56 protein-coding genes and 1 pseudogene (2 of these 57 cut by a window edge) are annotated in these 54,396 nt (G+C 69.2%); 34 read left to right on the top strand and 23 right to left on the bottom strand.

What is annotated here, in order from left to right; genetic code table 11:
* On the bottom strand, positions 1–645 hold the 5' portion of the coding sequence (locus ACFY3V_RS07105; protein ID WP_362896860.1) for a hypothetical protein. Its footprint begins 75 nt before the window's first position; only the first 645 of its 720 coding nucleotides appear in the window; its start codon is at positions 643–645; the stop codon falls past the left edge of the window.
* 66 nt (positions 646–711) lie between these two features.
* Between ACFY3V_RS07105 and ACFY3V_RS07100 the strand changes: the two genes are divergently transcribed.
* The 4 genes from ACFY3V_RS07100 to ACFY3V_RS07085 all read left to right on the top strand — a co-directional run bounded on the left by ACFY3V_RS07100 (position 712) and on the right by ACFY3V_RS07085 (position 3,784).
* A complete protein-coding gene (locus ACFY3V_RS07100; protein WP_350942557.1) occupies positions 712–1,506 on the top strand; it encodes an ABC transporter ATP-binding protein in 795 nt (264 codons plus the stop codon).
* A 113-nt stretch (positions 1,507–1,619) separates the two neighbouring features.
* Entirely contained in the window at positions 1,620–2,693 is a 1,074-nt protein-coding gene (locus ACFY3V_RS07095; RefSeq protein WP_389770828.1) for an SPFH domain-containing protein, read from the top strand.
* A 77-nt stretch (positions 2,694–2,770) separates the two neighbouring features.
* Positions 2,771–3,526: a sulfite exporter TauE/SafE family protein gene (locus ACFY3V_RS07090; protein WP_350942559.1), complete on the top strand. Its 756-nt coding sequence runs from the start codon at positions 2,771–2,773 to the stop codon at positions 3,524–3,526.
* 30 nt (positions 3,527–3,556) lie between these two features.
* Entirely contained in the window at positions 3,557–3,784 is a 228-nt protein-coding gene (locus tag ACFY3V_RS07085) for a hypothetical protein (RefSeq protein ID WP_329088968.1), read from the top strand.
* Positions 3,785–4,081: 297 nt separating this feature from the next.
* On the opposite strand, the gene ACFY3V_RS07080 is transcribed toward ACFY3V_RS07085, so the two are convergent.
* The 5 genes from ACFY3V_RS07080 to ACFY3V_RS07060 all read right to left on the bottom strand — a co-directional run bounded on the left by ACFY3V_RS07080 (position 4,082) and on the right by ACFY3V_RS07060 (position 9,122).
* Positions 4,082–4,993 carry a Rieske 2Fe-2S domain-containing protein gene (locus tag ACFY3V_RS07080; RefSeq protein WP_362896858.1) on the bottom strand — a complete coding sequence of 304 codons (912 nt, stop codon included), beginning with the start codon at positions 4,991–4,993 and terminating at the stop codon, positions 4,082–4,084.
* A 40-nt stretch (positions 4,994–5,033) separates the two neighbouring features.
* On the bottom strand, positions 5,034–5,588 hold the full coding sequence (locus ACFY3V_RS07075; protein WP_350943540.1) for an HD domain-containing protein: 555 nt from the start codon (positions 5,586–5,588) through the stop codon (positions 5,034–5,036).
* Positions 5,589–5,689: 101 nt separating this feature from the next.
* Positions 5,690–7,870 (bottom strand): molybdopterin-dependent oxidoreductase, encoded by a 2,181-nt coding sequence (locus ACFY3V_RS07070; protein ID WP_389770822.1) that lies wholly within the window; start codon positions 7,868–7,870, stop codon positions 5,690–5,692.
* A gap of 174 nt (positions 7,871–8,044) precedes the next feature.
* Positions 8,045–8,875 (bottom strand): hypothetical protein, encoded by an 831-nt coding sequence (locus ACFY3V_RS07065; protein ID WP_362896856.1) that lies wholly within the window; start codon positions 8,873–8,875, stop codon positions 8,045–8,047.
* Positions 8,862–9,122, bottom strand: a complete 261-nt coding sequence (locus ACFY3V_RS07060; RefSeq protein WP_350942563.1) for a hypothetical protein — start codon at positions 9,120–9,122, stop codon at positions 8,862–8,864. The genes ACFY3V_RS07065 and ACFY3V_RS07060 overlap by 14 nt, the downstream gene beginning before the upstream one ends.
* A gap of 466 nt (positions 9,123–9,588) precedes the next feature.
* Between ACFY3V_RS07060 and ACFY3V_RS07055 the strand changes: the two genes are divergently transcribed.
* From ACFY3V_RS07055 to ACFY3V_RS07035, 5 genes are all read left to right on the top strand, one after another.
* The gene (locus tag ACFY3V_RS07055) at positions 9,589–10,449 is read left to right on the top strand and encodes a helix-turn-helix transcriptional regulator (RefSeq protein ID WP_362896855.1); all 861 of its coding nucleotides are present in this window, start codon (positions 9,589–9,591) and stop codon (positions 10,447–10,449) included.
* 36 nt (positions 10,450–10,485) lie between these two features.
* The gene (locus ACFY3V_RS07050; protein WP_350942566.1) at positions 10,486–10,704 is read left to right on the top strand and encodes a DUF397 domain-containing protein; all 219 of its coding nucleotides are present in this window, start codon (positions 10,486–10,488) and stop codon (positions 10,702–10,704) included.
* 267 nt (positions 10,705–10,971) lie between these two features.
* Entirely contained in the window at positions 10,972–11,154 is a 183-nt protein-coding gene (locus tag ACFY3V_RS07045) for a DUF397 domain-containing protein (RefSeq protein WP_389770815.1), read from the top strand.
* Between the two features lie 273 nt (positions 11,155–11,427).
* Positions 11,428–12,534, top strand: a complete 1,107-nt coding sequence (locus tag ACFY3V_RS07040) for a CapA family protein (protein ID WP_362896854.1) — start codon at positions 11,428–11,430, stop codon at positions 12,532–12,534.
* A 259-nt stretch (positions 12,535–12,793) separates the two neighbouring features.
* Positions 12,794–13,432: a TetR family transcriptional regulator gene (locus ACFY3V_RS07035; protein WP_362896893.1), complete on the top strand. Its 639-nt coding sequence runs from the start codon at positions 12,794–12,796 to the stop codon at positions 13,430–13,432.
* Between the two features lie 49 nt (positions 13,433–13,481).
* Here ACFY3V_RS07035 and ACFY3V_RS07030 read toward each other — a convergent pair whose 3' ends face one another.
* On the bottom strand, positions 13,482–14,186 hold the full coding sequence (locus tag ACFY3V_RS07030; protein WP_362896853.1) for a hypothetical protein: 705 nt from the start codon (positions 14,184–14,186) through the stop codon (positions 13,482–13,484).
* Between the two features lie 169 nt (positions 14,187–14,355).
* On the opposite strand from ACFY3V_RS07030, the gene ACFY3V_RS07025 reads away from it, so the two are divergent.
* A complete protein-coding gene (locus ACFY3V_RS07025; RefSeq protein WP_350942572.1) occupies positions 14,356–14,895 on the top strand; it encodes a hypothetical protein in 540 nt (179 codons plus the stop codon).
* A gap of 151 nt (positions 14,896–15,046) precedes the next feature.
* Here the strand turns inward: ACFY3V_RS07025 and ACFY3V_RS07020 are convergent, their stop codons facing one another.
* The 7 genes and pseudogenes from ACFY3V_RS07020 to ACFY3V_RS06990 all read right to left on the bottom strand — a co-directional run bounded on the left by ACFY3V_RS07020 (position 15,047) and on the right by ACFY3V_RS06990 (position 24,224).
* The gene (locus ACFY3V_RS07020; RefSeq protein ID WP_389770810.1) at positions 15,047–16,570 is read right to left on the bottom strand and encodes a hypothetical protein; all 1,524 of its coding nucleotides are present in this window, start codon (positions 16,568–16,570) and stop codon (positions 15,047–15,049) included.
* Between the two features lie 203 nt (positions 16,571–16,773).
* Positions 16,774–19,356: an ATP-dependent chaperone ClpB gene (gene clpB / locus ACFY3V_RS07015; protein WP_362896852.1), complete on the bottom strand. Its 2,583-nt coding sequence runs from the start codon at positions 19,354–19,356 to the stop codon at positions 16,774–16,776.
* A 226-nt stretch (positions 19,357–19,582) separates the two neighbouring features.
* A pseudogene (locus ACFY3V_RS07010) lies at positions 19,583–19,835 on the bottom strand (heat shock protein transcriptional repressor HspR); the annotation flags it as partial.
* A gap of 2 nt (positions 19,836–19,837) precedes the next feature.
* On the bottom strand, positions 19,838–21,040 hold the full coding sequence (dnaJ, locus tag ACFY3V_RS07005) for a molecular chaperone DnaJ (protein ID WP_362896851.1): 1,203 nt from the start codon (positions 21,038–21,040) through the stop codon (positions 19,838–19,840).
* Positions 21,041–21,074: 34 nt separating this feature from the next.
* Complete coding sequence (grpE, locus tag ACFY3V_RS07000) at positions 21,075–21,692, bottom strand: nucleotide exchange factor GrpE (protein WP_350942577.1); 618 nt, start codon at positions 21,690–21,692, stop codon at positions 21,075–21,077.
* Positions 21,693–21,720: 28 nt separating this feature from the next.
* Positions 21,721–23,592 carry a molecular chaperone DnaK gene (dnaK, locus tag ACFY3V_RS06995; protein WP_350942579.1) on the bottom strand — a complete coding sequence of 624 codons (1,872 nt, stop codon included), beginning with the start codon at positions 23,590–23,592 and terminating at the stop codon, positions 21,721–21,723.
* A gap of 143 nt (positions 23,593–23,735) precedes the next feature.
* Positions 23,736–24,224 carry a hypothetical protein gene (locus ACFY3V_RS06990; protein WP_350942580.1) on the bottom strand — a complete coding sequence of 163 codons (489 nt, stop codon included), beginning with the start codon at positions 24,222–24,224 and terminating at the stop codon, positions 23,736–23,738.
* 180 nt (positions 24,225–24,404) lie between these two features.
* Between ACFY3V_RS06990 and proC the strand changes: the two genes are divergently transcribed.
* The 7 genes from proC to ACFY3V_RS06955 all read left to right on the top strand — a co-directional run bounded on the left by proC (position 24,405) and on the right by ACFY3V_RS06955 (position 30,409).
* On the top strand, positions 24,405–25,199 hold the full coding sequence (gene proC / locus ACFY3V_RS06985; protein WP_350942581.1) for a pyrroline-5-carboxylate reductase: 795 nt from the start codon (positions 24,405–24,407) through the stop codon (positions 25,197–25,199).
* A 350-nt stretch (positions 25,200–25,549) separates the two neighbouring features.
* A complete protein-coding gene (locus ACFY3V_RS06980; RefSeq protein WP_362896850.1) occupies positions 25,550–26,713 on the top strand; it encodes an acetoin utilization protein AcuC in 1,164 nt (387 codons plus the stop codon).
* 13 nt (positions 26,714–26,726) lie between these two features.
* Positions 26,727–27,569: a phosphatase gene (locus ACFY3V_RS06975; protein ID WP_350942583.1), complete on the top strand. Its 843-nt coding sequence runs from the start codon at positions 26,727–26,729 to the stop codon at positions 27,567–27,569.
* Between the two features lie 322 nt (positions 27,570–27,891).
* Entirely contained in the window at positions 27,892–28,095 is a 204-nt protein-coding gene (locus ACFY3V_RS06970) for a helix-turn-helix domain-containing protein (protein WP_012887307.1), read from the top strand.
* Between the two features lie 300 nt (positions 28,096–28,395).
* Positions 28,396–28,494, top strand: coding sequence for a 30S ribosomal protein bS22 (locus tag ACFY3V_RS06965; protein ID WP_018654693.1), 99 nt, complete (start codon positions 28,396–28,398; stop codon positions 28,492–28,494).
* A gap of 20 nt (positions 28,495–28,514) precedes the next feature.
* Complete coding sequence (locus ACFY3V_RS06960; protein ID WP_350942584.1) at positions 28,515–29,540, top strand: NAD-dependent epimerase/dehydratase family protein; 1,026 nt, start codon at positions 28,515–28,517, stop codon at positions 29,538–29,540.
* Positions 29,537–30,409 (top strand): lysophospholipid acyltransferase family protein, encoded by an 873-nt coding sequence (locus tag ACFY3V_RS06955; protein ID WP_362896849.1) that lies wholly within the window; start codon positions 29,537–29,539, stop codon positions 30,407–30,409. Before ACFY3V_RS06960 ends, ACFY3V_RS06955 begins: the two co-directional genes overlap by 4 nt.
* A 65-nt stretch (positions 30,410–30,474) precedes the next feature.
* Here ACFY3V_RS06955 and ACFY3V_RS06950 read toward each other — a convergent pair whose 3' ends face one another.
* The 3 genes from ACFY3V_RS06950 to ACFY3V_RS06940 form a co-directional block, all read right to left on the bottom strand.
* Entirely contained in the window at positions 30,475–31,272 is a 798-nt protein-coding gene (locus tag ACFY3V_RS06950) for an HAD-IB family hydrolase (protein ID WP_350943544.1), read from the bottom strand.
* A gap of 593 nt (positions 31,273–31,865) precedes the next feature.
* Positions 31,866–32,453, bottom strand: coding sequence for a DUF5667 domain-containing protein (locus ACFY3V_RS06945; RefSeq protein WP_389770800.1), 588 nt, complete (start codon positions 32,451–32,453; stop codon positions 31,866–31,868).
* Positions 32,454–32,700: 247 nt separating this feature from the next.
* Positions 32,701–33,345, bottom strand: coding sequence for a sigma-70 family RNA polymerase sigma factor (locus ACFY3V_RS06940; protein ID WP_362896847.1), 645 nt, complete (start codon positions 33,343–33,345; stop codon positions 32,701–32,703).
* Between the two features lie 202 nt (positions 33,346–33,547).
* On the opposite strand from ACFY3V_RS06940, the gene ACFY3V_RS06935 reads away from it, so the two are divergent.
* Positions 33,548–35,425, top strand: a complete 1,878-nt coding sequence (locus tag ACFY3V_RS06935) for a hypothetical protein (RefSeq protein WP_389770796.1) — start codon at positions 33,548–33,550, stop codon at positions 35,423–35,425.
* A gap of 241 nt (positions 35,426–35,666) precedes the next feature.
* Here ACFY3V_RS06935 and ACFY3V_RS06930 read toward each other — a convergent pair whose 3' ends face one another.
* Positions 35,667–35,915: a glutaredoxin family protein gene (locus ACFY3V_RS06930; protein ID WP_350942589.1), complete on the bottom strand. Its 249-nt coding sequence runs from the start codon at positions 35,913–35,915 to the stop codon at positions 35,667–35,669.
* A 360-nt stretch (positions 35,916–36,275) separates the two neighbouring features.
* Between ACFY3V_RS06930 and ACFY3V_RS06925 the strand changes: the two genes are divergently transcribed.
* The 7 genes from ACFY3V_RS06925 (at position 36,276) to hemL (ending at position 44,355) form a co-directional block, all read left to right on the top strand.
* Complete coding sequence (locus ACFY3V_RS06925; protein WP_350942591.1) at positions 36,276–36,983, top strand: redox-sensing transcriptional repressor Rex; 708 nt, start codon at positions 36,276–36,278, stop codon at positions 36,981–36,983.
* A 148-nt stretch (positions 36,984–37,131) separates the two neighbouring features.
* On the top strand, positions 37,132–38,472 hold the full coding sequence (locus ACFY3V_RS06920) for a glutamyl-tRNA reductase (protein ID WP_362896845.1): 1,341 nt from the start codon (positions 37,132–37,134) through the stop codon (positions 38,470–38,472).
* Between the two features lie 44 nt (positions 38,473–38,516).
* Positions 38,517–39,389 carry a hydroxymethylbilane synthase gene (gene hemC / locus ACFY3V_RS06915; RefSeq protein ID WP_389770790.1) on the top strand — a complete coding sequence of 291 codons (873 nt, stop codon included), beginning with the start codon at positions 38,517–38,519 and terminating at the stop codon, positions 39,387–39,389.
* Positions 39,386–40,966 carry a uroporphyrinogen-III synthase gene (locus tag ACFY3V_RS06910; RefSeq protein WP_362896843.1) on the top strand — a complete coding sequence of 527 codons (1,581 nt, stop codon included), beginning with the start codon at positions 39,386–39,388 and terminating at the stop codon, positions 40,964–40,966. The genes hemC and ACFY3V_RS06910 overlap by 4 nt, the downstream gene beginning before the upstream one ends.
* A 229-nt stretch (positions 40,967–41,195) precedes the next feature.
* Positions 41,196–42,182: a porphobilinogen synthase gene (gene hemB / locus ACFY3V_RS06905; protein WP_362896842.1), complete on the top strand. Its 987-nt coding sequence runs from the start codon at positions 41,196–41,198 to the stop codon at positions 42,180–42,182.
* 192 nt (positions 42,183–42,374) lie between these two features.
* Complete coding sequence (locus ACFY3V_RS06900) at positions 42,375–43,016, top strand: bifunctional DNA primase/polymerase (protein ID WP_350942598.1); 642 nt, start codon at positions 42,375–42,377, stop codon at positions 43,014–43,016.
* Between the two features lie 43 nt (positions 43,017–43,059).
* Positions 43,060–44,355, top strand: a complete 1,296-nt coding sequence (hemL, locus tag ACFY3V_RS06895) for a glutamate-1-semialdehyde 2,1-aminomutase (protein ID WP_362896841.1) — start codon at positions 43,060–43,062, stop codon at positions 44,353–44,355.
* Between the two features lie 10 nt (positions 44,356–44,365).
* Here hemL and ACFY3V_RS06890 read toward each other — a convergent pair whose 3' ends face one another.
* Positions 44,366–45,322, bottom strand: coding sequence for a WYL domain-containing protein (locus ACFY3V_RS06890; RefSeq protein WP_362896840.1), 957 nt, complete (start codon positions 45,320–45,322; stop codon positions 44,366–44,368).
* A gap of 62 nt (positions 45,323–45,384) precedes the next feature.
* On the opposite strand from ACFY3V_RS06890, the gene ACFY3V_RS06885 reads away from it, so the two are divergent.
* Complete coding sequence (locus ACFY3V_RS06885) at positions 45,385–46,569, top strand: epoxide hydrolase family protein (protein WP_389770783.1); 1,185 nt, start codon at positions 45,385–45,387, stop codon at positions 46,567–46,569.
* A gap of 624 nt (positions 46,570–47,193) precedes the next feature.
* On the opposite strand, the gene ACFY3V_RS06880 is transcribed toward ACFY3V_RS06885, so the two are convergent.
* Together ACFY3V_RS06880 and ACFY3V_RS06875 are read right to left on the bottom strand one after the other, a co-directional pair.
* Positions 47,194–47,721: an ATP-binding protein gene (locus ACFY3V_RS06880; protein WP_389770780.1), complete on the bottom strand. Its 528-nt coding sequence runs from the start codon at positions 47,719–47,721 to the stop codon at positions 47,194–47,196.
* Positions 47,718–48,005 carry a hypothetical protein gene (locus tag ACFY3V_RS06875; protein WP_389770777.1) on the bottom strand — a complete coding sequence of 96 codons (288 nt, stop codon included), beginning with the start codon at positions 48,003–48,005 and terminating at the stop codon, positions 47,718–47,720. The genes ACFY3V_RS06880 and ACFY3V_RS06875 overlap by 4 nt, the downstream gene beginning before the upstream one ends.
* A 205-nt stretch (positions 48,006–48,210) precedes the next feature.
* On the opposite strand from ACFY3V_RS06875, the gene ACFY3V_RS06870 reads away from it, so the two are divergent.
* From ACFY3V_RS06870 to ACFY3V_RS06855, 4 genes are read left to right on the top strand one after another with little or no spacing between them, the layout of a single operon-like run.
* Positions 48,211–49,071, top strand: coding sequence for a helix-turn-helix transcriptional regulator (locus ACFY3V_RS06870; RefSeq protein WP_350942604.1), 861 nt, complete (start codon positions 48,211–48,213; stop codon positions 49,069–49,071).
* Positions 49,068–49,304, top strand: coding sequence for a DUF397 domain-containing protein (locus ACFY3V_RS06865; protein WP_350942605.1), 237 nt, complete (start codon positions 49,068–49,070; stop codon positions 49,302–49,304). The genes ACFY3V_RS06870 and ACFY3V_RS06865 overlap by 4 nt, the downstream gene beginning before the upstream one ends.
* 46 nt (positions 49,305–49,350) lie before the next feature.
* Positions 49,351–49,560: a DUF397 domain-containing protein gene (locus tag ACFY3V_RS06860; protein WP_350942606.1), complete on the top strand. Its 210-nt coding sequence runs from the start codon at positions 49,351–49,353 to the stop codon at positions 49,558–49,560.
* A gap of 51 nt (positions 49,561–49,611) precedes the next feature.
* Positions 49,612–49,821: a DUF397 domain-containing protein gene (locus tag ACFY3V_RS06855; protein ID WP_362896836.1), complete on the top strand. Its 210-nt coding sequence runs from the start codon at positions 49,612–49,614 to the stop codon at positions 49,819–49,821.
* 122 nt (positions 49,822–49,943) lie between these two features.
* Here ACFY3V_RS06855 and ACFY3V_RS06850 read toward each other — a convergent pair whose 3' ends face one another.
* Complete coding sequence (locus ACFY3V_RS06850) at positions 49,944–50,828, bottom strand: EamA family transporter (protein WP_389770772.1); 885 nt, start codon at positions 50,826–50,828, stop codon at positions 49,944–49,946.
* Between the two features lie 74 nt (positions 50,829–50,902).
* On the opposite strand from ACFY3V_RS06850, the gene ACFY3V_RS06845 reads away from it, so the two are divergent.
* Positions 50,903–51,880 carry a LysR family transcriptional regulator gene (locus ACFY3V_RS06845; RefSeq protein ID WP_389770769.1) on the top strand — a complete coding sequence of 326 codons (978 nt, stop codon included), beginning with the start codon at positions 50,903–50,905 and terminating at the stop codon, positions 51,878–51,880.
* A gap of 85 nt (positions 51,881–51,965) precedes the next feature.
* On the opposite strand, the gene ACFY3V_RS06840 is transcribed toward ACFY3V_RS06845, so the two are convergent.
* Positions 51,966–52,832 carry an EamA family transporter gene (locus ACFY3V_RS06840; RefSeq protein WP_389770766.1) on the bottom strand — a complete coding sequence of 289 codons (867 nt, stop codon included), beginning with the start codon at positions 52,830–52,832 and terminating at the stop codon, positions 51,966–51,968.
* Positions 52,833–52,918: 86 nt separating this feature from the next.
* On the opposite strand from ACFY3V_RS06840, the gene ACFY3V_RS06835 reads away from it, so the two are divergent.
* The 3 genes in view from ACFY3V_RS06835 to ACFY3V_RS06825 are tightly spaced (at most 56 nt apart) and all read left to right on the top strand, a layout consistent with a single transcriptional unit that may run on beyond the window.
* Positions 52,919–53,545, top strand: a complete 627-nt coding sequence (locus tag ACFY3V_RS06835) for a histidine phosphatase family protein (RefSeq protein WP_362515332.1) — start codon at positions 52,919–52,921, stop codon at positions 53,543–53,545.
* A gap of 56 nt (positions 53,546–53,601) precedes the next feature.
* The gene (locus ACFY3V_RS06830; protein WP_350942612.1) at positions 53,602–54,171 is read left to right on the top strand and encodes a TlpA disulfide reductase family protein; all 570 of its coding nucleotides are present in this window, start codon (positions 53,602–53,604) and stop codon (positions 54,169–54,171) included.
* 15 nt (positions 54,172–54,186) lie between these two features.
* Positions 54,187–54,396, top strand: the 5' end (the start) of a protein-coding gene (locus tag ACFY3V_RS06825; RefSeq protein WP_362896832.1) for a cytochrome c biogenesis protein CcdA. The gene runs 525 nt beyond the window's last position; 210 of the gene's 735 nt are visible here — the first part of the coding sequence; the start codon lies at positions 54,187–54,189; its stop codon lies beyond the right edge, outside the window.

Genomic DNA, 54,396 nt, shown 5'->3' with positions numbered 1-54,396 from the left:
CTCACCGCGTACGGCGATCTGGCCCGAGGTGAGCCCGCGGTCGTCGGCGACGCGGAGCACCGCGGCGAGGCGGGCGGCGAGGGCGGCGACCCGGTGGGCCCTGGCGGGGTAGCCGGGGGCCAGGCCGTCGTCCACGATCTCCAGCCGCCGGTGGCCCTGGGCCGGACCCTCCACGCCGAGCAGGGCGTCGGTGGCCACCCGCATCGCGCGGGTCAGCTCGTGCTCGGCCTCGGCGAGGGAGGGCAGGTCGGGGGCCGTGGTACGGGCCTCCAGCACGGTCCAGCGAACCCCGGCGTACGATGACCCGCGGCGGTCGTTTACCGGGATCAGGCCGAGACATCTGTCGGGAAGCACGGCTGTCGCCGCCTGCCCGGCCTCGATGGCCGCGGAGTTGAAAGGGGGCGGTCCGGTGAGACCGAGTGGGTCGCCCGCGACGGGAAGGGCCAGTCGCAGCGATTTCATGCCCTCGATCCGCAGGTCGGCGAGGAATCCGCGGAGGGCGAGGTCGCCGGTCTCACCGGCGACGAGTTGGGGGCCTGCCTGCCGCTCCACGCGGTCGGCGGCCTCGTCGAGGCCGACCTGTCCGGCGAGCCAGGCGTTGCCCCAGCAGACCAGGGTGGCCGAGATCGGTGAATCAGGGTGCACCGATCCACGATATGCGCTTGTCCTGCAATAGGTTTTGTTCGAGCGATTCACAAGGAGGCGTAAGGGATGGGCGGTCAGGTGCTTCGGCTACAGGACGTCACCGTCCGCAGGGACGGAGCGGTCCTGTTGCGGGAGATCGACTGGACCGTTCACGAGGACGAGCGGTGGGTCGTCATCGGCCCCAACGGCGCGGGAAAGACGACGTTGCTGCAGGTGGTCGGGGCGATGCTGTTCCCCACCGAGGGCGTCGTCGAGATCCTGGGCGAGCGGCTCGGCCAGAGTGACGTCTTCGAGCTGCGGCCCCGCATCGGGCTCGCGAGCGCCGCGCTGGCGGAGAAGGTGCCACCGGACGAGAAGGTCATCGATCTGGTTCTCACGGCCTCGTACGCCATCCTCGGCCGCTGGACGGAGGAGTACGACTCCCACGACGTGACGCGTGCCGTCGAGCTGATCGACCAGCTCGGCTGCGCCCACCTGATCCGGCGCCGCTTCAACACGCTGTCGGAAGGGGAGCGCAAGCGGGTCCAGATCGCCCGCGCGCTCATGCCCGACCCGGAGCTGCTGCTGCTGGACGAACCCGCCGCGGGCCTCGACCTGGGCGGGCGCGAAGACCTGGTCCGCCGCCTGGCGACCTTCGCGCACGACCCGAAGGCGCCGACCATGGTGCTGGTCACCCACCACGTGGAGGAGGTGCCCAGTGGGTTCACCCACGCCCTGCTGCTCCGGCACGGCTCGGTGGTGGCCCAGGGCCCGATCGACCAGGTGATGACCGCGGAGAACCTGTCGCACACCTTCAGCGTCCCGCTCACCCTCGATCGGGGGCGCGAGGGCCGCTGGTACGCGCGGGCGCACCAGCTCTGAGGGGAACCCGAGAGGTTCCGAGATCGTTTCGGTCGTTCAAAGGCCGTTGAAGGGAAAAGCAAATATCCTGCCGGGTCAAGAGTTCCACGTGACTCGACCGCCCGGGGTGGTTCATGGAAGCGCTTGTCGCCGCACTCGTCATCGTGGTCGTGGCGGCGTTCGCCGTCCATCGGATGGTTCGCGTCGTGCCGCACGCCACGGCGGGTGTCGTGGAGCGGTTGGGGCGCTACCACAGGACGCTCGGTCCCGGGCTGAACCTCGTGGTGCCGTTCATCGACCGGATCAAGGACATGGTCGATCTTCGTGAGCAGGTCGTCGCATTCCCGCCGCAGGCGGTCGTCACCTCCGACAACCTCGTCGTCTCGGTCGACACGGCCGTCTCCTTCCAGGTGACCGACGCCCGCGCGGCGACCTACGAGATCGCCAACTTCCTGGTCGCCGTCGAGCAGCTCGTCGCGACCACGCTGTGCGACGTGGTCGGCGGGATGGATGTGGACCGCGTGCTGGCCTCCCGCGAGGAGATCGGCGCCGAGCTGCGCCGGGCGCTCGACGACGCGGCGGGCGGGTGGGGGCTGAGGGTCGGCCGGGTCGAGGTGAAGACGATCGACCCGCCCGTCTCGATCCAGGAGGCGATGGAGAGGCACTCCCGCGCCGACCACGACAGGCGGGCCGCGCTGCTCACGGCCGAGGGGGAGAAGCAGACGGCCGTCCTCGCCGCCGAGGGGCGGAGAAAGGCCGCCGTACTGGCCGCTCGCGGCGAGGCGGAGGCGACCGTGCTCAGGGCGCGGGCCGACGCCGAGGCCAGGGCGACGCGGGCCAGGGCGGAGGCCGACGCGATCGACATGCTTTTCCGCGCCGCCCGTGACGGCAGGCCCGACCCGGAGCTTCTCGCCCACGAATACCTGCGGGCGCTCCCCGAGCTCGCCAAGGGGGACGCGGGCAAACTGTGGATCGTCCCGCCGGACCTGAGACGGACCCTCGAAAGCCTCGCGGACCTTCTCCCGGACGGGGGCGAGCCCTCCGGAGAGTCCGACGGAGGTGTGCCTTCGGGCGGTTCGGTCAGGGAGGACGGGCCGGGCGGACACCGACCTTCGGGCGAGGAAGAGGTGCCGGACACGTGGGAGCCCTCGGTCAAGGGAACCTCGGTCAAGGGCGGTCCCGTTAAGGACACCCCCGCCATCGGGTGATCCCGATCTCCTCCTACCATCCGGTGAGGGCCGTGCACCTGCCTATGGGCGCGAGCCTGACGAGTGAGGGGAAGCGCATGACACCGTGGGAGGCGGTCGCGATCTTCGTGGCCGGCGTCGGGGCGGGGGGCATCAACGCCGTCGTCGGTTCCGGGTCTCTGATCACGTTCCCGACGATGGTCGCGCTGGGCATGCCACCGGTCATCGCGAACGTCTCCAACACCGTGGGCCTGGTCCCGGGGTCGATGACCGGCGCGTTCGGCTACCGGGAGGAGCTGAGGGGGCAGCGCCCGCGGCTGATCAGGCTGGGGGTTCCCGCGCTGGTCGGTGCGCTGATCGGCGGGGTGCTCCTGCTGTACCTTCCCGCGGAGACGTTCGACGTCGTCGTGCCCGTCCTGATCGCTCTGGCGTGCGTGCTGGTGGTGATCCAGCCAAGGCTCAACGGCTGGCTGAGCGCCCGGCGGGAGCATCCCCATCCGCACGGCGGCCCCTGGCTCTGGGGCGGCGTTCTTGTGTGCGGCATGTACGGCGGCTACTTCGGCGCGGCCCAGGGGGTGCTGCTCATCGGGCTGATGGGCAGTTTCCTCGACGAGGGCCTGCAGCGGATCAACGCGGCCAAGAACGTACTCGCGCTGCTGGTCAACGCGTGCGCCGCGCTGCTGTTCATCGTGGTCGCGGAGGTCGACTGGCTGGCGGCCCTGATGGTGGCGCTGGGCGCCGCGATCGGCGGTTTCCTCGGCGCGAAGATCGGCAGGCGACTGCCGGCCCCGGTGCTGCGCTGGTTCGTGGTGTGCGTCGGGATCGTGGCGATAGTCAAACTGGTGTACGGGTGAACCTGCCTGCTACCGGGTACTTATTCAGGTATGAAAGGTGACAAAGTCGAGGTTGTCATCGACGCAGGAGACAGTTCCCGTACCTACGAGGTCAGCGCCACCAGAGCGGGGCGCCGCGTTGAGGTGGCCAACGCCCGAGGCGGCGTTGTCGAGGTGAGCGAGGTCACCCGGAGCGGAACGGCCGTGCGCACCGCCCGCTTCATGTCCAGCCGTATTCTCGCCCTGGTCGAACACCCCGCCGACGGCAAGCCGGCCTAGGCCGGGCCGACGGCGGTAGCCGGTTCTCGTCACGCCCGGGTGAGATGTACGGTCACGCCTGGGCGGGGCGTCCGCCCGGCCCCGGGTTCTCCGCGCCCGGACACCTCGCCGGGTTCCCGGCGAGGTCCTGGAGACGGACGCGGGTGTCCCCTCGGTTTTCCGGTCAGGTCCGCGCGACCGGGCGCGGGTGTCCCCTCGGTTTCCCGATCAGGGCTGCGCGACCGGACGCGAAGGTCACCTCGCTTTCCCGGTCGAGTCCGCGCGGCCGGGCGCGGGTTCGTCCCCGCGGGTGCCCGGTCAGGTCTGCGCGGGGCGGACCTGGAGCACCCCGTCGCGGCGGATCCGGGTCTCGAAGGACGGCTGGGGAGCGGTGGCCGGGCCGTGTACGACGGCTCCGTCGGAGAGCCTGAAGGTGCTCCCGTGCCATGGGCAGACCACGCAGGCGGTCCCCTCCTCCGAGATCAGACGCCCCTGGTGGAGCGGGCCCGCCAGGTGCGCGCACTGGTCGGCGAGCACCGTGACGTTCGCGCCGACGCGCAGCACGAACAGATCGATGTAACCCAGCCTCCGCGTCACCGGGCGCCCGTCCGGCAGGTCGCCGACGTCGCACAGGTCGTGCCAGCCCAGCGGGACCAGGTGGGCGACGGACTCGGCGTGGTTCGCCCCGGCCGCCTGCCGGTAGGCGAGGTGGCCGCCGAGGTAGCCGCCCACGCTCGCGGCCCCCAGGCCGGCGAACGACAGCACCCGCCCGGTCCGGTCGCGCCCGGCCATCCGCAGCACCAGCGAACCCGCGTAGAGCCCGAGAGCGGTCAGGTTGGCGATCGCGTGCACGAACCCCACCCGTTGCTGCTCGCGGTGGAGCGCCGACCAGTCGGTGATGCCCGCCGCCATCGCGGGCATCGCGGCCGCGAGCCCGCCCGCGACCAGCATCCGCGACGCCCGCGGATCGGAACGGGTCACGTCGAGCACCGCCGTCGCCGTCCAGAGACCCAGGCTGACGTTGGCGAGCGGTGGATGCAGCGGTTTGCCGATCGGCACCCCGTGCAGCAGGTCACGCAGCGGTCCTGGACCGATCCGCCGGCGCACGGCCTTGGCGAGCACGCGGATCGGTCTGTCGGCCTTGGGCGAGCGTTCGATCCGATCGGTGAGCTCGACCCCGGGCACCAGACGCCTGGTCCGACGCCCTGTTTTGACAGTTTCCTTCACCATTGCCCCCTCCTAGACCATAGGGACCTACCCGAGAACGGCGTTATGCACGCGCCAAATGCCCTCGGCTGACGGAGAGGGCGATGATCTCGGTGGCGTAGGCGCCCAGTGTCGCCGATCCCTCCTCGATGATTTTCACCTTCTCCAGCACCTGCTCGGCCGTCACCTTGTACAGCGACCAGGTGCCGCCCTCGTTGTGGTGGTTCGCCATGATGGGGGCGATCCGGTCGAGGGCCTTGGCGAATTTGGCCTCCGGTGTCCTGCGTTCCTCGAACTCGTCCCAGAGCTCGCGCAACCGCGCGGCCTGGTCGCAGGGGAGCAGCCCGAAGATCCGGTCGGCGGCCTTGCGCTCGATGTCCAGCTGGGCCTCGACGGCCGAGGCGTCGTAGATGAACGTGTCTCCCGCGTCGATCTCGACGATGTCGTGGACGAGCAGCATCGCGACGACCCTGTCGAGGTCGGTGCCCGGTGGCGCGTGCTCGGCCAAGACCATCGCCAGCATGCCCACGTACCAGGAATGCTCGGCGTCGTTCTCACGCCGCGACCCGTCCATGAGGGTGTTGCGGCGGACGATGCGTCTGAGCTTGTCGATCTCCATGGCGAAGGTGAGCTGAGCGTGCAGACGGTCCTGTGCTGGAGGGGTGGTCACGCGCGCAAGCCTAATGCGCGTCGATCCCGCTTTTCCGAGCGATCATGGGATCACGCCCGGCCGAGGGTGACGGGAACCCCGTTGAACACGGCGTTTCCCGAGGGTATGTCCACGACGGAATCATCTGTCAGCGTGTTCGCGTTCACTCCCGCGTGCTTGGCGGCCACCGGTTGCGAGGTGCCGGAGTGCCCCCATCCGTGGGGCAGGCTCACCACCCCCGGCATGATCGTGTCGGTCGGCTCAAGCGGCACGACCAGCTCTCCGGCGGCCGAGCGCACCACGGCGTGCTCGCCCAGCCCGAGCCTGCTCACGTCGTCCGGGTTGATCTGCAGGGTGCACCGGTTGGTCCCGCCGACCAGCGGCCCCACGTTGTGCAGCCAGCTGTTGTTGGAACGCAGATGGCGCCGCCCGATCAGCACGATCTCCGCGGGCGGGACGGCGAGCCGCTCGCGCAGCCGCGCGGCGTCCTCGACCAGCTGCGGCGGGGCGAGCTCCACCCGTCCCGAGGCCGTACGGACGATCTCCGCCAGCCGGGGCTCCAGCGCTCCCAGGTCGATGCCGTGCGGGCTCGCCAGGAGAGTGGCCAGGGAGAGTCCGTACGGTCCGAGCCTGAGCATGGCGTCCAGCCGCCTCTCCGCTCCGCTGCCACCGTCCAGGGAGGCGCGCAGCTCGGCGGGGTCCGCGCCCTCCACCGGAGATCCGGGCGTCTCGACGGCCCTTCGGAGCATCCGGTCGAGGATCAGCTCGTCGAGCAGGGCCGGATCGGCGTCCGCGCCCTGACCCGAGGCGATCATCGCCAGCCGTGCCATGATCTCGGCCTCCGACGGACGTCCCGGCTCCAGCGGCAGGACCGGCGGGGAGAACCTCGCGTAGTTGCGGACCGCGAAGGCGAGCAGCGTCAGGTCGTAGTGCGGCGACTGCGTCACGCGCGGCGGCGGCAGGATCACGTTCGCGTGCCGGGTGGTCTCGTTCAGGTACGGGTCCACGCAGACCATGAACTCCAGGTCGCGGAAGGCCCGGTCCAGCCGGGGTCCGCCCGGCGCCGACAGCACCGGGTTGCCGGCCACCACGACCAGCCCTCTGACCTGCCCCTCTCCCGGCGTCTCGATCTCGTCGGCGAGGGTGGCCACCGGGATCTCGCCGTTCGCCTCCGGTAGCCCCCGGACGCGGCTGTGCCAGCGTCCCGTGACGTACGGCCTGCTCCGGCGGCCGTTCTCCACGGCGGTCTTCGCGAACATCACCCCGCCGGGACGGTCGAAGTTGCCGGTCAGGATGTTGACGACGTCGACCAGCCACTGCGCGACGGTGCCGAACTCGGCGGTGCAGGTGCCGATGCGGGCGTAGACGGCGGCCGTCGGGGCCGCCGCCAGCTCACGTGCCAGCCGTACGATCTCCCCGGCCGGTATCCCGCACATCGGGGCCACGACCTCGGGGGCGAAGTCCCGCGCCAGCCGCCGTACCTCCTCCAGCCCGTCGATCCCGATGCCGCCGATGTCGGCGCCGACCGAGGTGAGGTCCTCGGCGAGGAGGGTGTGGACGATGCCGAACAGCAGGTAGGCGTCCATGCCCGGGCGTACGAACAGGTGCTCGTCGGCGAGGGCGGCGGTGCGGGTGCGGCGCGGGTCGACGACCACGAGTTTGCCGCCGCGCCCGCGCAGCGCCTTGAGACGGCCGGGGAAGTCGGGGGCGGTGCAGAGCGAGCCGTTGGACTCCAGCGGGTTGGCGCCGAGCATCAGCAGGTGGTCGGTGCGATCCAGGTCGGGCACCGCGATGGCCATCGGGTCGCCGAGCATCAGACCGCAGGAGACGTGCTTGGGCATCTGGTCGACGGTGCTCGCGGAGAAGACGTTGCGGGTGCCGAGGGCGCGGATCAGCGGCCCGCCGTACAGGGCTCCCGCCATGGAGTGGGCGTTCGGATTGCCGAGGTAGACGGCGAGCGAACCGCGGCCGTGGGCGTCGATCACCCTGCCGAGGCCCTCCTCGACCACGCGGAACGCCTCCTCCCAGGACGCCTCGCGCCACTCCTCACCCGTACGGATCATCGGGACGCCGAGCCGGTCGGGGTCCTCGTCGAGGCGGCCCAGGCTCGCGCCCTTGGGGCAGACGAACCCCCTGGAGAAGGGGTCGTCCGGGTCGCCCTTGACCGAGGTGACGTGTCCGGCGTCGTCGAGGGTGAGCCGGAGGCCGCAGACGGCCTCGCAGAGAGGGCAGGTCCTGTGAGCTGTTCTCATCGGCGCTCCTGGGTTCGGCGAATGAACTCATCATGGCCGTCGGTCCGGCACGGGGAAAGCCCCGGAGCGTGGCTTGGATTCACGTGGTCGTCGCGACATCTCGATCCGAGAAGTCGCGACGACCCCTTGAAACCGCCTGGGCTCCGGGGCTTTCCTTCGCGGCCGGGTGGAGGTTCACGCGGCCTGTCGTCGCCTCCCGGGAAGCTCGCCGGGTCCGGGGAACTCGCCGGGTCCGGAGAACGGGACGGTGGCGCGGTGGATGTCGGGCTCCTCCTCTGTGGTGCGGCGGGCCTGTCGGGGGTGGCCGGTCTCCGTGGTCCGACCGGCCTGCGGGGCGTGGCCGGCCTCCACGGCACGGTGGGCTTCTGCCGTATGGAGGGCGGCCTCTGTGGCACGGTCGGTCTCCGTGGCGTGGCCGGCCCGCAGGCACACCCAGTTCGTCCGCCCGTAGAGCCGGTCGAGACCCACCGGGGGACCGAAGACCTCGCCCCCACGGACGATCTCGACCGTCAGCAGGTTCCCCCACCTGAGGTGCCGGGACACCACGGCGTCGCGGGCGTAGCACGCCGCCGCGATCTCGGCGGAGAAGGCGTCGAAGTCCTCGGCGCAGGTTCCCGCCCTGGCGAGGACGAGCGCCTTCTCCCCGGCGGCGGTGGGGGTGATCCACAGGATCAGCGGCAACCGGCCGAAGCGGGTGTGTATCCCGGTCTCCGCGCACGCCCGCTGGAGGCGGTGCCGGGAGACCAGGCACCACACGTGTGCCGTCACCCACTTTCTCCCGAAGCCGGAGGCCACGGGGGTGACGGCGGCGCAGACCACGACGAGAAACGGCCACCAGTCGCCCTCGCGGAGCGAGAGGGCCACGGTGACCGTGAGGAACGAGGCGGCGGCGAGCAGCGCGACCTCCGTCCGCCAGCGCCACAGCCGGACGACGAGGCCCGCACGGCTGGGCGGCCGGCCGCCGGGGTGGCCGTAGCGGCTGCCGCGGAGATCACGCCGCGACATCGCCGCCCGCCCCCTTGTCGTGGACGGGCGCCAGGGTGAGGGCGGGAGCGGCCGTCCGCTCGGCCTTGAGGAGGTCGAACCGCGGCTCGCGGTAGTGCCTGGCCCCGAAACCGGTCCGGGTCACGCTCCAGCCGAGCCGGTAGGCCCACTCGTCCTGGTCCATGCAGAGCTCTCGGTCGGTCACATAGATCAGGTCGAGAATGAAGGTCTTGATTCCGTGGGTTCTGTTGGTACGGTGGAAGGACATAGGAGACTCCCTTCGTGGCTTTGACGCGGAGTTCTTGTGCCAACCGGGTCGGTGGCCGCCGACCCGGTGTTTTTTGTGTCCGATCAGGACACTCTCGTGAGTGCGTGCGACTTTGGGCCGTCGCCGGCCGATTACCGCTGCTCCCCCTGTCGGCCTCCCCGTGTCAACTCCGTTTCTTCGAAGACGGCGCCGTTGCCGAAGAGCCGCGTGTCTGTTTCACACCCGCGGCTCACGAATGCCCTCGAAGACGCCCTCCGGATGATCGCCGGTGGCTCCCCCGATCTTGCGAGGACCTTCCTGTTCTGATAGTCGCTCAGCATAGATTTGGCTGCAAGACTTGCCGTAAGGAAAAAAGCAATAAACTTCCGCAGATGCACTGCAACCATCAGTGTAATTTGCACTACTATTCATCGAGTTCCTGTTGAGGCCGTGACAGCCGCTCGCCCGTCATGGTGAGGAGGTCGTGATGTCGGAACGTGGCAGTCCAGCACTCCGTCAGCGCCGGTTGGGCATGGAGCTGCGCCGGCTCCGCGAAGGCCTGAACATGACGGGTGACGAGGTGTCCGGTCGCCTGGGGTGGTCGACCGCGAAGGTCAGCCGGATAGAGACCGCCAAGACGCTGGCCAAGGAGGCGGACGTCGAGGCGCTCGCCGACCTTTACGGCGTCGACGAGCGGCTCAGGGAGACCCTGGTCGCGCTACGGCGTGAAGCCTCCAGGAAGGGCTGGTGGGAGAGATATCGAAATTCCGTTCCCGATGACTACATCACGCTCATCGGGATGGAGGCGGAGGCCACTGAGATGCGTAACTGGGAACCCCAGATCGTGCCGGGGCTTCTCCAGACAGAGGAATACGCTCGTGCGGTCATCTCGGTGGGGCAGCATGCGAGCCAGGTGCCGTCGAGTTGGTTCCAGGATCGGGTCGAGGTGCGGATGGCGCGTCAGCGTACGTTGCTGTACGACTCCAGGCCGCTGACCCTGCTGGCGGTGTTCAACGAATCCGTGTTGAAAAGTCAGTACGGTGACGCTCGCGTCATGCGAGATCAGCTGCGACACCTGATCGAGGTTTCGGAGCTGGAACACGTAGATATGAGAATTCTTTCCAAGGATGTTCCGCCACCGGTGTCCACGGGACCGTTCGTGCACCTCACCTTTTCCGATTTTCCGGACATAGTCTACCTTGAATCGCTTTTCGGTGGACGGTACGTGGATGATGTGGAAAAAGTGTACGGGTATGAGCGTGCCTTTGAGCATTTGATGGAACGAGCTCTTCCAGAGGCCGGCTCGCAGGAGCTGATCAAAGAAGTAAGCGAGCATTGGGGCAGGTAGCGACCGGTCTGCCAACCGGCGACTACCGTCATTTTTATGGAAAGAAAAATGAACGCGACTGATTTCAGCGGTGCGATGTGGAAGAAGAGCGCGCACAGCTCTCCGAACGGCAATTGCGTCGAAGTGGCGACGCTGAGCGGAGGCGGCGTAGGGGTCCGGGACAGCAAGAACGGATCCGGGCCCGTGCTGGTCTTCACTCCCGATGAGTGGAAGGCATTCGTCGGCGGAGTGAAGGACGGAGAGTTCGACATATAGCAGAAGCGGCTCCAGTGCTCACCTGGAGAAAAAGAGCCGCTCCGCTGCGATTACCGCGTTTCATTGTCTCTGCTCACCGGATGGATTGACCGCCCGCCGGTGGAGCAGGGGAGAATCATCGCACACCGGGGAAGCGCGTCGGACATGGTGTCCTATCTGGACACGTCCAATACCTTGCACGTTTTCCATCACGCCTTCATTCTTAAGGTGCCCTATGGCCACCTATGGGAGAGGAGGTGAGATGTGTCCGATATTGACCAATATGGAGTGATTTGGCGAAAGAGCAGGCTCAGTGCCGCGAGTGGCAACTGCGTTGAGGTGGCTCGCCTGGCCGGCGAGGGGTTCGCGGTCAGGGACAGCAAGGACAGGCGCGGACCGGTGCTGCTCTTCGGCGGGACCGAGTGGAGCGAGTTCGTCGCGGCGGTGAAGAGCGGAGACTTCGATCTCTGAGTGACCGTCCTTTCAGGACCGGGGGCTTGCCCAACGGCGGGACAGCCCCCTTTCGTGTTCCAGGGAACAGTTCGGAACGGTCACGTGAGGCCGTAGGGCCCGCGGTCTCCGGGGAGAAACGAGCCGTGCGAGGACAGGCGGCCCCGGAACACCCTGTCCGGGGACGGCCCGCGACGCCGGGCATCGGCGACCGGCTCCGGCTTTTTCGCGGAAACGAATCCGGCGGCGCGAGTTGTGACACGGGGATGGACGAGATGGCATCCTCGGATACCGATGGACACGTACACAGCTCGCCGCCTCGCCCTGGTCGCCGCGGTCACCGCCTCAGCCGTGCTTCTCGCGGCCTGCTCCGCGGCCGAGTCGGCCGCCCCCGAACCGTCCTCCGACGCCGTGAAGAAACCCACCGAACCGGCCGAGGCCACCCCCACGCCCGAGCGTAAGCCGTACACCATCTCCTTCGGCGGGGATGTCCACTTCGAGGGCGTGCTGCGAAACCGGCTGAACGCCGATCCGAAGACCGCGCTCGGCCCGATCGCCAAGGTGCTGAGAAGCTCCGACCTGGCGATGATCAATCTGGAGACGGCGATCACCACCGGCGGCACCCCGGCCCCCGGCAAGCAGTACACCTTCCGTGCCCCGGCGACGGCGCTCACCGCGCTGAAGGCGGCCGGGGTGGACGTCGCCTCCCTCGCGAACAACCACGGCATGGACTACATGCAGAGCGGGCTGACAGACTCGCTCGCCGCCATCAAACGGTCCAGGTTCCCGGTCGTGGGTGTGGGCAGGAACGAGGCCGAGGCGTACAAGCCGTGGCGGACGACCGTGAACGGCAACCGCGTCGCCATCATCGGCGCTACCCAGGTGCTGGACGCGGAGTTCATCCAGGCGTGGACGGCCTCGGGCGACCAGGGCGGCCTCGCCTCGGCGAAGAACGAGGCGAGACTGCTCCAGGAGGTGCGCAGGGCGCGCAAGAACTCGGACACCGTGATCGTCCATCTGCACTGGGGTACCGAGCTGCAGAAGTGCCCCAACGAGGCGCAGCGCGGCCTGGCGCCCAAGCTGGTCGCGGCCGGCGCGGACGTCGTCGTCGGCGGCCACGCGCACATCCTGCTCGGTGCCGGATACCTGAAGAACAGCTACGTCAGTTACGGTCTGGGCAACTTCGTCTTCTACAACTGGGGACCGGAGACCGGCAGGACCGGTGTGCTCACCTTGACGATCAACGGCCGCAAGGTGCTCAAGGACCAGTGGACCCCGGCCACCATCCAGGGCGGGGTGCCGGTCCCGATCACCGGGACCGGGCGGCAGCAGGCGGTCGCGGACTGGAAGGCGCTGCGCGGCTGCACCGGCCTCGCCGCCAGGCCCACCCGCTCCGAGTGACTCGGAGCGGGCCCGGCGGAGGTTCCGGACATCTCCCGATATTCCGGAGGAGGTGCGGAACAGGTTCCGGGCGTCTCGTGTGGCAGGAGGGCGTGACGCCGGTGGAGGAGCCAGGTGACGTCCCACCGGCACTCACACACCGCCTCACATGCGGCGTTGCGCGGTTCGTCCGGTCCACCCCGGGGTGGAGAAAACTCGTGATTGGTGAATAACTACTGACCCTGACGTGTCAGAGGGGCAAGATGGTGTGGTGTCCACCATGTCCTGCGAGGAGCACGGAGAGGCTCCACTGCGGCGCCAACCCACCCAGCGACGGAGCGCGCGACGTGTTGAGCGGATGCTCGACGCATGCGCCGACCTGCTGGACGAGATCGGCTACGACGCGCTCTCCACCACGAGGATCGCCGAGCGCGCGGGGGTCGCGATCGGTTCGGTCTACCAGTTCTTCCCCGACAAGCGAGCCATCACCCAGGCGGTGACCCGGCGCCACGTGGAGGGGTTCGTCTCCCGTATCGGCAGGCGCTTTCTGCTGGAGGACTACGAGGGCTGGTGGGACGCGGTCGACGCGATCATCGACGAGTACGTGGAGATGCACAGGACCGTGCCGGGTTTCCGGTCCCTGCACTTCGGCGACGTGGTCGACCTCAACCTGCTCGACGCCTCGTCGGAGAACAACACGGTGATCGCCGGACGGTTGCGCGGTCTCCTCCTGCAGGAGTACGGGCTGGCCGACAGCGAGGAGTTCGACCTGGCGATCCTCGTCGCGGTCGAGGCCGGGGACGCCGTGCTCAAGCTGGCCTTCCGGCGCGATCCGAACGGCGCTCCGGAAATCGTGGCCGAGGCGAAGCGCCTCATCCGGGGCTATCTGAACCGTCAGTTCGCCCGCGTCTCGGTCTGAGAGCCATCGCCCCCCTGACGAAGCGCGAGCCGCGCGAAGGGGCGAGCCGTCACCGCGCCCGTGTTCCGGGCTGAGGGAATACGGGCTGAGGGGATACGGAAGGGGAAGCCTCGACGGGGGATGTGCCGGTGCCCTCCGGCAGGCTCTCGACGCCGAGCGCGTCCGGTGCGGTGAGCGCGTCCGGCGCGGCAGGCACGTCCTCCCCCTCCCGGTGTCGTCCGCCCCGGCGTTCGAGCTGGGACCACCGCTCGGGGAAGGCGGCCTCAGGGCGCCCCTGCGCCGTCAGCCCCTGCCGCGCGGGCTCCGGTACGCCCTGCCCCGGCGTTTCCCGCCCTCGCGTGCCACGTTCCCGAGTATCCGGTCCCTGTCCCTGCGGGACGCGTTTCCTGACGACGTGTCCGCGCGCACGCGGCCGCTCGTCCTGCCGCCGTTCCGTACCCGCCACTGGAACGGGAGCGACCGCGGACAGTCCGGGTGGCCGTGTCCTCGGCTCCGCGCGAGACCTCCCCGAGGAATCACACGACTCACGGCGGGACGAGATGATCGGCTGGAGCCGCCTCTCCCGGTGGTTTCGTTCGACTTTCCTGATCCGGGCGGCGAGCCTCTCGCCACGGATGCGGTTCTCCAGGGTGACCAGCTCCCGGTGTGCCTGCCCGATCGCCTCCATCTTGACCGAGAGGTATCCGGCGGACCCGGGAACGACCACGGAGAAGGCCAGAAGGAGCATCAACGTGAACGATGTCTGCTTGGACATGCCCATCGCGACCCCTTCCCGTGACCCGCTCCTCTGTCAGTAATCGTTGGTCATATGCCCGTTTTGCTGGGAAAAAACGCGTAGCGTAGTCGTTCGTTTGCCCAAGGTAACGTTGCCAATACCTGCCGTTGGCCGTACGCGGTCGAGCGTCGCTCGGTACTCTCGCGATGTGGCGCATGTGACACGTGAGCAACTTGATCGATTGCTTGAGCAGGCACTTCTGGCCGACGATCACGAAGACCTGGCCCGGCGACTCGAAGACCTGGTCGAGACGTACGCGTCCGGCGACATATCACGGGCGGCGATCCTCGTGCTCGCCGCCGAGGAGTGGCGGCAGGCCGGACAGCCCGCCCGGGCCTTCGACTGCTTCCAGCGGGCGGTGGACGACGGCGGCGAGGTGAGCGTCGATCCCCGGGCGGGGATCGCCGACACCCTCTTCGAGCTCGAACGGCCCGACGAGGCGAGGGAGGTGATCGCGGCGATCCGCGCCGTCGGTGACGTCACCGCGGCCACCGCCCTCACGGTCGCCGAGACCCTCGTCGCCTACGGCGACCTCGGAGAGGCCCATCAGTGGGCGACCGAGGGGGCGCACCGGGCGGTGGAGGGCAGCGGCGAGCACATCGCCCTGCTCAGAACCCGCTACCGGATTCGCGTGGACCTCGGTCTCCCGGAGGACGACCTCGACGCCCTCCTGGACGCCTCGCACTGACGGCGCCCCGGTCCCGCCGACCTGACATGCGGCGGGGGAGGGCCGTGCCCCGTGAGGCACGGCCCTCCCCCGCGATGGTTCGGCGGTGGATCTATGCCGACCCGCGGGCTGATCCGCGGATCGGCGGCCGGTCCACCTGCCGGCTCCGCATTTACTCCACGTTGAGGTTCGGGAGCGTTCCCTCGGGCGCGGGAAGAACGGGAGCCGCTGCGGCGCTCTGCACCGTGGTGCCGCTCGTGCCGCCTTCCGTCGTGGCCTCGCCGGCCGCGGGAGCGTCCGGCGGCACGGGGGCCTCCGGGCGCGCGGCGGCCGGCGGCTCCACCGTGGGCATGTTCGCGGCGGGTGCGTCGGCGGTGGGTGCGTTCGCGGTCGGCATGTCCGCGGTGGGTGCGTCGGCGGGCACGTTCGCGGTGGGCATGTCCGCGGTGTGGGTGTCCGCGGTGGGTGCCTCGGTGGCGGGTGTGTCCGCGGTGGGCATGTTCGTGGTGGGTGCCTCGGTGGTGGGCGCGTCGGCGGTGGTTGCGTTGGCGGCGGGCGCCTCGGCAGCGACCGCGTCAGCGGCGGGTGCGTCGGCGGTGGGCGTCTCGGCAGTGGACGCCTCGGTGGAGGGCGCGTCCGCGGCCGGCATGTCCGTGGTGGGTGCGTCGGCAGCGGGTGCGTCCGTGGTGGGTGCCTCGGTGGTGGCGGGCGCCTCGGCAGCGACCGCGTCGGCGGCGGGTGCGTCGGCGGCGGGCGCGTCCGCGGTCGGCAGGTTCTCGGTGACGGCCTCCGCCGGGACGAGGTCGGGCATCGGAGGTGCGGGCACGTTGACCGGTGCGTCCGAGGTGACCGGCACCTCGACGAGCTCACCGGGTGCCGGCGGGGCCGGGGCCCGCAGCCAGCTGATGCCGTCGCCGGGAGCACCCGGCGTGCCCGGCAGTTCCGGTGCCTCGGCCATGATGCTCACCCACGAGTTCGTCCACTCGTGACCGGGAAGGCTCGACAGCCCGAAGGCCTCGGCGTCCGCGAAGTCGACCACGGCGGAGGGCTGGGAGAACTGGGGCAGACCGGTGACGCGTGCGAGCCGGTCCGCGGTGACGGACGTTTCCCCGATGTTCGCGGTCACCGGCGCCTCAGCACCGGCCACGGCCGCCGGCGCCTGCTCGCTGTTCACCGTCACGGGCGTCCCCGGAGGAGGCAGCTCCGTGTCGCTCACCGTCGCCGGCACCTCGCCGCTGGTCGCGGCCTGTGGCGTCACGGTGCTGTCCGTCGAGAGGTTCGCGGTGCTGTCCGTGGTCGGCGGGGTGACGGTGCTGTCCGTCGAGAGGTTCGCGGTGCTGTCCGTGGTCGGTGAGGTGACGGTGCTGTCCGTCGTCGACAGGCTCGTGCTGCTGTCCGTGATCGATGGGGTCACGGTGCTGTCCGTGATCGGAGGTGTCACGGTGCTGTCCGTCGTCGACGCTGTGACGGCGCTGTCCGTGGTGGGAGCCCCCTCGGGCGTCGCGGCGGTTCCGGCGGCGCCGGTCTCCTCGCACGCGGGCTCCACCGGTCCGGGCGTTCCCAGAGCCGTCGCCGTGCCCTGCTCCTGGCAGGGCACGAGCTCCGCCGACGCCGGGGAGGCCATCGTGAGGCCGGCGCCGACCGTGAGCACCGCCATCGCGAGGATTCCCCGGATGTTCCGTGATGAATTCGACATTCGCATCCCCCTGTTGCGTTCGGTAATCCGACGAAAACCGAACGTAACAGGGGGGTCTCGCTCAGGGGCGGGCTTAGCTCAATGGTGGTCAAGCCATTACCGGGCCGCGTCGGAGGCGGTCAGGTCCTCACCGGCCTTCAGCCGCCCACCGTCGGCTCCCACCGACCTCCACCCGGCCTGCCGATTTCATCGCGCGGTCGCCGTCAGGCCCTCACCGGGCCGATGGACAGGGAGTCCCTCGCCTCGTCGAGGTCGACCAGCACCTCGTCGCCGTCCTGGACCTCGCCGGAGAGGACCTCCTTGGCCAGTTTGTCGCCGATCGCGGACTGGACGAGGCGGCGCAGCGGACGCGCGCCGTACAGGGGGTCGTAACCCGTCAGCGCCAGCCAGTCGCGCGCCGCCGGGGTCACGGTCAGCGTGAGCCGCCGGTCCGTCAGGCGCCTCGCCAGGTGGGCCACCTGCAGGTCCACGATCCTGGACAGCTCCTCGGTGCCGAGCGCGTCGAACTGGATCACGTCGTCGAGCCGGTTGAGGAACTCCGGCTTGAACGAGCTTCTGACCGCCGTCATCACGGCGGCCCGCTGCGCCTCCTTCTCCAGGCCCGGGTCCACGAGGAACTGCGAGCCGATGTTGGAGGTGAGGATCAGGATCACGTTGCGGAAGTCGACCGTCCGGCCCTGTCCGTCGGTGAGCCGCCCGTCGTCGAGCACCTGGAGCAGGATGTCGAAGACCTCGGGGTGGGCCTTCTCGACCTCGTCCAGCAGCACCACGCCGTAGGGCCTGCGCCGCACGGCCTCGGTGAGCTGGCCGCCCTCCTCGTAGCCCACGTAGCCGGGAGGTGCCCCCACCAGGCGCGCGACGCTGTGCTTCTCGCCGTACTCGCTCATGTCGATGCGGACCATCGCCCGCTCGTCGTCGAACAGGAAGTCCGCCAGCGCCTTGGCCAGCTCGGTCTTGCCGACGCCCGTCGGGCCGAGGAACAGGAAGCTGCCGGTGGGCCGGTCGGGGTCGGAGATGCCCGCCCGCGCCCGCCGTACGGCGTCGGAGACCGCCTCGACCGCCTGTCGCTGGCCGATCAGCCGCCTGCCGAGCTCCTCTTCCATACGGAGCAGCTTGCTGGTCTCGCCCTCAAGCAGCCGGCCGGCGGGGATACCGGTCCAGGAGGAGATCACCTGGGCGATGTCGTCGGAGCCGACCTCCTCCTTGACCATGGGGTCCTCGGGCTGGGCGGCCTTGCTCGCCTCGGCGAGCTCGGCCTCCAGCTTGGGCACCTCGGCGTACATCAGCCGCGAGGCGGCCTCGAAGTCACCGTCGCGCTGCGCGCGTTCGGCGGAGCTGCGCACCTCGTCGATCTGCTTCTTCAGGTCGCCGACCCGGTTCAGCCCCGCCTTCTCCTGCTCCCAGCGGCCGACGAGGGCGTTGAGGTCCTCCTGGCGGTCGGCGAGCTCCCCGCGGAGCCGTTCCAGCCTCTGCAGGCTGCTCTCGTCGGTCTCCTTGGCGAGCGCCAGCTCCTCCATCTTCATCCGGTCGACGTTCCGCTGGAGCTGGTCGATCTCCACGGGACGGGAGTCGATCTCCATGCGGAGCCGGGAGGCCGCCTCGTCGACGAGGTCGATCGCCTTGTCGGGCAGGAAGCGGGAGGTGATGTAACGGTCGGAGAGCGCGGCGGCGGCCACGAGCGCGCCGTCGGAGATCTGGACCTGGTGGTGCGCCTCGTAGCGGCCCTTGAGGCCGCGCAGGATGGCGATGGTGTCCTCGACGGTGGGCTCGCCCACGTAGACCTGCTGGAACCGCCGCTCCAGCGCGGGGTCCTTCTCGATGCGCTCGCGGTATTCGTCCAGGGTGGTCGCGCCGATCATCCGCAGCTCGCCGCGGGCCAGCATGGGCTTGAGCATGTTGCCCGCGTCCATCGCGCCCTCGGCGGCGCCCGCGCCGACCATGGTGTGCAGCTCGTCGATGAAGGTGACGACCTGGCCGTCACTCTCCTTGATCTCCCCGAGCACCGCCTTGAGGCGCTCCTCGAACTCGCCGCGGTATTTGGCGCCGGCGACCATCGCGCTGAGGTCGAGGGCGATCAGGCGCTTGTCGCGCAGGCTGGAGGGGACGTCGCCCGCGACGATCCGCTGGGCCAGCCCTTCCACCACGGCGGTCTTGCCGACGCCGGGCTCGCCGATGAGAACCGGGTTGTTCTTGGTACGGCGGCTGAGCACCTGGACGACGCGCCGGATCTCCGAGTCGCGGCCGATCACCGGGTCGAGCTTGCCCGCCCTGGCCCGCTCGGTCAGGTCGATTCCGTACTTCTCCAGCGCCTGGTAGGTGTCCTCCGGCGTCTCGCTGGTCACCCTGGCGTGCCCGCGCACCTTCTCGAAGGCGTCGAGCAGCGCGTTCGGGCTCGCGCCGTTGGACTTGAGCAGGGTGGCGACGGGGCCGCCGTCGGTGGCGAGACCGACCAGCAGGTGCTCGGTCGAGACGTAGTCGTCCTCAAGCCCGCGGGCCCGCTGGGCCGCGGTGTTCATCACGGTGAGGAGCTGCCGGGAGCTCGACGGGGCGCTGACGGTGGAGCCCTGCGCCTTCGGCAGGGCCGCGAGCTGCTTCTCGGCCTCGACGCGCAGTTGCTTCCAGTCGGCGCCCACCGCTTCGAGCAGGGGCACGGCGGTGCCACCGGTCTGGGTGAGCAGCGCGGTGAACAGATGGGCCGGGGCGACCTCGGGATTGCCTTCGGCGGCCGCCCGCCTGATGGCGGAGGAGACCGCCGCCTGGCTCTTCTGGGTGAGCTTGTAGTCCATGCTTGTCAGGCCTCACTCGAAAGTGCTGTGTCATAGGGCGACGCCGGCCCGGCGGATCCTCACGGGGCGTGTGCCCCCGGCGCGTTCTCACGGCCGGTCACAGACGCGTCCTCAAGGTGTGGGACGGAGTCTCAGGCGGGGGGCAGCTGATACTGGATGAGCGCGCGGATCGTGTTCATCTCCGCGCGCAGGCGGTGGTTCTCGTCACGCAGGCGCATGGCCTCCGTTTCGAGGACGAGGATTCGCTTGATGCCCGCGAGGTTGATGCCCTCCTCCTGGGAGAGCCGCTGGACCTCGCGGAGCATCATGATGTCGCGGGTGGAGTACAGGCGTCCGCGACCGGCCGTACGGCCTGGACTGACCAGGCCGAGACGGTCGTACTGGCGCAGGGTCTGCGGGTGCAGACCCGACAGCTGGGCGGCCACCGAGATCACGTAGACGGGTGTGTCGTCCGACAGATCGAAGTAGTTGGCTTCCATGGCTACTCGCTTCTGGCCTGTTCGATCAGGTCCGCCCGCGGGTCACCACCCGAGGTGGCGTCGCGGAAGTCCTCAAGGGCGCCTCTCGCCTTGTCTTCCAACTGCTGCGGCACCAGAACCTCGATCGTGGCGAGCAGGTCGCCCTTGGTGCCGTCCTTGCGCGCCACGCCCCTGCCGCGCACCCGGAAGGTGCGGCCGTTCGGGGTGCCCTCGGGGATGCGCAGGGTGACCGGCAGCCCCTTGAGGATCGGCACCTTGATCTCGGCGCCCAGTGCGGCCTCGGTGAAGGTGACCGGGACGGTGACCGTCAGGTTCTCTCCCGTCCTGCCGAACACGGGGTGCGGCTTGACGTGGATCTGGACGTAGAGGTCACCGGCAGGACCACCGTTCTCGCCGGGTGCGCCCTTGGCCTTGATCTTGATGCGCTGGTTGTCGCCGACCCCCGCCGGGATGCGGGCCTGGATCGTGCGGGTGCTCTTACCTCGCCCGCTCCCGTCGCACACCGGGCACGGGTCGTCCACCAGCAGGCCGCGGCCCTTGCAGTCGCGGCACGGCTCGGAGAAGGCGAAGTTGCCGAGGTTGCGGCTGGCCGCCCCGGTGCCCTCGCAGGTCGGGCAGACCCGCGGGGTGGTTCCGGCCTTGGCGCCGGTTCCTCCGCATCCGGTGCACGCGGAGGAACTGGTCAGGCGGAGCGACACCGTGGTGCCCTCCACCGCCTCGGAGAAGGAGAGCGTGACCTCGGACTCGATGTCCTGGCCGCGCCGCGCCCTGCTCGTCGTCCCCCCGGGGCGGCTCGCGCCGCCCCGGTTGAAGAGCCCACCGAAGATGTCGCCGATGCGCTCTCCGGTGCCGCCCTGCTGTTGCTGCTGGCCGGTCCCCCCGAACAGGTCCCCCAGGTCGAACGGGAAGCCACCCGAGCGCGGAGCGCCCCCACCACCGGCGTAACCGCCGAGACCCGATCCGAACAGCGTCCGCGCCTCGTCGTACTCCTTGCGGCGCTTGGTGTCGGAAAGGATGTCGTACGCCTCGGAGACCTCCTTGAACTTCGCGGTGCTCTCGGAGGTCGCCGAGCTTCCGGGGTTGGCGTCCGGGTGATACTGCCTGGCCAGCTTCCGGTACGCCTTCTTGATCTCATCGGCCGTAGCGGTCTTGGGCACACCAAGGACGGCGTAGTAGTCCTTCTCCAGGTAGTCCTTGGTGCTCATCTACGTTCCTTCTCAGAGATCAGATGTGGGGGTGTCAGTTGTCGTCCGCGGCGGGCTCTTCTGGCTCCGCGACCGCGACGCGCGCGGGGCGGAGCACTCGCTCGCCGATCCGGTAACCGGGCTGCAGGATCTCCACGCACGTCGGCTCCGTGACGTCGGGGGAGTAGCTGTGCATCAGGGCCTCGTGCACCGTCGGGTCGAACGGCTCGCCCTTGGTGCCGTAGGTGCTCAGCCCCAGCTTCCCGGTGGCCGCCTCCAGTGATTCGCTCACCTTGGCGAAACCGCCGGTCAGCTCCCCGTGGTCACGGGCCCGGCCGATGTCGTCGAGGACCGGCAGCAACTCGGCCAGCACGCCGGCCACCGCCTGCTCCTTGACGGCCACGCGGTCTCGCTCGACCCGCTTGCGATAGTTGGAATACTCGGCCTGAAGACGCTGCAGGTCCGCGGTGCGCTCGGCGAGCTGGGTGGCCAGCTCGATCGAGGCCAGGTCGGACGCCAGGGAGGACGACGACTTGTCGGTCGTCTGCTCCCTGTCGTTCTGGCCCGTGGTCTCGGCCGGCTTCGTCTCGCGTATCTGCCCCGTCTCCGGGTCTATCTTCCGGTTGTCGCGGATCACCGGCTCCTCCTCGGAACCGTTCTCGCGCGTGCTCACGCTGGTGCTCCCCTCGGCGTTCCGGCCGTCACTTGGCGCCGTTGTCGCGCTTCGGCTCGTCGTCCACGATCTCGGCCTCGACCACGTCCTCGTCGGCCTTCTGCCCGTCGGTGGCGTCCGCGCCGGGAGCGCCGGTCGGGGTCTCGGACCCCTGCGCCTGGGCGTAGATGGCGGATCCCATCTTCTGGCTGACCGTGGCGAGCTTCTCCGCGGAGGTGCGGATCACGGACGAGTCGGTGCCCTCCAGAGCCTTCTTGAGCTCGGCGACGGCCTCGTTGACCTCGGTCTTGATGTCGTCCGGGACCTTCTCGGCGTTCTCGCCGAGGAACTTCTCGGTCTGGTAGACGAGCGAGTCGGCGTTGTTGCGGACCTCGGCCTCTTCGCGACGCTTCTTGTCCTCCTCGGCGTAGGACTCGGCCTCGCGCATCATGCGCTCGATGTCGTCCTTCGGCAGCGCGGAGCCGCCGGTGATCGTCATCGTCTGCTCCTTGCCGGTGCCGAGGTCCTTGGCGGAGACGTTGACGATGCCGTTGGCGTCGATGTCGAAGGTGACCTCGATCTGCGGGATGCCGCGCGGCGCCGGGGCGATGCCGGTCAGCTCGAAGGTGGCCAGCTTCTTGTTGTACGCGGCGATCTCGCGCTCGCCCTGGTAGACCTGGATCTGCACCGACGGCTGGTTGTCCTCGGCCGTGGTGAAGACCTCGGAGCGCTTGGTCGGGATCGTGGTGTTACGCTCGATGATCTTGGTGAAGATCCCGCCCTTGGTCTCGATGCCCAGGCTCAGCGGGGTCACGTCGAGCAGCAGGACGTCCTTGACCTCGCCCTTGAGCACACCGGCCTGCAGGGCGGCGCCGATGGCCACGACCTCGTCCGGGTTGACGCCCTTGTTGGGCTCCCGGCCCGCGGTCAGCTCCTTGACGAGCTCGGCCACGGCGGGCATGCGGGTCGAGCCGCCGACGAGCACCACGTGGGCGATGTCGGAGACCTTGATCCCGGCGTCCTTGACGACCTGGTTGAACGGGCCCTTGCACCGCTCGAGGAGGTCGGCGGTGATCCGCTGGAACTCGGCGCGGGTGAGCTTCTCCTCCAGGTGGAGGGGACCCTCGGCCGAGGCGGTGATGTAGGGAAGGTTGATGGAGGTCTCCGACTGGCTGGAGAGCTCGATCTTGGCCTTCTCCGCTGCCTCGCGCAGGCGCTGCAGGGCCATCTTGTCCTTGGTCAGGTCGACACCGTGCGCGTTCTTGAACCGGTTGGCCAGCTCGTCCACGACGCGCTGGTCCCAGTCGTCACCACCGAGGTGGTTGTCGCCGCTGGTGGCCTTGACCTCGACGAAGCCGTGGCCGTCCTCCTGGCCGACGTCGAGCAGGGACACGTCGAAGGTGCCGCCGCCGAGGTCGAAGACGAGGATGGTCTCGTCCTTCTCCTTGTCCAGGCCGTACGCCAGCGCGGCCGCGGTGGGCTCGTTGATGATGCGCAGCACGTTCAGGCCGGCGATGGTGCCGGCTTCCTGGGTGGCCTGGCGCTGGGCGTCGTTGAAGTAGGCGGGAACGGTGATCACCGCGTCGGTGATCTTCTCGCCCAGGTAGGCTTCCGCGTCCTGCTTCAGCTTCTGCAGGACGAACGCGCTGATCTGCTGCGGGTTGGACTTCTTGCCGTCGATCTCGACGGACCAGTTGGTGCCCATCTCGCGCTTGACCGAGCGAATCGTCCGGTCCACGTTGGTGACGGCCTGCCGCTTGGCGACCTCGCCGACGAGGACCTCGCCGTTCTTCGCGAACGCGACCACGGACGGCGTGGTCCGCGAACCCTGAGAGTTGGCGATGACGGTGGGCTCACCGCCCTCGAGAATCGAGACGACGGAGTTGGTCGTCCCCAGGTCGATACCTACCGCACGTGCCATGAGTACGTCCTTGTAGTCAAAGTTGAGTCGATGGGACTCATGGTGGAACCTCGTGTGAGGTTTGTCAAACGACTTGAGTCTACTGGGCTCAACCTTCTGACGCGCGGCGGCATTCCCGATTTCGGGAGGAAGGCGAAGGCGTGTCAGCGGGCGCCGTCGACCACCTTGCGCGCGCCGAGGGGCTTCTTGAGCTTGACGGTCGTCACCTTCTGGATGGCGATCTCGATGCAGGCGACGTTCTGCGCCTTGCTGCTCGGGCCCTCCCAGAGGGTGACGGTCACCCGCTTGGAGGTCTCGCGCACGGTGACCCGGTCAAGCACGTTGCACGGCTCCACCCCGGACCACCAGACGATCCGCAGGCTACGGCCGTCCTTGGACGGCTTGGCCGTCAGCCACCGCACCTTGCGGGGATTGTCGGTGTGGCCCTCGGGTTTCGTCGGTTTCGGGGTGCCGCTCGTCGTGGGCTCCTCCCGGGGAGCCACGGTGTGGGCCGCCGGCTCGGAGGGGCTGCCCGGGACGGAGGTGGTCTGACTCGCCGGACGCGAGGGGGAGGTGGTGACGGTGGCGCTGGGTTCGGTGCCGCAGCCCAGTGCCAGCAGAAGGCTTCCGGCCAGGATAGAGGTCGCGATCATACGCATACCCCTAAGACGGATCGGGCTCCCGGGCGGTTCAGGACACCCCGATGTCGTCCCGGTAAGACCGCCGGGACGGATGGTCACCCGTCGCCTTCGACTCATACACAGGATGATTCCCGCCGGTGGCGGGGCCGATAGGCTGCGGGGAGTTCCGATCCACGATTTCGAGGTGCTCACATGATCGCGATTCTTGGCACCGGCAAGATGGGAGAGGCCCTGCTGTCCGGGCTGCTCAGAGCCGGGTTCAAGCCGGGCGACGTGATCGCGACGGCACGGCGTGCCGAGCGCGGCCAGGCCCTCGCGGAGCGGTACGGCGTGCGGGTCGCCTCCAACGCCGAGGCGGCGAAGGACGCGGACACGATCATCCTCGCGGTCAAGCCGCAGGACATGGGGTCCCTGCTCGCCGAGATCGCGGGGCACATCCCGGCCGACCGCCTGGTCGTCTCGGCGGCGGCGGGGATCACGACCTCGTTCGTCGAGTCGAGGCTCGGCGCCGACATCCCGGTGGTCCGGGTCATGTCCAACACACCGGTGCTGGTCGACGAGGCGATGAGCGTGATCTCGGCGGGCGCCCACGCCTCCGAGGAGCACCTCAGGCGTGCCGAGGACCTGTTCAGCCCGGTCGGCAAGGTGCTGCGCATCCCCGAGTCGCAGCAGGACGCCGCCACGGCCCTTTCCGGCAGTGGCCCCGCCTACTTCTTCTACCTGGTCGAGGCGATGGTCGACGCCGGCATCCTGCTCGGCATGCCCCGTGCCGCCGCCCTCGACATGGTCACTCAGTCGATCGTCGGAGCGGCGATCATGCTTCGTGACTCGGGGGAGCACCCCGTGATCCTCCGCGAGGCGGTCACCTCCCCGGGCGGTACGACGATCGCGGCCATCGCCGAGCTGGAGCGGCACAGCGTCCGTGCCGCCTTCCTCGCCGCCATCGAGGCCGCCAGGGACCGGGGGCGCCAGCTCGCCGAGGGCTGAGCCCGTCTCCTCCCGTACGCTTCCCGCGGCCGGCCGACCGCCTGGTCGTCTCGGCGGCGGCGACTCCGTCTCCTCCCGCGCGTTTCCCGCGGTCAGAGGACCGCGCGGGTCTCCTCCACCCGGCCTCCTCGTCAGGAGGTATGGCGATCCCAGGAACGCCCGCCGTTCAGGAGGGGCCTGCTCAACGTGCCTGTTAAAGCAATAAATCAAGATATTTCGCTCAGATGAAAACAGGCACGTCCTCCAAGACGGCTGCGTAAACGCCATTCCGTACACGTGCGGTAACGTCGAGCCGGGAGCAGGAAGATCGGGCCGTGACGTGTGGCGTCGCGACCAGACAGGGAGTGCCCATGAGCCGGTCCGTGCGGGTTGTCTGGGACGATGCGCTCACCTCGTACGACTTCGGCCCCGAACACCCGCTCGCGCCCGTACGGGTGGAGCTGACCATGGCGCTGGCCGGGGAGCTCGGCGTGCTGGACCAGGTGGAGATGAGCGGTTGCGCGCCCGCCACCGACGACGAGCTGGCCCTCGTTCACCGGCGCGACTACATCGAGGCCGTCAGGCGGGTCTCCGCCACCGGGCGGCCCGACGTGGCCTACGGGCTCGGCACCACGGACAACCCCGCCTTCGCCGGGGTCCACGAGGCGTCCGCGCTGATCACCGGTGCCAGCCTGGCGGCGGCCCGCGCGGTGTGGAGCGGTGAGGCCGAGCACGCGGTCAACGTCGCGGGGGGCCTGCACCATGCGATGGCCGCCGTGGCGAGCGGTTTCTGCGTCTACAACGACCCGGGCGTGGCGATCGCGTGGCTGCTCTCCCAGGGCGCTTCCAAGATCGCCTACGTGGACGTGGACGTGCACCACGGCGACGGCGTGCAGGCGCTGTTCTACGACGACCCCAGGGTTCTCACCATCAGCCTGCACGAGAGCCCCCGCACCCTCTTCCCCGGCACCGGTTTTCCCGAGGAGCGTGGCGCGGAGGGCAGCGCGGTCAATGTGGCCCTGCCGGCCGGATGCGGCGACAGCGGCTGGCTCAGGGCCTTCCACGCGGTGGTCCCGCCGCTGCTGCGGGAGTTCGCCCCCGAGATCCTGGTCACCCAGCACGGCTGCGACAGCCACGCCCTCGACCCGCTGGCCAACCTCATGCTCAGCCTGGACGGCCAGCGGGCCACGTACGCGGCGCTGCACGAGCTGGCCCACGAGACCGCGGGCGGGCGGTGGATCGTGACGGGTGGCGGGGGATACGAGCTGGTACAGGTGGTGCCCCGGGCGTGGACCCACCTGATCGCCGAGGTGGCGGGCCATCCCCTCGATCCCCGGACGGCCACCCCCGAGGCGTGGCGCACGTTCGTCAAGGAGCGGACCGGCCAGACGGCGCCGTTGACGCTCACCGATGGCCGAAATCCGGAATTTCCGGATTTCTCCGCTGGTTATGACCCAGCAGACCCGATCGACCGGGCCATCATGGCGACGCGGAACTCCGTCTTCCCCTTCCACGGGCTCGATCCCCTCCCGTGACCCATGGCCCCCGATGATCGAAACCGAGGACGAAGTGCCCCTCCCAGCACCCGAGCCGCGACGCGAAGCGTCGCCGACAACGCGAGCCGAGCTTCGTGAGCACCTGATCCGTACCCGGATCGCCGGTGATGTGGCGACCAGCCGGGAGAACAACCTGGACCACTACCGGTCGCTTTCCAACCGTGATCCGCACTACATGTTCGGGCTGACGATGGACGGCGCGTGGTCCTACCGGGACGTGCTGGAGCTGATGGCGAAGTCGGCCGGGGTCGTGGCCGATCCCGGGCACCGGGAGGGGCAGGACACCATCGACCCCGATCGCACGATCGAGGCGACGGAGAAGATGGGCGACACGATCGCCGGTGTGCTCCAGGGGGAGAACCCCAGGATCCTGATCGCCACCGGGCACCCCACCGGCCTGCTCACCGTTCACATGGCCCTGGGCCGGATGCTCAGGGCGCGCGGCGCGACCCTGATGGCACCGGCCGAGGGCTGGTCGTACTGGGGCAGCGGTTTCGGGCGCAGGCGCAAGATCCGTTACATGGACGACGTCGCGATGCTCGACGACAAGGGCGCCTTCGTGCACACGCACGACCCCGCCCCGATGCGCGCCATGATCGCCGAGCTGGGTGCCGACCGTCCCGATCTGGTGATCGCCGACCACGGCTGGGCCGGGGCCGCGGGCGAGGCGGGCATCCTCACGGTCGGATTCGCCGACAGCAACGATCCCGCCCTCTTCGTCGGTGAGGCCGAGGGCAAGATCGCGGTCACCGTCCCGCTCGATGACAACGTGCTACCGAGGTATTACGAACCGCTGACGCACCACCTGGTCGAGAGGGTCGTGCGAGCCCTCTGAGACGGGGGATGCGCAAATTAGGTCATCCCTATACGGGCATTTCGCGCCTGCATTCCACCTACCTCGCCGCCCGTTTGCCAACTTTTTGGGGATTGTGGGCGACTCTAATGGGAGACAGTTGGTCCGTTCCAAGATCAATGTGAGAAGCACGATCAGGCTGCTGGCCAGCGTTTTCATGCGTTTCGCTGACGTGGGACTCCGAGGGCTGAGAAAATAGGGGGTTTGCGTGGCAGGGGTCCCGATTTACGCTGACGGCAGTACACGTGCGTGAGCAATGGCACCAGTGGGGATAACCCGGATACACGTGCGGAAGAGGCGTCCGATGGGTGCAGGCGAAAGACCTCTCAGCGAGGTGAAGTTCCTGACGGTGGCAGAAGTGGCCACTGTCATGAGGGTGTCCAAGATGACTGTGTACCGACTCGTGCATTCGGGCGAGCTGCCGGCCATCCGGGTCGGTCGATCCTTCCGAGTGCCGGAGCAGGCGGTACACGATTATCTCAGGGATGCCTACATCGAGGCAGGTTGAGGCAGGCGAGCTCGACGCGTCGAGCCGAGCGGCCGGGGGGAGTGTTCCGGTCGTGAGGTGAAGGCGCCAGGCCGCTCACGGTCCTGCTCTTTTCCGGTCTGTCGGGGCACGATCTCCGGTACGGCCGCGCGAGAGCCGGGCCTGGCCTCATCGGGGTAGCGACGTGGTCGTCACGTCGTGAGTTCATGCGCCCGGGGTCCCCCCAGGGGCGATCTACCGTGGATCGCCGGTAGTCTGTTGTGCCGGTGTGCTATCGCGCACCGGTTCGACAATCTCGGCTACCAGCTACCTGGGGGTCCCGTGGGCTCTGTGATCAAGAAGCGCCGTAAGCGCATGGCGAAGAAGAAGCACCGCAAGCTTCTGAAGAAGACCCGCATCCAGCGGCGTAACAAGAAGTAGCGCGGATCTGCGAGGCGCCGATGACCCACACCGTGCTTGTCACCGGGGTCTCGCGCCACATCGGCGCCCGAGTGGCGAGCGTTCTCGCGGATGACCCGGACATCGACCGGGTCATCGGAGTGGATACGGTGCCGCCGCCCTCGCTCTCACGTGATGGCGGCGTACCTCTCGGCCGGACGGAGTTCGTCCGCGTCGATCTGCGCAGCCCCGACATCGCCCAGGTGATCGCGGCCGCCGACATCGACACCGTCGTTCACATGAGTCTGGTGAGCGCCCCTCCCCGGAGTGGTGGCCGAGCGCTCATGAAGGAACACAACGTCATCGGCACCATGCAGTTGCTCGGTGCCTGTCAGCGGTCCGCGACGGTTCGCCGTGTCGTCGTGCGATCGACCACCGCCGTCTACGGTTCCTCCCCGCACGACCCCGCGGTCTTCACCGAGGACGCCGAGCCGGGAGAGCCTCCGAGCCGTGGCTACGCCAAGGACGCCTCCGAAGTGGAGGGCTACGTCCGCGGTTTCGCCAGACGGCGGCGCGATGTGGCGGTGTCGACGCTCAGGTTCGCCAACTTCATGGGACCCGGCGTCGACTCACCGCTGACGCGTTACTTCACCCAGCCCGTCCTGCCGACCGTGTTCGGGTTCGACCCGCGGCTGCAGTTCGTCCACGAGGACGACGCGGTCGAGGTGCTGAGGCGGATGGCGATGGAAGACCACCCCGGCACGTTCAACGTGGCCGGAGACGGCGTGCTGCTGCTGTCGCAGTGCGCGCGCAGGGCGGACCTGCTCTCGATGCCCGTCCCCTCCCCCGTCTTCCGTTTCATGGGCGAGCTCGCCCGGAGCGCGGGACTGGTCGGTTTCTCTCCCGAGCAACTCCGCCTGATGTGCCACGGACGCGTGGTCGACACCACCGCGCTGTGCACGGCTCTCGGCTGGAAGCCGAAATTCTCCACCGCCGCCGCCTTCGAGGACTTCATCCGCGCGCGTGACCTGTCAGGGGGCCTGCCCTCCGCCCTGGCGGACATGGTGTCCCGGCCGGTGCCGGGGTGAGCGATACGGCGAACGGCAGCGGGGACGGCGACCACCGGCTGGCCGAGACGCTCGCCTTCCTGCGCCGTCGCCTGACCGGAGAGTACGAGGTCGACGAGTTCGGGTTCGACGCCGAGCTCACCGACAAGGTGCTCCTGGAACTGATCCGCCCGCTGTATCACCGCTGGTTCCGCACCGAGACCTTCGGCATGCGCAACGTACCCGGTGACTCCGGAGCCCTGATCGTGGCCAACCACTCGGGCACCCTCCCCCTCGACGGGCTCATGCTCCAGGTGGCCCTGTACGACGACCACCCCGAGCGTCGCGCGCTCCGTCTCCTGGGGGCCGACCTGGTCTACCGGCTCCCGATGCTCGGCCACCTCTCCCGCAAGACCGGCCACACCCTCGCCTGCCGCGACGACGCCGACCGGTTGCTCCGCAAGGGCCAGATCGTCGGTGTCTTCCCCGAGGGGTTCAAGGGGGTCGGCAAGCCGTTCTCCGATCGCTATCGGCTACAGCGCTTCGGCCGGGGTGGGTTCGTCGCCTCCGCCATCCGCGCGGGTGTGCCGATCGTTCCCTGCGCCATCGTGGGCGCGGAGGAGATCTACCCCAAGATCGGCGACCTGCGCTTCCTCGCCAGGGCCTTCGGCCTGCCCTACCTGCCGATCACGCCGCTGTTCCCCTGGTTCGGGCCTCTCGGGCTGGTCCCGCTCCCGTCCAAATGGATGATCGGCTTTGGCGAGCCGATCCGCACCGACGAACTCGACCCCACCGACGCCGACGACCCCATGCTGGTCTTCAACCTCACCGACCAGGTGAGGGAGTCCGTCCAGCAGCTGCTCGACGAGCTCAGGCTCAGGCGCGGCCACGCCTTCCCGCCCTTCTTCTGAGCCTTTCCGAGGTCTCACGGCACTCTCACGGCACCGCGGCTGTACCACGAAGGGAGAAACAGCCCTCAGCGGCCGGAGCGGTAGAGGCGGCGCAGGGCGACGGCGGCGGCGATACCGCCCGCGAGGGCACCCGCGCCCGCCGCGATGGGCAGGCCGACCATGGTCGCCTTGCGTCCCGTACGGAAGTCCTTGATGTCCCAGCTGTTCTGCCGGGCGAACTCGCGCAGCTCGGCATCGGGGTTGATCGCGGTGGCGTGGCCGACCAGGGAGAGCAGGGGCAGGTCGTTGGCCGAGTCGCTGTAGGCGGAACAGCGGGACAGGTCGAGACCCTCCCTGCGGGCCAGGGCCCGCACGGCCTCCGCCTTGGCGGGGCCGTGAAGCAGGTCACCGACGAGGCGGCCGGTGTAGACGCCGTTCTCGGTCTCCGCGACGGTGCCGAGCGCGCCGGTCAGCCCGAGACGCTGGGCGATCACACGGGCCAGTTCCACCGGGGTCGCGGTGACCAGCCAGACCCGCTGGCCGGCGTCGAGGTGCGCCTGCGCGATGGCGCGGGTGCCCGCCCAGATACGGTCGGCCATCACCTCGTCGTAGATCTCCTCACCGAGCCGGACGATCTCCTCGACCTTGTTGCCCGCCACGAACGCGAGCGCGGTCTCCCTGGCCTCCTCGATGTGCGCGGGGTTCTCGTCGCCGCGGACCCGGAAGATCAACTGGCCGAGCGCGAACCTGAACAGATCCCTGCTGGTGAACAGGCCCCGGGAGGCGAGACCGCGGGCGAAGTGGTAGATGGAGGCGCCGCGCATCATGGTGTTGTCGACGTCGAAGAAGGCCGCGGACACCGGGTCGGGCTCGGCCATCGGCATCGCGACGGCGGCCGCGGCCGCGACCTCGCCGGCCGCGATCTCCCCCACCGTCGCCCGACCGGCTGTTCCCGCCTGGTCCCGCCGTCGTAGTAGCCGCCTCATAGCCACTCAGCTTAACCGCGACAGAGTGGTGAGATCGTTGACGCGCTCTTCGGCATTGATGCCAAAGACTCGGCCAGTGCCGCTCTCGCGACACCCCTGTGGCTTCCTGCTTCACCGACCCGAGCCACCGAGGTGGTCTTACCAGGGTCTCCACAGGCTTTCGGGTTCATGAACCCCGCTCCCGCCCGCCCGGCGGTACCCGACTCAGGCAACGTACCAGGTGACGATCCGTCGTGGCGGCGAATCGGCGCCTCCTGTCCCATCCTGCGAGAGGGACCGCTTCACCTTCGGCGTGAACACTGGATGTGTCGGCCGGATATGGCGCCTTGGAGTCGTATGACGGTCGTATGACGGTCGTGCGGCATCGCGTGAGCCCGGCGGGTGGGATCTCTGGAGAGGGTAACGCGGCCGGGAACGCCCGGAAAGGGACGATCACCCGGTTCTTTTGATCAGCCGTCCACGTGGGAAGGGGCCGTTCTTTCGGGGAGCCGCTATTCGGGTGGGGCGAGGCCCTCGATGTAGTTGAGATAGACGTGGGCCTTGCGCTGGTTCTCCGCGCCCATCTTGGGGATCATCCCGGTGATCTGGGTGCGCTGTTTCTGGACGAAGCGCTTGAGCTCCCTGGCGCGCGTGGAGTCGCGGCGCCGTATCTGCCGCAGGGAGGTCACCGCGGAGCGGGTGGTGTCCTCCATGGCCTGAAGGGTCTCCCCGATCACCTTCTCGCCCTCGCCGGAGCCCAGGAGCTCCTTGACCTCACGGGCGCGGGTCTCGGCGTAGCCGAAGGAGCGGTCGGCCCGCTCGGCGTCGTCGCTGCTCAGGTGGAACAGTGTGTTCTCGGCGGCGCGTTTGAGCGGATAGAAGGTGTCACCGGGCATCGACCGGTAGGTCCCCATCACGGACGCGACCATCGCGACCACCAGGGCGGTGCTGAGCAGTTGCGGGAAAAGTCCCGCACGGGATCTCCGCCGGGAGTGGCGGGGGCCCGTCGGGCGCCGCTCGGGGGTGTCCTCTGCCTGAGGGGGGCGGGTGAGCTGCTCACGGAGCCTGGCGTTGAACTCGGGCCGGGGGCCGGCCGTCATGCGGGCTCCCAGCCGTGAAACACGGTTTTGGATGCGTGCCTGCGACCTCCGTGAGAATCCAGGCAGCCACTTCCCCATGAACGCTCCCTGCCGCCCCCAGCTCATGATCCATCGGTGTCACTTGCCTAACGACGACTCGGCATGGCAGGTTACGCGCTGCGCCGTATCGGCATGGGAACCTCGTCCCCGGCATGGCGGCCGTACCGGAGGGCTGGAGCCGACCGGGGGCGGCGTCGGCGTGCAGGTGTCAGCTGAGGTCCGGGGGCAGCGCGCGGGCCAGGGCGCGGATCGCGCGGAACTGGAGTGCCTTGATGGCGCCGCTCTTCTTGCCCATGATGAGCGCGGTCTCCGCCAGTGACATGCCGTGCAGGAAGCGCAGCACCACGCACTCCTGCTGCTCGGGGCCGAGATCGCGGACGGCGGTGAGCACCCGGTCGCTGATCATCGCGGTGACGACGGCGTTCTCCGGGATGTGCGGGCCGTCGAGCGGGGTGTCGATCACTTCGGCCGTCGTGACCTCAAGACGGTATCTGCCGGACTTGAAGTGATCGGTGATCAGGTTTCTCGCGATGGTCACGAGCCAGGCGCCGAAATCACGCCCCTGCCAGGTGAAGTCCGTGATCCTGCGGAGCGCGCGGAGAAAGGTCTCGCTCGTGAGATCCTCGGCCAGCGGATGTGAGCCGACCCGGAAGTAGATGTAGCGGTACACCAGGGTGAGGTAACGATCATAGAGCGTGCCAAAAGCATCCGAGTCTCCGGTCTTGGCACGCAAAACGAGCCTCCGGAGTTCTTCGGAGGCATCCTCACGCACGGTGAGGTCGCTGCTGCGGACGGGTCGGGTTACCCCGGTCGTCGTAGGGAGGTGCCCGGCGAGCGGCCACGTTTCAGGCATCCGGTATCCCTGAGGGGAGGGGGTACGGCGTGCTCGCTCACTCTAGAAATCATCTAGTAATTCCACAATCCACTTTGGAATGTCGTGACTGGGGGTAACCGCCGTATACGGTGTTGGGTCGGTCGTTTCGGACCGGCTCCGGGAGCCGACTCAGGGTTCGGCTACCGGTTGGGGGGTAATGTCCGGCAGCATTGGAGACACCATGGAAGTCCTCGTCGCTGTCATCGCCTTCGCCGGTGCATTGCTCGCAGCCATCGCCACCGGCGCTCTCATCAGCCGTCTCCGCAGTGAGCCCAAGGGCTGGCTGATCGCCTGGAGCATCACGACGGCGTCTCTCGCCGTCTCACTGGGAGTAATCGCCACCGGCTATTTGATCGGGTTTGGGACGGGCACGTTCCGGATTTATCAACTGACCGGATCCATGCTGGCGCCCCTGTGGCTGATCGTCGGGGTCATCCAGTTACTGGCCCGTAAGAGTGCGGTCAGATTCTCCTCCTGGCTCCTGGGGATCGCCCTCACCGTCATCGCCACGGTGATCCTCGCGGTCGACCCCGTCCTGCAGGAGAAGGACTTCACCAAGGCCCTCCCGCTGGGTGGTCGCCACTGGGGCCTGCCCCCGGCCTCCCTGCTCCTCGCCGTCCATGTGATCGTCGCGCTCGTGCTGCTGGGCGGGCTGGTCTTCGCGGTCGTCCGCTGGCGCGGCGGTGACGACTACGACGCCGACAACATGCACGCGCTCCTGGTGCTCGCTCCCACCGGCCTCGCCCTCGTCGGTGCCGTCAGCTTCGCGGTGCCCGGGATGTTCACCGCGCTTCTGCTCTTCGTCACCGCCGCCGCGGTCTGGTACGTCGTGCTGCGCCCGCTCGCGCCCTACGAGGACGACGACGAGGAGGAGGAGGGCGACGAGTGGGAGGACCGCCCTGCGCCCCGTCGCCCCGAGTACCAGCCCCGTGACGTGCAGGTCGCCGGCCGCCGCGTGACCCCGGAGACCCCTCCCGCCCGGACTCTGGCCGAGGAGACGCCGCGCCGCTCCGGTCTCGGCGACCTTGTGGCCGAGTATCGGGCGGGCGAGCAGGACGTCGACTACGCTGCGCGCATGCGGCAGCAGCCCTCCCAGGGCGATGACAGGTTCGGTGGTCCGGCCACGGGGATGTTCATGGCGGGCGAGTACGGAATGCCGCCCGCCGACCAGCCGCCCGCCGCCGACCCGGGCAGGCGCGGCGGTGATCCCGGAAGGCAGTCACCGCCGCCGGTGACCGGTCAGTTCGGCATGTCGAGCCCCGGTCCCGCGACAGGGGAGTACAACATCCCCGCCCATGAGTTCGGCAGGCACGGTGCCCCGGGACCCGGCAGGTCCGCGGGCCCTGGCACCGGGGAGTTCGGCAGGCCCGGGGGCACGGGGGAGTTCGGCAGGCCCGGGGGCACCGGGGAGTTCGGCAGCCCCGGAGGTACGGGGGAGTTCGGCAGGTCCGCGGGTCCCGGCACCGGGGAGTTCGGCGTGCCGGGCGTGCCGGGCGCCGGCAGGCAGGGCAGCCTCCAGCCCATGCCCGCCGACCAGGCTTTCGGCGGCGCGCCCTCCCCGGGCTCCGAGCGGGGACGCGGAGGGTCCAGGGGATATGACCGGGAGGGCTCCCCCGGCTACGAGCAGCCGTTCGGCGGCGCCGCTCCCTCGACCGGCGCCCTCTATCCAGGCGGTCCGGGAATGCCGGGGGGCGCCGGTGACCTGCCGGGCGGCTCGAACCGTCCATCACCGAGCATCTTCGGCCTGCTCACCGTCTTCACGCTGCTCGACGGCACGGGCGAGAGGTTCGACCGGCTCGCCGAGGAGACCGTCGATTCGGTACGCCGCTCCGAGCCGGACACGCTCGTCTACACCTGTCACTCGGTGAAGTCGGCGCCCCTTCAGCGCATCGTCTACGAGCTCTACCGTGACGAGGTCGCCTACGCCGACCACCAGCGCCAGTCCCACACGCAACGTTTCGTCACCGAGCGTCAGACGATGGTGCTCGCCACCAATGTGATCGAACTCACTGTGAACGCCGCGAAGGTGATGCCGCTTCCGATGGCCTTCAGGTCGTGAGCGCGGGCCGGCCGTGTGGGGTCGGCCGGCGGGCGTCCGACTGGTGGTGATCGGGCCGACCCTCCACCGGGCCGGGGTGATCACGTTTTTCCGGCGACGGCCGGGGGCGACCACGTCGGCCGCCCACCCGCCGGGGCGCTGCGGTTGTGTCGCGCATCGCGGGAGACGCGGGAAACGACCTTGGGGACGAGCGGCGCCGTTCAGGGACGAAGAGCGTCCTTGTCCTCAGATGCCGAGGCCCTCAGGCGCCGAGGGCGGCGCGGAGACGGCTCTCGTCGACGCGCCAGAAGTCGTGCTGCACCCCGTCGACGAGGGTGACCGGGATCATCTCCCAGTAGCGGGCCTCATCCTCGGCGGAGGCCGTGATGTCGCGCTCCTCCCACGGGACACCGAGTTCGGTGGCGACCCGCTCGATCACCGCCCGTGCGTCGTCGCACAGGTGGCAACCGGGTTTGCCGAGCAGGGTGATGCGATGGTCTCGCGGTGACATGACCGTCACGGTAGCCGAATCGCGGCGCCGCGCCGACTCTCGTGGCGAGCGGTGAAGATCCGGGCCGGGGCGGGGAAAGGCCCGGCGGAACGGGGGCGCGTGCCCGTGGGAGGCGCGGGTCCTGGACCTGGCGAGCGGGCGAAGACGCACAGGTCCGGGCCTGACGAGCGGGTGAAGACGCACAGGTTCGAGGCCTGACGAGGGGGCGGGGAGAGGACCGGCGGGGGGTGCGGCCAAGATTGTGAACACTCACTTTGTGCATCGGTTCACAAAAGGACTAACCTGAATGACAGTGGTTTCACCTCGTCATCCGTCGCGTCCGGGCCGCGCCGGCCGCCTGTCCCCCTGGAGCTCCGGCACGTGATCCGCCGTCTGTCCCAAGCCCGCGACCGCGGCATCCCCGAGGCGACCGTCGCCCGGCTGCCGCTCTATCTGCGAGCGCTGAACGGCATGGCCGAGCGTGGCCTGGCGACCGTGAGCTCGGAGGACCTCGCCGTCGCGGCGGGCGTCAACTCGGCCAAGCTGCGCAAGGATCTCTCCCACCTGGGGTCGTACGGCACCCGCGGGGTCGGTTACGACGTCGAATATCTCATCTACCAGATCTCCCGCGAGCTGGGCCTCACCCAGGACTGGGCCGTCGCCATCGTCGGAGTGGGTAACCTCGGGCGTGCGCTCGCCAATTACGGCGGGTTCGTCTCCCGCGGGTTCAGGGTCGCGGCGCTGCTCGACGCGGACCCCGAGGTGGTGGGCGACCACATCGCGGGATTGAATGTGGAGCACATCGACGAGCTGGAAGCCGTGATAACACGGCGGGGAGTGTCGATCGTGGTGCTTGCGACTCCGGCCACGGCGGCCCAGCAGGTGGCCGACCGGGTCATCGCCATGGGGGTCACCAGCATCCTGAACTTCGCCCCTGTCGTCCTTTCCGTGCCAGAAGGCGTGGATATCCGTAAAGTCGACCTATCGATTGAACTCCAGATCCTGGCGTTCCACGAGCAACGCAAGGCGGATCGGATGACTGGGGGGCCCGTGATGGCCGAGGAGTGGCCCGAGGCGGTGGACTTGTGAAGAGGCACGGCACACGGGTCGGCGGGCACGTCATCTCCCGGCTCCTCCGGACGAGCATGAGCACGACGGGCGTGTTGACCGCGACGTATACCGGCGGGACGAGCCGGAGAGCGGATCACGTCCTCTCCCGGAAGGCCGGTGGGGGCCGATGAGCGTTCTCGTCGTCGGCCTGAGCCACCGGACGGCACCGGTGGCCCTGCTGGAGCGGGTCTCCGTCTCCGGTGACTCGCTGGTGAAGCTGCTCCAGGACGTCCAGCAGGACGCCCACGTCGCTGAGGCCATGGTCGTCTCGACCTGCAACAGGGTCGAGGTCTACGTCGAGGTCGACCGGTTCCACGCCGCGGTGACCTCGATCTCCGGGTTGCTCAGCACCCACTCCGGCGTCCCCATGGAGCAGCTGGCCTCCCACCTCTACGTGCACTACGAGGACCGTGCCGTCGAGCACCTGTTCTCCGTCGGTTCCGGCCTCGACTCGATGGTCGTGGGAGAGGGACAGATCCTCGGCCAGGTGCGTTCGGCGCTCAGGCTCGCCCAGCAGGAGGGCACGCTCGGCCCCACGCTCAACGAGCTCGTCCAGCAGTCACTGCGGGTGGGCAAGCGCTCCCACACCGAGACCGGCATCGACCGGGCGGGCGCCTCCCTCGTCGGGGTGGGGCTCACCCTCGCCGAGCGCGCTCTCGGTCCCCTGACGGGGAAGCGGGCCCTGGTGGTCGGCGCGGGCTCGATGAGCGCCCTGTCGGCCGCGACCCTGCAGCGGGTGGGCGTCACCGACATCGTGGTGGTGAACCGGACCCACGACCGCGCGGTGCGGCTGGCGCGGACGGTCGGCGGCAGGGCCGCCGGATTCGGCGACCTGGCGGCCGAGCTGGCGGAGGCCGACCTGGTCATCTCCTGCACCGGCGCCACCGACGTGGTCATCACGGCCGACATGGTGGCTCCCCGTGAGACGTTCCTGCTGGACCTGGCCCTGCCGCACGACATCGATCCCGCCGTACGGCGGCTGCCCGGTGTGACGCTGGTCGACCTGGAGTCCATGCAGGAGGGTGAGGCCGACGCCGGCACCGACGACGGCGGTCGCGCCGAGGCGGTCGTCGCCGTGCGCGAGATCGTCGCCGAGGAGGTCACCGCCTACCTGTCGGCCGAGCGCGCCGCGCGCGTCACGCCGACCGTGGTGGCGCTGCGGAGCAAGGCGGCCCAGGTGGTCGAGGCGGAGCTCGGACGGCTCGTCGCGCGGGTGCCCGACCTTGAGGGGCGCGTGAGGGACGAGGTCGGGCAGACCGTGAGGCGCGTGGTCGACAAGTTGCTCCACGAGCCCACCGTGCGTGTCAAGCAGCTGGCGGAGTCCCCGGCGGGTGATCATTACGCGGAGGCGCTGCGGGAGCTGTTCAATCTTGACCCGAAGGTGCCAGAAGCGGTGAGGCGCGTCGAGACGATCGATGCCGAGCCGGGTAGGAACACCGAGCCGAGCAAGAAGGAGGCAGACCTGTGAGCAGCGTTTCCTCTCCGCTCCGGCTGGGGACGAGGCGGAGCGTCATGGCGACGACGCAGTCCGGCCTGGTCGCCGCCCGCCTCACCGAGCTGACCGGCGCGGCCGTCGAGCTGGTCGGTGTCACCACCTTCGGCGATGTGACCAAGTCCGACCTCACGCAGCTCGGCGGTACCGGGGTCTTCGTCAGCGCGCTGCGCGACAAGCTGATCGAGGGTGCGATCGACTTCGCGGTGCACTCCCTGAAGGACCTGCCCACCACGCCCGACCCGCGCGTGGTCATCGCGGCGATCCCGCCGCGCGACGACCACAGGGACGCCCTGGTGAGCGTCGCCAAACTGGCCGACCTGCCGCCCGGCGCGGCGATCGGCACGGGATCACCGCGGCGGATCGCCCAGCTTCGGGTGATTCGTCCTGATCTTGATTACGTGCCCATCCGCGGTAACGCCGACACCCGCATCGGCAAGGTGACCTCCGGCGAGCTGCAGGGCGTCGTGCTCGCCGCCGCCGGGCTCGGCCGGCTGGGCCGCGATGCCGAGATCTCCCAGATCTTCGAGGTCGAGGAGATGCTGCCCGCCCCCGGGCAGGGGGCGCTGGCCGTGGAGTGCCGCTCCGACCGGGCCGACCTGGTCGAGTTGCTGAGCGTGCTCGACGACGCGCGCACCCGCGCGGCGGTCACCGCCGAGCGCGCGGTGCTCAACGCCCTGGAGGCGGGGTGCGCCGCCCCGGTGGGCGCGTACGCGGCCGAGAACGGGCACGATCTGATCCTGACCGCCGCTGTCGTCGCCGTCGACGGCAGGCGAGCGGTGCGCAAGTCCACCGCCGGAAGCTCTTCCACGCCCATGGATCTCGGTCGCGACCTCGCGGCCGAGATGATCGCGGAAGGGGCCGGCACGTTGATAGGGGAGCGAGCACATTGAGCTCCGGAAGTACCACCTTCGAGCGCCCGTCCGGGTTCGTCGCCTTCGTCGGGGCCGGCCCCGGTGATGAGGGCCTGCTCACGCTGCGCGGCGCCGACCTGCTTTCCAAGGCGGACGTCGTCATTCTCGACCGGGAGGCGTACGGCCCGCTGTTGCGTCACTGCCGTGAGGGCGTCGATGTCGTCGACGCGGCCGAGGACGGCGCCGTCTCGCTGAAGGTCGTCAAGGCGGCCAAGGGCGGGAGCTGCGTCGTACGGCTGTGCGCGGGCGATCCGATGTTCTTCTCCTCGATCACCGAGGAGGTCGCGGCCTGCGCCAAGGCGGACGTGGAGTTCGAGATCGTGCCCGGTGTGCCGCCGGCGACGGCGGTGCTCACCTACGCGGGGATCCCCGCCGCGGTCTCGGTGCCCGAGTTCCGGGTCGTGGACGCGACCCAGATCGACGACTGGGCCGCGTACGCCACCGGATCGAGCACTCTGGTGATCTACAACGGCGTGGCCGAGGCCGTTTCGATCGGAAAGGCGCTGATCGCGGCGGGCCGCCCCGACTCGACGCCCGTGGCGGTGAGCAGCGCGGGCACCACGACCGAGCAGCACACCGTGGTGACCACGCTGGGCAGGCTCGCGCCCGATCTCAAGCACGCCGGGATGGCCGAGCCCGCGCTGATCGTGGTCGGCGAGGCCGTCGGCATGCGCGACCGGCTGTCGTGGTTCGAGACCAAGCCGCTGTTCGGCTGGCGGGTGCTCGTCCCCAGGACCAAGGAGCAGTCGGCCGGCCTGGTCGAGCAGCTGCAGTCGTACGGCGCGGTGCCCGAGGAGGTCCCCACGATCTCCGTCGAGCCGCCACGCACCCCGCAGCAGATGGACCGCGCGATCAAGGGCCTGGTCACCGGACGCTACGAGTGGGTGGCGTTCACCAGCGCGAACGCGGTCAAGGCCGTGCGTGAGAAGTTCGAGGAGTACGGCCTGGACGCCCGCGCGTTCGCCGGGCTCAAGGTCGCGGCCGTGGGCGAGAGCACCGCGCGGGCGCTGGTGAGCTTCGGCGTCAAACCGGATCTGACGCCGACCGGCGAGCAGTCGTCGGAGGGCCTGCTCGCCGAGTGGCCGCCGTACGACTCGATGCTCGACCCGATCAACCGGGTGCTGCTGCCCCGCGCCGACATCGCGACCGAGACGCTCGTGGCGGGCCTCACCGAGCTCGGCTGGGAGTGCGACGACGTGACCGCCTACCGGACCGTCCGTGCCGCGCCGCCGCCCGCCCCGACCCGTGAGTCCATCAAGGGCGGCGGGTTCGACGCGGTGCTGTTCACCTCGTCGAGCACCGTCCGCAACCTCGTGGGCATCGCGGGCAAGCCGCACAACGTCACGGTCATCGCCGTGATCGGCCCGCAGACCGCCAAAACCGCCGAGGAGTTCGGGCTCCGCGTCGACGTCATGGCCGACAAACCTTCGGCTTCCGCCCTCGCGGCGGCGCTCGCCGAGTATGGTGCCAAGCAGCGGCAGGCCGCGGTCATGGCGGGGGACACCCCTCGCAGGCCCTCGCAGACCCGGCGGGGAGCCCGGCGCCGCGCGAAGTAACCTTGAAAGTGGTCGCCGCCCGCGCACGACGGGCGGGCCGGCCGCGTTCGACGGCCCCCGGCGAGCGTCGCGGGCCGTGATCGGCGTTGCGGTGACAACGCGATCGGTTTCATGATCGGCGTTGTGGTCGGCGGCATGATCGGTGCCGCGTCGAGTGGTGAGTCAGGAACACACAACCGAGATCCTCCGGCCCGCGATTCCGTTACCGGCCGGGGGGAGGGGAAGCACCATGACGGCTCAGTTCCCTGTCGCGCGTCCGCGCAGGCTCCGTCGTACGGCGTCGATGCGCCGGATGGTGGCCGGGACCCGGCTGCACCCGGCGGAGCTCGTGCTGCCGATGTTCGTGAAGGAGGGCATCACCGAGCCGAATCCGATCGGCTCGATGCCCGGGGTGTTCCAGCACACCCGTGACTCGCTGCGCAAGGCCGCCCACGAGGCCGCCGAGGCCGGGGTCGGCGGGCTGATCCTGTTCGGCATCCCCGAGGTGAAGGACGGCCGGGGCTCGGCGGCCGACGACCCGGAGGGAATCGTCCAGCGCGCCGTCGCCGACCTGGTCGCCGACGTGGGCGACGCGCTGGTCGTGATGACCGACACCTGCCTGGACGAGTTCACCGACCACGGGCACTGCGGCATTCTGACCCCCGAGGGTGAGGTCGACAACGACGCCACCCTGGAGCGCTACGCGTCCGCCGCGGTGGCCCAGGCGCGGGCCGGATCGCAGGTCATCGCGCCGAGCGGCATGATGGACGGCCAGGTCGCGGCGATCAGGGCGGCCCTGGACGGCGACGGCTTCGAGCAGGTCCCGATCCTGGCGTACTCGGCGAAGTACGCCTCGGCGTTCTACGGCCCGTTCCGCGAGGCGGCCGAGTGCGCTCCTCAGTTCGGTGACCGCAACGCCTACCAGCAGGACGCGGCGGGACCGGTCGGTGAGGCGCTGCGCGAGGTGAGACTGGACCTCGACGAAGGCGCCGACGCCGTGATGGTGAAGCCCGCGCTGGCCTACCTCGACATCCTGCGCCAGGTGCGCGACGCCGTGGACGTGCCGGTGGCGGCGTACCAGGTCAGCGGTGAGTACGCGATGGTCGAGGCCGCGGCGGCGAACGGCTGGGTCGACCGGGACCGGGTGATCATGGAGTCGCTGGTCGCGATCCGCAGGGCGGGGGCCGACATGATCCTCACCTACTGGGCCACCGAGGTGGCGGGGAAGCTGAGGTGAGACCGGCGGCGCGTGCCGAGAACTGGAGGTTCGCCGCTTGATGGAGATGCGGGTGCGTTAGAGTGCGATAACCGGTGCGGATGTGTCCCAGGTGGCGTAAACCCTGGATATTCGACGTTCCCACTGACCAAAGTGTGGACAGGTCGACCGCATCCGGGGTGCACGCGGGATGCGCGGACGACGGAGGACACGATGGTCGGGGTACCGATGGTTCGTCGAAGTAGGCGGCATGGCCATCCGAAGCAGATGATCAACTTTGTGCTGGAGTACGCCGCCCTGGGCTGGGCGAGCTGTCCCGGCGCGAAGCCGCTGAAGGGCGGTTCGCGCTCCTGTTCCTGCGACAGGATCGGCTGTCCCGACCCGGGGGCACATCCGCTCTCGCGGGCCTGGCAGATGCAGGCCACCACCGACCCGGCCCTGCTCACCAACTGGTGGCGGTACGAGCCGGAGGCGAACGTGATCCTCCCCACGGGACGGGTGTTCGACGTCTTCGACGTACCGCTCGCCGCGGGGCGCACCACCCTCGCGAACATGGACTCCGCCGGAGTCGCCTCGGGCCCGGTCGCCGTCAACGGCGACCGGGCCCTGTTCTATGTGGCCACCAGGAACGCCTCCGACGACGAGGACGAGTGGTGGACCTGCGCTCTGGACTTCGGGCCCTCCACCATCGAGGAGATGCCCGGCCTGCGCTGGCACTGCCGAGACAGCTACGTCCTCGCCCCGCCCTCGCTCCTGCCGACCGGTGGGTCCGGCTCGTGGCTGCGCCCGCCCGACGGACGCCCGCTGCCCGACCCGCTGCGCGTCCTCGACTGGCTCGCCGACACCTGCGAGTGACGCTTTTTCCGGGGGTCCTTCGGTGACTACTACCCTGGAGGGCGTGAGCCGTACTGAGAACTCCGAGGCCCTGTTCGCCCGCGCACGTGAGATCGTCCCCGGAGGCGTCAACTCCCCGGTCCGAGCCTTCGGCGCCGTCGGCGGGACACCGCGCTTCATGACCTCGGGGCAGGGGCCCTACATCGTCGACGTCGACGGCAACCGCTACGTCGACCTGGTCTGCTCGTGGGGGCCGATGATCCTCGGCCACCGGCACCCCGCCGTGATCGAGGCCCTTCAGGAGGCGCTGCGCGACGGCACCTCGTTCGGTACGGCGACGCCCGGTGAGGTCGAGCTCGCCGAGGAGATCGTCGCCCGCGTCGAGCCGGTGGAGAAGGTCCGCCTGGTCAGCTCCGGTACCGAGGCCACCATGTCCGCGGTGCGGCTGGCCCGGGGGTTCACCGGCCGGTCCAAGATCGTGAAGTTCGCGGGTTGCTACCACGGTCATGTAGATGCCCTTCTCGCCTCGGCAGGCTCCGGCGTGGTGACCTTCGGTTTGCCCGATACTCCGGGGGTGACCGGTGCTTCTGCTGCCGACACCGTGGTGCTGCCGTACAACTCGGTCGAGGCGGTCACCGAGGCGTTCCAGACCTTCGGCGCCGAGATCGCGTGTGTGATCACCGAGGCGTGCCCGGCCAACATGGGCGTCGTCCCGCCGCTCGACGGGTTCAACGCCACGCTGCGCGAGCTGTGCACCGCGCATGGCGCCCTGCTCATCGTCGACGAGGTGCTCACCGGGTTCCGGGTGTCGGAGTCCGGCTGGTACGGGCTCGACCCGGTCGAGGCCGATCTCATGACCTTCGGCAAGGTCATGGGCGGAGGGCTGCCCGCCGCCGCGTTCGGCGGGCGCGCGGACGTGATGGCGCACCTGGCCCCCGAAGGGCCGGTCTACCAGGCGGGCACCCTGTCGGGAAACCCGCTCGCCTGCGTCGCCGGCCTCGCCACCCTGCGCGCCTGCGACGAGGGGGTCTACGACCAGGTCGACGCCGCCGCTCTGGTCATCGGCCGCGCCGCCGCCGACGCCCTCTCGGCGGCCGGGGTGCCGCACCGCCTGCAGCGGGCCGGGAGCCTGTTCTCCATCTTCTTCACCGACGAGCGGGTCACGGATTTCGACATCGCTCAGAAGCAGGACACCGCCGCCTACCGGGCGTTCTTCCACTCGATGCTGGAACAGGGCGTCTACCTGCCTCCTTCGGCGTACGAGGCGTGGTTCTTGTCCTCCGCTCATGATGATGAGGCTCTTTCCCGTATTGCTGAGGCGCTTCCCGCTGCCGCTAAGGCCGCGGCGCAGGCCGTCTGAGCCGTTCTGGTTACAGGTCGCGTGTCGCTCGGCTGTACCGGTCGATCAGAGTGTCGAGGTGGGCGGCGAACTCCGGGGAGTCGAGGACGTCGAAGTCCACGTCGAGCATGCCCAGATAGAGGGTGAGCATCTGGAGGGTGTCGGCCCCGGCCTCGATCACGCACGTGTTCTCGTCGACGGCCTCCAGCAGCACGGAGGGCGGTAGCCGTTCGGCGACGGCCTCGGCCGGGGCGTGCAGCCGCACCCGTGCCCGGTGCCGCCACAGTGCCGCCCCCACACCACGTTGTACGTGGGCGACGACGTCGCCGCCGGGCGGCTCCCTGGGGGCGAAGCGCGGACCGGTCGGGGTGCGCGGCCGGATCCGGTCGGCGCGGAACGTGCGCCAGTCGCGCCGCTCGACGTCCCAGGCGACGAGATACCAGCGGCGGCTCATGTGGACCAGCCGGTACGGCTCGGTCAGCCGCCGCGTCACCGCGTTGTCGTGGCCGGTGTAGTCGAACCGCAGGCTCTCACGGTCGCGGCACGCTCCCGCCAGGATGCTGAGCACCTCGGCGTCCACGGTGGGGCCGCCGCTTTGGACGGCCACCACGGCGGTCTGCAGGGCGTCCACGCGGTGTCGTAATCGGGAGGGCAGGACCTGTTCCAGCTTGGCGAGGGCGCGCAGCGACGTCTCCTCGATTCCGGCTACCGTGCCCCCGGCGGCGGTGCGCAGGCCCACCGCGACGGCGATCGCCTCCTCGTCGTCGAGCAGTAGCGGAGGGAGGGCGGCGCCGGCTCCGAGCCGGTAGCCACCCGCCGCGCCTGGAGTCGCGTGTACGGGATAGCCCAGCTCGCGTAGTCGCTCGACGTCGTTGCGCACGGTGCGGGTGGTTACTTTGAGTCGTTCGGCGAGCTGCGGGCCGGTCCAGTCCCGTGGACTCTGCAGCAGTGAGAGCAGGCGGAGCAGGCGGGCCGAGGTCTCCAACATGTCTTTCATTGTGGCTGACAATGCGGAACGGACCTTTCCGCATTGGTGCCTACGGTTCTGGCATGAGCAACGACACGGGGATCCGCCCGTTCCGCATCGACATCCCCCAGGCCGACCTCGACGACCTCGGTGACCGGCTCGCTCGAACCCGCTGGCCTCGGGAGGTGCCCGGCACCGGCTGGAGCCGGGGCGTTCCGCTGGATTACCTGAAGGGCCTCGTCGCTTATTGGGGTGATGGTTTCGACTGGCGCGCCCAGGAGGAGAGGCTGAACGCGTTCCCGCAGTTCGTCACCGGCATCAACGGCCAGGACATCCACTTCCTGCACGTCCGCTCCCCCGAGCCGGACGCGCTGCCGCTGATCCTCACCCACGGCTGGCCCAGCTCGCCGTACGAGTTCCTTGAGGTGATCGGCCCGCTGACCGACCCCCGCGCGCACGGCGGCGACCCGGCCGACGCCTTCCACGTTGTGATCCCCTCGCTGCCGGGGTACGGGTTCTCGACGCCCGTGAAAGAGCAGGGATGGGGAAACCTCTTCCGCGTCGCCCAGGCATGGGCGGAGCTGATGAGCCGCCTGGACTACGGCCGCTACGCGGTCCAGGGGACCGACGCCGGCTCGGGGGTGGCGGGGATACTCGCCATGATCGACGCGGGGCGGGTGGTCGGCACACACCTGACCGGGACGACGGCGGCGATGCCGTTCGGCCCTCCGATCGAACTCGCCGGCCTGTCAGAGGCCGACAGGGCACGTGCCGAGCGGTTCAACGCGTCCCAGGCCGACGGGTTCGGCTATCTGCACATGCAGGCGACCCGCCCGCAGACGCTCGCCTACTCCCTGAATGACTCGCCGGTGGGCCAGCTCGCCTGGATCGCGGAGAAGTTCGCCGAGTGGACCGACCCGGCGGCGAAGCTGCCGGAGGACGCGGTCGGCCGCGACCAGCTGCTCACCTGCGTGAGCCTCTTCTGGTTCACGGGCGCGGGTGCCTCCTCGGCGCACGCCGTTCACGAGGGGATGCAGGTGTATCGCGAGATGGCTGATCGGCAGGGGGACGATCACGCCAGTGCGCGGCAGGGGCCGCCTACGGGTGTCGCGGTGTTCGCCGCTGATACGACGATCCGGAGCGTGATGGACCCTGGGGGGTTGATCGAGCACTGGTCGGAGTTCGGGAGGGGCGGCCACTTCCCGGCGATGGAGACTCCCGACCTGCTCACCGAGGACATTCGCGCCTTCTTCCGTTTGCACCGCTGACGCCTGGGGGTTCTGAGGCTTGGGGGTTCGCGCGAACAGTTGGGCAGGGCGCCGAATCTCAAGCGGGGTGTGTTCTGTGTGCTCGTGTTCTGGTGAGGGCTTCGGTGTGTTCGCGCTTCGGTGCGTGCTGCTTCGGCGCGTGCGCGCTCCGGTGGGCGGGTGCTCCGGGCGGCCGTCGTTGGTGGTCGTCTGGTGGGTCAGGCCTCCGGCCTGGCGGGTGCGCTGGTTGCGGATTTTTATAAGCCGCCCGGAACACCCACCCACCTCCGCACACGGCCCGTCTCGCCGTAGGTGGTGCGGGCCGTAGTCGCTTCCTTTCGGGCCGCCCACGGGGCTCTGGGGATGCTGAAGCAATCCGTACGGGGTCGTTCGGGGGTCGTCGCCGTAGCTGAAGCGTCGGTGCGGAAAGGAGCGCATGGGGCTCGCCGTGAGTCCACCGGGCTCGTCGTGGTTCGCCGTCGGTTGGCTGGTTGGTTGGCGTGCTGCGCCTTGTCGTTGCTGGTCACGGACATCACGGCTTCGCGCAGGGACAGGTGTGGCCCTTTGATAGGGCGATCGTGACGGACGGCCACTGTGACCGAAGGGAGGGGTAGGTCTCGTACGAGAGGGCTTCGGCCGGGTGGGCTAGTTGGATGAGGAGCCTGGGGTGCTGGTGTTGCCGGCTTCGTCGGGGCTGTTGGTTTCGTGGGCGGGGAGGCGGAACCAGACGGCGGTGCCCGCTTCGGGGTCGTGGTGGGTGCCCCAGGCGGTGGCCATGGCCTCGACCAGGAGCAGGCCGCGTCCGCCGTCGCTGTCGAGGTCGGTCGCGCGGACGAAGGGCAGGCTGGTCGCCGAGCCGTCGTCGATCACCTCGGCGTGCACCATGTTGCCTCCCAGGCCCAGGCAGACGGTCACCGATCCTGTGGCCGTACGCCCGGAGTCGGAGTGGACGACGGAGTTGGTCACGACCTCGCTGAGCAGCAGCACCACGTCGTCGAGGGCGGTGTCGGTGATTCTGGTGTGCAGGAGGTGTCGGGCCCAGGCGCGGACGGTCGCGACCGAGTGGGGGGTCGCGGCGAACTCGGCGTGGCCCAGGGGGCGCAGGACAGACCAGCGCTGCGAGGCTGTTCGCTGGCGTTCGTATCGGCAGGGGGCCTGGTAGGGCGCGATCACGCGATCGCCGCCGAGACGATGACGTCGGCGGCGTTGTCGGCGTCGGCGCAGATCGCTTCGCCGGGCCGCCACATCCTGGCCCACCAGGGCCGCCAGACGAACACCCAGCCGCGGGCGCGATGGACGGCGGTGATGCGGACGCGGGTCTCGTTTTCGGACATGACCTCCAGGATCGGCTGCCCCGTCTGGGGCAGCACCAGCGAGGTGCCCAGGCCCAGACCCCGCAGGTCCCAGCCCAGCCGCACCAGATGAACGAACTGCTCTTGCGGATCGCGTGGCTCCACAGCCTTCCTTTCGTCGTTGATCGCACTGGCTCGCTCGCGCTTTAGGGACATCTATGCTCACGGACTGTCATCGGCCGTATGCTCAGAGCATGCAGTCTCTGCAGCCCCATGTGCAACCCCAAATGCATATGCACTCAAGGGGATCCATGGAAAGTTCAGCTTGCGAGAGCGGCCAAACCAGTAGAAACCTCATGGAGGCGGACACATGACCGAAGGCCAAAGCCCCACCGTCCGGCGACGACAGCTCGGCATGGAACTGCGTCGGCTGCGCGAGCGTGCAAATGTGTCCGCCATTGAGGCGGGTGAGCGCATCGGTCGCTCCGACTCGACGATCAGTCGCTTCGAGACCGGCAGGGTCACTATCCGCCAGAAGGTCCTCGCTCAACTTCTTGATCTCTACGGTGCCGCCGACGACGAAACTCAAGCCGTACTCGACCTCGCACGCGAAGCGAGCAAGCGAGGATGGTGGCACATTCACGGAGATGCGGTGCCGTCCTGGTTCGAGGTCTTTATTGGGCTCGAAGCCGAGGCCACGTCAATCCAGACCTACCAACCTCAACTGGTGCCCGGTCTTCTCCAGACTGAAGCGTATGCGCGTGCTGTCATCGAAACAGACCACCCTGAAATGTCAGAGGAGGAGATCGACAGGCTCGTCACTCTGCGTCTAGCAAGACAGAAGCTCCTTAACCGGTCCAACCCTCCGGAACTGTGGGCGGTGATGAGCGAAGCGGCTCTACGTCACGCCATCGGCGGCCCGGCGACCATGCGCGAGCAACTCCTCAAACTTCGCGACACGCGACGACTCTCCTGCATTAACCTTCAGGTATTGCCCTTCGCCGGAGGTGCTCATCCCGGCATGCTCGGCCCTTTCCATCTCCTCGAGTTCCCCCCGACCTCGGAGACCCGTGTCGCCTACGTCGAGTACTTGACAGGATCCATATATCTGGAAAAGCCAGAAGAAGTACGCAGGTATAGACTCATTTTCGACCACCTTCGCGCGGCTGCCTTGCCGCCGAACAAGTCCATCGCGCTGATGAGCGCGGTCATAGAGGAGACGACTTCATGACTGTAGAAAAGCGTGAGTCGAGAGACCTCTCTGAGCTGTCTCGCGCTACGTGGCGCAAGAGCAGTCTCAGCGGCAACGGCGGTGCCGACTGTGTCGAGGTCGCCGTCGTCTTGGATATGGTCGCTGTTCGCGACTCCAAGGACCCCAGCGGCGCCACACTTGTCTTCCCTCCGGGTGACTGGACCGCTTTCCTCGGTCGCGTCAAGGCTGGAGACTTCGACACACGTCCCTGACCGCGTGACAGGTTGAGAAGGGCTCCGGGTGTGAAAGGGAAGACGGGTGGCCCAGCATTCCATGACCGACGCCATATGGCGCAAGAGCAGCTTGAGCGGCAGCGGCAACAACTGTGTTGAAGTCGCCTCCGTCTCGGGCTTGATCGCTATCCGCGACTCCAAGAATCCCGGCGGCGCCACGCTTGTCTTCTCTCGGGATGACTGGTCTGCCTTCCTGGGTCGCGTCAAGGTTGGGGACTTTGATCCGAGGTTCTGATGTGGACGGATCGGAGAAGGGCTCTTGGAAAGTTAGGAGTGCGGGTGTCCCATGGTTGATCTGGTGAGCGCTGTCTGGCGTAAGAGTTCGCGTAGTAATGGCAATGGTGGAGCGTGTGTCGAGGTGGCGCGCAATCTGGTTGGGGTCGTGGCCGTGCGAGACAGTAAGGACATCGGTGGGCCGGTGCTGGTCTTCTCCCCTGGTGGGTGGCGGGCCTTTGTCGGTGGGGTCAAAGAGGGCGTGTTCGACGGGTTGGGGTGAGGTGGGCGCCTACCTGGTGAGACGGTCGAGGTCGTCGGCGGTCCAGCCTCCTGGGGGTGGGGAGGGCGGGCGGTCGAGGTCGGTGTCCATGGGGGCACCGTAGCTTTCGGCCCTGTGGGACGTCAGACTCTTTCCGCCTCTGGTGTCGTCTCGGTCAGAGCGGGGGTACTACGGGTGCGGGTGCTGGAGTAGAGGACGCCGGAGATGATCAGGGCGGCTGCGAGGAGTTTGGTGAGGGAGATCGACTCGCCGGTGAACAGGGCGGCGGAGGACATGCCGAAGACCGGGACGAGCAGGGCGGAGGGGGCGACCACCGAGGCGTCGTAGCGCTGGAGGAGGAAGCCCCAGATGCCGAAGCCGCCGAGGGTGGAGATCAGGGAGACGTAGAGGACCGAGAGGCTGCCCTCCACGGAGAACTCCAGGTGGGGGACGCCCTCGACCAGCAGGGACAGGGCCGTCATGGGGATGGCCGCGACCGCGCTGATCCAGACCATGAAGCGGAACGAGTTGGGTGGGGCGGCGTTCCTGACCGCGATGTTGCCCATGCCCCAGAAGAAGGCCGCGCCGATGACCAGCAGGAACGCGCCGATGGGGCTGCCGGTGCCCAGGTCGGTGGCGATCAGTGCCAGACCGGCGAACGCGATCGCCATGCCGATGATCCGTCGGCGGGTGAGCCGTTCGCCCAGTAGGGCGACCGCCAGGATCGCGGTGAAGATCGCCTGGACCTGGACGACGAGTGAGGTGAGACCGGCGGGCATGCCCGCCCGCATGCCGGTCAGCAGCAGGGTGTACTGGCCGATGCCGAGCGTGGCGCCGGCCACGAGCACCTTCCGCCAGGGCACTCCGGGGCCGCCGACGAGCAGTACGGCGGGGAAGGCGGCGAGCAGGAAGCGCAGTGCCACGTAGAGCAGCGGGGGGAAGTGACGGAGCCCGGCCTCCATGACCACGAAGTTGAAGCCCCACAGGGCGGTGAGGGTGATGGCGAGCAGGAGGTGCCGGGTACGCATGCAGCAATCGTCGTTTCCATCGACATTTCAGCACAAGCGAGACCTTCTTGCTTATGTCGTTTAGAGTTGCTTACATGTTGGATCTCAACCGGCTCAAGGCTCTGCACGCGGTCTCCGTCTACGGGTCCGTGGGGGCCGCGGCCGAGGCGCTCATGGTGACTCCGTCGGCGGTCTCCCAGCAGCTGGCCAAGCTGGAGCGGGAGACGGGGGCGCCCCTGCTGGAGCGTCACGGGCGTGGGGTGCGGCTGACCGACGCGGCCGGGCTGCTCGCCGACCACGCCGAGCGCATCCTCGCGCTGGTCGAGATGGCGGAGGCCGATTTCGAGGCGTTGCGCGGCGAGGTCGTGGGACGGCTGGGCATCGGGGCCTTCCCCACGGCGGCGAGAGGGCTGATGCCCGCCGCGCTCGCGCTGTTGCACTCACGCCACCCCGACCTGCGCCTGCAGCTCATGGAGCGCGAGCCGGAGCGGCAGATCCGTGAGGTGGCGAGGGGTGAGCTCGACCTCGCGGTGATCCAGGACTGGATGAACCGTCCGATGGCGATCCCCGAGGGGTTGTCCCGGGCCACGCTCTTCGACGACATCGCCGACGTGATCCTGCCCGCGTCCCACCCGCTGGCGGGTCGTGCCGAGATCGAGCTCGCGGAGCTGTCGGGGGAGCAGTGGATCAGCTCCTCGCCCGGTACGGTCTGCCACGACTGGCTGGTCTACACGCTGCGCTCGGCCGAGCTGGAGCCGGACATCACCTGCATGACGGACGAGTATCCGACCCAGATGGCCCTCGTCGCGGCGGAGCAGGGGTGCGCGATCATCCCCCGGCTGGGCCGCGACTTCGTCCCGCAGGGGGTGCGGGTCGTCCCGATCCGGTCGCGTCCGACGCGCAGGATCTACGCGCTCTGGCGCAGTGACGCCGCCCGCCGCCCGGCCATCCGCGCCGCGGTGGAGGCGCTGAAGGCCGTCTCGGTCGAATTTCGCGGGCCTGTGTCCGAGCCCGTCGAGTCGGCGACGATTCCGGTGGCGGTGGTTCGGGGTGGCCCAGACGGCTCTGGGTGACGTCGGGTTTCGGTTTTCATACGTGGCGCGTCATTTCCGATCCGGTTCGGTGGGTGACCAATGCCAGGTCGTGCGGAACGCGGGGTCAGCCGAGGGCGATCGTCACCACGCCGCCGACGATGACGCAGGCCGCGAGCAGCCGCCGGGTCAGGTCGCCCTCGGCGAGCAGCCTGCCGCCGAGCAGCACCGCCACGAGCACGCTGACCTCGCGTACCGGGGCCACCGCGCTGATCGGCGAGAACGTGTACGCGGTCAGCGCGAGGAGGTAGGAGAGCGGCATCAGCACCGCCGCGCCCAGCACCCGCGTCTTGTGCTCTCGCCAGACGGGCAGGATCAGGCCCCTGCGGCGGGGGGCGAGCACCGGCGAGGTGAGGACCAGGGCGCGGCCGAGGTCGCCGCCGTAGTTGAGCAGGATCGGCGCGACCGCGAAGGCGCTGACGACCTGCTTGTCCCAGACGGTGTACGCCGCGATGAACAGTCCCGTGGCGAGTCCGTACCCGATCCCGCCCAGGTCCTGGCGGCTGGGGCCGTGCGCCGCGCCGAGCAGGAAGACGCCCAGCCCGACGAGCAGGATTCCCGCGACGCCGACAGGGCCCGGCCGTTCGCCCAGGAAGAGGACGGCGACCAGGCTGGCCAGCATCGGCCCGGTGCCCCGGGCGATCGGGTAGACCATGGAGAGGTCGCCGTGCCGGTAGCCGCGCTGGAGCAGCATGAAGTAGCCCAGGTGCAGCGTGGTGCTGGCGGCGATCACCGCGAGGTCGGTCCAGGAGGGGCCGGTGCCGCCGAGGAGCAGGTAGCCCGCCGCGACCGGGGTCCAGAGGAGGGTGGAGGCGGCGGCGACCATCCAGACGAAGACGACACCGTCGGCGTCGGCCGCCTGCTTGCTCATGAGGTTCCAGCAGGCGTGGGCGACGGCGGAGGAGAGGACGAGGGCGAGCGCGAGGGGGCTCACGGGGGGACCCTATCCTGCCTCGTCCGACACGAGTGACCCACCTGCCAGGCCACTACCCCGTACCTGTCGGTAGGCTGGCGAACACCATGGCTGAGACCACCGTCGTTCACCTCCTGCGCCACGGTGAGGTGCACAATCCCGCGAACGTCCTGTACGGCAGGCTTCCCGACTACCACCTCTCCGACAACGGCATCCAGATGGCCGAGACGGTGGCGAAGGCGGTCGCCGGACGTGACGTCACCGCGCTGTTCTCCTCGCCGCTGGAGCGCGCGCAGGAGACGGCGGCCCCGCTCGCCGCGACCTTCCACCTGGACGTCACGATCGACGAGCGGCTCATCGAGGCCGAGAACATCTTCGAGGGCCTCTCCGTCGGTAGCTTCCGTAATCCGCGCTTCTACCGTTACCTGTGGAACCCGCTGCGCCCCTCGTGGGGGGAGCGCTACATCCACATGGTCAGCCGGATGAGGGCCGCGATCGACACCGCCCGTGACGCGGCGCGCGGCCATGAGGCGATCATGGTGAGCCACCAGCTCCCGATCTGGACGATCAGGCTCGCGGCCGAGGGCAGGCGCCTGCCGCACGACCCGCGTCGGAGGCAGTGCGGGCTCGCCAGCCTCACGAGCTTCTCCTTCGAGGGAAACCGTCTGATCAGCGTCGGATACAGCGAGCCCGCGGCGGCGCTCGTCAAACGCCCCACTGTGCCGGGCGCCTGACCTCGCCGGTACAGTGATTGCTCTACCGGTTGTAGTACAGGGAGCCTCCGTCACCCATGCGCGCACAATCCTTCGCCGCCGTCGCGCTGCTGATCGCCGTGGCCGGATGCGCCGGAAACCCGGGGTCGCAGCCGCAGAGCGGTGACACCCGTTTCGTGGCCGGTGACGGAAAGATCACCCTGTTCCAGGCCGAGGACCGCAAGGTCGCCCCGCAGGTGGAGGGGGAGACCCTCGACGGGGGCACCGCGAGCCTCGCGGCGCACAAGGGCAAGATCGTGGTGCTCAACTTCTGGGCCTCCTGGTGCGCGCCCTGCCGGGCCGAGGCGCCGGTGCTCAAGGACATCCACGCCAAGAAGAAGGCCGACGGCGTGGAGTTCCTCGGCATCGACTTCAAGGACCGCAAGGCCGACGCCCTGGCTTTCGAACGCAGCCACGAGCCGGGTTACCCGAGCATCTTCGACCAGCCGGGCAAGGTCGCCCTCTCCTTCCAGGGGACGGTGCCGCCCGCGGCCATTCCGTCGACCCTGATCATCGACCGGCAGGGCCGGATCGCCGCCAGGGCGCTCGGCGCGGTGAAGTACAACGACCTTCTCGACGCCGTGACCAAGGTCGGCGATGAGAGATAACCGCTCGGGGTCGTCGTGAGCGCCGACCTCGTGGGCACCGTCGCCGGCGGTTCGCTGGCGCTGGCGCTGCCGATCGCGGTCGCGGCCGGGCTGGTGTCGTTTCTGTCGCCGTGCGTGCTGCCGCTGGTTCCCGGCTACCTGTCGTACGTGACCGGCATGAGCGCCGACCCCAGGCGGGGGCGCATGGTGGCGGGCATCGTGCTGTTCGTACTGGGCTTCGCGGTC

The sequence above is a fragment of the Streptosporangium sp. NPDC000095 genome (assembly GCF_042899335.1).
Lineage (GTDB): Bacteria > Actinomycetota > Actinomycetes > Streptosporangiales > Streptosporangiaceae > Streptosporangium.
This window is presented reverse-complemented; position numbering and strand designations above follow the sequence as displayed.

What these genes read in the sequence shown, in the direction of transcription:
- ACFY3V_RS06940 (WP_362896847.1), bottom strand. Translation starts at nt 33,345, where the DNA reads ATGCCTGAAACGTGGCCGCTCGCCGGGCACCTCCCTACGACGACCGGG.
- hemC (WP_389770790.1), top strand. Translation starts at nt 38,517, where the DNA reads ATGGCGACGACGCAGTCCGGCCTGGTCGCCGCCCGCCTCACCGAGCTG.
- ACFY3V_RS07100 (WP_350942557.1), top strand. Translation starts at nt 712, where the DNA reads ATGGGCGGTCAGGTGCTTCGGCTACAGGACGTCACCGTCCGCAGGGAC.
- ACFY3V_RS06870 (WP_350942604.1), top strand. Translation starts at nt 48,211, where the DNA reads ATGACCGAAGGCCAAAGCCCCACCGTCCGGCGACGACAGCTCGGCATG.
- ACFY3V_RS07070 (WP_389770822.1), bottom strand. Translation starts at nt 7,870, where the DNA reads ATGAGAACAGCTCACAGGACCTGCCCTCTCTGCGAGGCCGTCTGCGGC.
- ACFY3V_RS07040 (WP_362896854.1), top strand. Translation starts at nt 11,428, where the DNA reads ATGGACACGTACACAGCTCGCCGCCTCGCCCTGGTCGCCGCGGTCACC.
- ACFY3V_RS07065 (WP_362896856.1), bottom strand. Translation starts at nt 8,875, where the DNA reads ATGTCGCGGCGTGATCTCCGCGGCAGCCGCTACGGCCACCCCGGCGGC.
- ACFY3V_RS07095 (WP_389770828.1), top strand. Translation starts at nt 1,620, where the DNA reads ATGGAAGCGCTTGTCGCCGCACTCGTCATCGTGGTCGTGGCGGCGTTC.
- ACFY3V_RS06830 (WP_350942612.1), top strand. Translation starts at nt 53,602, where the DNA reads ATGCGCGCACAATCCTTCGCCGCCGTCGCGCTGCTGATCGCCGTGGCC.
- ACFY3V_RS06950 (WP_350943544.1), bottom strand. Translation starts at nt 31,272, where the DNA reads ATGCCGATGGCCGAGCCCGACCCGGTGTCCGCGGCCTTCTTCGACGTC.
- ACFY3V_RS07050 (WP_350942566.1), top strand. Translation starts at nt 10,486, where the DNA reads ATGGAAAGAAAAATGAACGCGACTGATTTCAGCGGTGCGATGTGGAAG.
- ACFY3V_RS06890 (WP_362896840.1), bottom strand. Translation starts at nt 45,322, where the DNA reads ATGTTGGAGACCTCGGCCCGCCTGCTCCGCCTGCTCTCACTGCTGCAG.
- clpB (WP_362896852.1), bottom strand. Translation starts at nt 19,356, where the DNA reads ATGGACTACAAGCTCACCCAGAAGAGCCAGGCGGCGGTCTCCTCCGCC.
- ACFY3V_RS06850 (WP_389770772.1), bottom strand. Translation starts at nt 50,828, where the DNA reads ATGCGTACCCGGCACCTCCTGCTCGCCATCACCCTCACCGCCCTGTGG.
- ACFY3V_RS07060 (WP_350942563.1), bottom strand. Translation starts at nt 9,122, where the DNA reads ATGTCCTTCCACCGTACCAACAGAACCCACGGAATCAAGACCTTCATT.
- proC (WP_350942581.1), top strand. Translation starts at nt 24,405, where the DNA reads ATGATCGCGATTCTTGGCACCGGCAAGATGGGAGAGGCCCTGCTGTCC.
- ACFY3V_RS06900 (WP_350942598.1), top strand. Translation starts at nt 42,375, where the DNA reads ATGGTCGGGGTACCGATGGTTCGTCGAAGTAGGCGGCATGGCCATCCG.
- ACFY3V_RS06855 (WP_362896836.1), top strand. Translation starts at nt 49,612, where the DNA reads ATGGTTGATCTGGTGAGCGCTGTCTGGCGTAAGAGTTCGCGTAGTAAT.
- ACFY3V_RS06945 (WP_389770800.1), bottom strand. Translation starts at nt 32,453, where the DNA reads ATGACGGCCGGCCCCCGGCCCGAGTTCAACGCCAGGCTCCGTGAGCAG.
- ACFY3V_RS07080 (WP_362896858.1), bottom strand. Translation starts at nt 4,993, where the DNA reads ATGGTGAAGGAAACTGTCAAAACAGGGCGTCGGACCAGGCGTCTGGTG.
- dnaJ (WP_362896851.1), bottom strand. Translation starts at nt 21,040, where the DNA reads ATGAGCACCAAGGACTACCTGGAGAAGGACTACTACGCCGTCCTTGGT.
- ACFY3V_RS06990 (WP_350942580.1), bottom strand. Translation starts at nt 24,224, where the DNA reads ATGATCGCGACCTCTATCCTGGCCGGAAGCCTTCTGCTGGCACTGGGC.
- ACFY3V_RS07075 (WP_350943540.1), bottom strand. Translation starts at nt 5,588, where the DNA reads ATGGAGATCGACAAGCTCAGACGCATCGTCCGCCGCAACACCCTCATG.
- ACFY3V_RS06980 (WP_362896850.1), top strand. Translation starts at nt 25,550, where the DNA reads ATGAGCCGGTCCGTGCGGGTTGTCTGGGACGATGCGCTCACCTCGTAC.
- ACFY3V_RS06960 (WP_350942584.1), top strand. Translation starts at nt 28,515, where the DNA reads ATGACCCACACCGTGCTTGTCACCGGGGTCTCGCGCCACATCGGCGCC.
- ACFY3V_RS06835 (WP_362515332.1), top strand. Translation starts at nt 52,919, where the DNA reads ATGGCTGAGACCACCGTCGTTCACCTCCTGCGCCACGGTGAGGTGCAC.
- ACFY3V_RS06970 (WP_012887307.1), top strand. Translation starts at nt 27,892, where the DNA reads ATGGGTGCAGGCGAAAGACCTCTCAGCGAGGTGAAGTTCCTGACGGTG.
- ACFY3V_RS07020 (WP_389770810.1), bottom strand. Translation starts at nt 16,570, where the DNA reads ATGTCGAATTCATCACGGAACATCCGGGGAATCCTCGCGATGGCGGTG.
- ACFY3V_RS06920 (WP_362896845.1), top strand. Translation starts at nt 37,132, where the DNA reads ATGAGCGTTCTCGTCGTCGGCCTGAGCCACCGGACGGCACCGGTGGCC.
- ACFY3V_RS07090 (WP_350942559.1), top strand. Translation starts at nt 2,771, where the DNA reads ATGACACCGTGGGAGGCGGTCGCGATCTTCGTGGCCGGCGTCGGGGCG.
- ACFY3V_RS07030 (WP_362896853.1), bottom strand. Translation starts at nt 14,186, where the DNA reads ATGTCCAAGCAGACATCGTTCACGTTGATGCTCCTTCTGGCCTTCTCC.
- ACFY3V_RS06885 (WP_389770783.1), top strand. Translation starts at nt 45,385, where the DNA reads ATGAGCAACGACACGGGGATCCGCCCGTTCCGCATCGACATCCCCCAG.
- ACFY3V_RS06865 (WP_350942605.1), top strand. Translation starts at nt 49,068, where the DNA reads ATGACTGTAGAAAAGCGTGAGTCGAGAGACCTCTCTGAGCTGTCTCGC.
- ACFY3V_RS06845 (WP_389770769.1), top strand. Translation starts at nt 50,903, where the DNA reads ATGTTGGATCTCAACCGGCTCAAGGCTCTGCACGCGGTCTCCGTCTAC.
- ACFY3V_RS07035 (WP_362896893.1), top strand. Translation starts at nt 12,794, where the DNA reads ATGTCCTGCGAGGAGCACGGAGAGGCTCCACTGCGGCGCCAACCCACC.
- hemB (WP_362896842.1), top strand. Translation starts at nt 41,196, where the DNA reads ATGACGGCTCAGTTCCCTGTCGCGCGTCCGCGCAGGCTCCGTCGTACG.
- ACFY3V_RS06930 (WP_350942589.1), bottom strand. Translation starts at nt 35,915, where the DNA reads ATGTCACCGCGAGACCATCGCATCACCCTGCTCGGCAAACCCGGTTGC.
- dnaK (WP_350942579.1), bottom strand. Translation starts at nt 23,592, where the DNA reads ATGGCACGTGCGGTAGGTATCGACCTGGGGACGACCAACTCCGTCGTC.
- ACFY3V_RS06975 (WP_350942583.1), top strand. Translation starts at nt 26,727, where the DNA reads ATGATCGAAACCGAGGACGAAGTGCCCCTCCCAGCACCCGAGCCGCGA.
- ACFY3V_RS06935 (WP_389770796.1), top strand. Translation starts at nt 33,548, where the DNA reads ATGGAAGTCCTCGTCGCTGTCATCGCCTTCGCCGGTGCATTGCTCGCA.
- ACFY3V_RS07055 (WP_362896855.1), top strand. Translation starts at nt 9,589, where the DNA reads ATGTCGGAACGTGGCAGTCCAGCACTCCGTCAGCGCCGGTTGGGCATG.
- ACFY3V_RS07085 (WP_329088968.1), top strand. Translation starts at nt 3,557, where the DNA reads ATGAAAGGTGACAAAGTCGAGGTTGTCATCGACGCAGGAGACAGTTCC.